This is a genomic window from Polymorphobacter sp. PAMC 29334, from assembly GCF_019431245.1.
Taxonomy (GTDB): domain Bacteria; phylum Pseudomonadota; class Alphaproteobacteria; order Sphingomonadales; family Sphingomonadaceae; genus Polymorphobacter_B; species Polymorphobacter_B megasporae.
Genome location: NZ_CP080243.1, coordinates 2,741,378 through 2,797,113, shown reverse-complemented (window position 1 = coordinate 2,797,113; position 55,736 = coordinate 2,741,378). Strand labels below are relative to the sequence as shown.

The following is a 55,736-nucleotide window of genomic DNA, read 5'->3' as shown; positions in this document are numbered from 1 at the left end:
AGTCCGACGACGACGGTCAGCAGCGCGCCAAAGATCGACAATCCGCCGAGGTGGAGCGTCGCGCCGAGACGGATCGTCGCGAGCGCATAGACGCCGAGCGGGAAGATATAGCCCCACCAGCCGAGGTTGAACGGCACCCCCGACCGGGCATAGCGCGCGGTGATCAGCGTCCCGAGGAGCAGCCACCACAGGCCGAAGCCCCACAGGATCGTCGCGACGATCAGCCCGCCGGCAGCGGCGACGTGCCCGGCCTCGGCGAACCCGGCCGCGCCGAAGATCGCCGGTGCCGCTTGCCCGAGGACGACCATGCCGAGCGCTCCGGTCCCGATCGGGCCGAGTGCGAGCCAGCTCGACGACGCCATGCTCGACGGCGGCAGTTTGTACAGCGCCATCCGCAAAATCAGGATCGCGAGGATGCCGAACGCGAGCGGCACCGAATAGCCCCACAGGACATAGCTCGCGACGAGCGTCGGGAAGCGATCGGCGGCGGCGAGGTGCGGCGCGAGCAACCCCCCGGTGACCGCGGCGACCTCGGCGACGACGACCGGGAGGAGCCACACCGCGGTCATCTGGTCGACGCTGTGATCCTGCCGGGTGAACATCAGATACGGGATGCCGACGCCGATCACGACCGCGAGCGCGATGTCGAGCCACCACAACGCCTCGGCGACCGGGACGACGCCGGGACCCCACAGCGGCAGGCCGAACGCGAGCAGCCCGTTGATGATCGTCGCCAGCCCCATCGGGATCGTCCCGATGAACATCGACACGATCGAATGGCCGAAGATCCGCCGTGCCTCGCTGCCGAACATGATCCAGCGCGCGGCGTACAACCCGCTGAAAACGATGAACAGGACGATATCGAGCAGCCACAGTCCTTGCCCAATCCCGCGCAGGCCCGGCACCGCGAACGGAAATTGCGCGAGCATCAGCGCGAGGATACCGGTCCCCATCGTGGCAGCGAACCAGTTCGGCGTGAACTGGCGGATCATCTCGCGCGGATGGCTGAGGCTCGACAGCGGGCGCAGGCCGGCGAAGATTTCGGCGCGGTGGTCGTGAAGCATGGCTCGGCCCTTACTGGAGCGACGATAATACCATGCCTCGATGCCGCCGCCACCTTTGACGCCGCCTCGGCTTCGCCTGTATCGTGAGCCGGCACGTTATCTGCCGAAAGTGCCCGTCCATGACCCCGCGTTTCCGTTCACTGCCGATCGTCCTCGCCGCGTCGCTGGCCCTTGCCGCGTCCGGCGGAATGGCGAGCGCCGCGCCCGCGAAACCGGCGGCGGTCAACACCGCGAAGCCCGCCGCGGCGAACTGGCTCGACGTCATCGTCGCGACGCCCGAGGGCGGGTTCCGCCAGGGCAATCCGAACGCCAAGGTCAAATTGCTCGAATTCGGCTCGTTGACCTGCCCCCATTGCGCCGCCTTCGCCCGCGTCAACGTGCCCACGTTGCGCAGCCAATATGTCGCGACCGGCAAGGTCAGCTATGAATACCGCCCGTTCCTGCTCAATGGCGTCGACCTCGCCCCGGCGTTGCTCGTCCGTTGCGAGGCACCCGCCGCCGCGATCAAGCTGATCGACGCCTTTTACGAGCAGCAGCCGCAATGGACCCTGCCATTCACCAAGCCGCTCCCCGACGACGTCCAGAAGCGGCTCAGCGCACTGCCGCAAGAGCAGCAGATCGGTGCATTTGCCGCGAATGGCGGCCTCGACACCTTCATGGCGAACCGGGGGATGCCGCGCGCGAAGTTCGACGCTTGCACCAGCGACAAGGCGGGGATCGCCAAGCTCGAGGACATCCGCACCGACGCCGACAAGAATTACGGGCTGACCGCGGTCCCGACCTTCGTCATCAACGGCAAGACGGTGCCCAATGCCTATGACTGGTCGAAGCTCAAGCCGGCGATCGACGCCGCGCTTTGAGCCATTCGCGAAGGTCGCGGATGGCGCTTTGACGCGGCGGTGCAGGTGCCGCTATTCTGACGGTCGCCCCGCGTCACAGGAACCCCGCGCTCATGCCATTTGCCGCCCGTAGCATCGCCGCCGCCGCCCTCGCTGCCCTGACCCTGACCGCGTGCGGCGACAAGGCGTCGAGCGCCGCGCCGACCAAGTCGACGACCGCCGCCAAGGCGACCCCGGCGACGCCCGCGACGAAGGACTGGCTCGATGTCGTCACGATGACCCCCGAGGGCGGGTTCAAGCAGGGTAACCCCGACGCCAAGGTCAAGCTGCTCGAATTCGGCTCGCTGACCTGCTCGCACTGCGGCGCGTTCGCGCATGAGGGCGTTCCCGAACTCCGCGCCAAATATATCGCCACCGGGAAGGTCAGCTACGAATACCGCACCTTCATCCTGAACGGCGTCGATTTCGCGCCGTCGCTCCTCGTCCGCTGCCAGCAGCCGGCGGCGGCGCTCAAGCTGATCGACGCGTTCTACGACCAGCAGGCGGTATGGACGGTGCCGTTTACCAAGCCGCTGCCGGATGATGTGCAGAAGAAGCTCGCGACGCTGCCGCAGGAGCAGCAGATCACCGAATTCGCCGCGCAGGGCGGGCTCGACGCGTTTATGCGGACGCGCGGGATGACGCGCGCCAAGTTCGATCAGTGCACCAGCGACAAGGCCGGGATCGCAGCGCTGACCGCGATCCGCGACGAGGCGACGAACAAGTACAAGCTCCAGGGAACGCCGACCTTCGTCATCAACGGCGTCACCCAGGTCGATACCGCGAATTGGGCGAAGCTCAAGCCGCTGCTCGACGCTGCGGTAAGCTAGAGCCGGAGAGGCGCCGGGGGGCGGGTGGAGTTTCAACGCCTTAGGCTGGCCGGGTTCAAGTCGTTCGTCGAAGCGTGCGAGCTGCGGATCGAGCCGGGGCTGACCGGGGTCGTCGGGCCTAACGGCTGCGGCAAGTCGAACCTGCTCGAAGCGATCCGATGGGTGATGGGTGAGGGGTCGGCAAAGTCGCTGCGCGGTGGCGGCATGGACGACGTCATCTTCGCCGGCACCGGCGCGCGGCCCGGGCGCGACTTCGCCGAGGTGCTGCTGACGGTCGAGGACGACGGCGAAATCCATGAGGTCGTCCGCCGGATCGAACGCGGCCTCGGTTCGGCGTACCGGCTCGACGGGCGCGACGTCCGCGCCCGCGACGTGCAACTGCTCTTCGCCGACGCCGCGACCGGCGCGCATTCGCCCGCGCTCGTAAGCCAAGGACGGATCGGCGCGATCATCGCCGCCAAGCCCGCCGAACGCCGCATTCTGCTTGAGGAAGCGGCGGGGATCTCGGGGCTCCACGTTCGCAGGCGTGAGGCCGAGATTCGGTTGAAGGCGACCGAGGCGAATTTGCTGCGGCTCGACGACGTCATCGCCGCGCTCGACGCGCAGGCGGCGGCGCTCAAGCGGCAGGCCCGCACCGCCGAGCGGTATCGCGCGCTGTCGGATCGCATTCGCGCGGCCGAGGGTGCGCTGCTGTTCGCGCGGTGGAGCGCCGCGCGGGCTGCTGCCGCTGCCGCCCATGCCGCCGCCGCCGCCGCCGAAGCAGCGGTCGTCGCCGCGACCCGCGACGCCGCCCGACTGGCGACGGCGCAGGCCGAGGCGGCGGTCGCGCTCCCCGAATTACGGATCGCCGAGGCGGAAGCGGCGGCGGCGGCGCAGGTGCTCGTCCAGGCGCAGCGGACGCTGGCGACGGAGGCAGAGGCGATCGCCCGCCGGTCACGCGATCTTGCGGCGGCGGCGGTGACGCTGGCGCGCGACCGGGCGCGCGAGGACGGAATGGCGCGCGACGCGGCGGGGGCGCTCGACCGGTTGGCGGGCGAGGCGTCTGCGCTAGAGGCGACGGCGGCCACGGCGAAAGCGGCGCTCCCGGAGGCGGCCAAGGCGGTCGAGCGCGCCGAACGAACTGCGGCGACGACCGAGGGCGCGTTGTCGACTGCAATCGAGGCACATGCCCGTGCCGCAGCATCGGCGCGCGCGGCAGAGGCGGCGCTCGCCAACGCCGAGGCGCGGCGGGCGCGGGCGGCGGGTGAGGCCGACCGGCTCGACCGAGCCCGTGAGGGCATCGACTCCGCCGGGCTCGATGCGCGCTGTGATGTGGCGGCGGGGGCGCTCGACGCGGCCGCAACGCGGGTGGCGCGCGCGATTGCAGCGATCGCCGAGGCCGACGATGCCCGGCGGAATGCCGAGGCTGCGCGCGAAGCCGCCAACACCGCCGTCCTGACCGCACGCGGCGTCGCCGCCGGTCTGACCGCCGAGCGCGACGCGCTGGCGCGGGTGCTCGCGGGGGGAGGGGCGTCGACCAGCCTGCTCGACCGGATCGGCGTTGCAGCGGGCGACGAACGCGCGCTTGCGGCGGCGCTCGGCGACGATCTCTCGGCAGGGCTGGGCGAAGCCGCGAGCGGTCGCTTCTGGACAATCGCTCCGGGTGACGATGCGCCGCTGCCCGACGGGGTTGAGCCGCTCAACTGCACAGCGCCGCCCGAACTCGCACGGCGGCTCGCGGCGACCGGCATCGCTTCGTCTGAAGATGCTCCCAGGCTTGCGGCGGCGTTGCTCCCCGGCCAGCGGCTCGTCACCCGCGACGGCAGGATGTGGCGCTGGGACGGGTTTCGCGCGTTCGGCGGGCAGGGGGTCGCGACCGCCGAGCGGCTGATCCAGCGCAACCGCCTCGCCGCCGTCGCCGCCGACCTGCTCCCCGCCGAGGCCGAGCTCGCCGACGCTCGAACCGCGCTCGCCGCCGCCGAAACCGCTGCCCGGACAGCCAGCGAGGCTGAGCGCTCAGCCCGCACCGAACGCACCACCGCCGACCGCGCGCACGATTCCGCCCGAGCCGCGCTCGCCGCCGCGACCACCGAGCGCGACCGCGCGACTGCCAAGCGCGAGGCGAGTGACGCCACGATCGCCCGTCTGCGCGACGATGCCGCCGGGTTCGCCCGCGAAGTCGACGCCGCGCGCGCTGCCGCAGCCGAAATCACCGGGCTCCCCGGCCTCGCCGCAGCGGTGACTGCCGCCCGCGCCGCCGCAGAGACCGCCCGCGCCACGCTCGCCCGCGCCCGCGCCGACCACGCGACGCTCGCCCGCGACCTCGACGCCGCTGCCGCGCGGAGCGCCGCGATCGCCGCCGATCGGACCGCGTGGACCCGCCGCGCCGCCGCGAGCGCTGCGCAGATTGCCGAGCTCGATACGCGCGTCGCCGCCGGGGATGCCGAGGCGGCAACCCTCGCTTCGCGCCCTCTGGAGATCGCCGCCGAACTCGCCGCGCTGGCGACGCGCGGTGCCGCCGCCGATGCCGCCCGGCGTTCTGCCGCTGATGCGCTTGCCACCGCCGAGGCCGGGTCGCGGAGCCTCGACGCCGAGGCGCGCACCGTCGCGGAAACGCTGGCCACCGCGCGCGAGGCCCGCGCCCGCGCTGCCGCCGACGCCGAGCACTCCGGAACGCGAACCCGCGAGATCGAGGCGCAATGCGGCGACCGTTTCGCCTGCTCGCCGCCGATGCTCGGGGTCGACGTCGCGGGCGATCCGGTGGCGCTCGCGCATGACTTCGAGACGCTGACCGTCGAGCGCGACCGCATCGGCCCGGTCAACCTGCGCGCAGACCTCGAACTCGCCGAACTCGCCGCGACGAGCGAGGGGTCGGCCGCCGAGCGCGCAGAACTCGACACCGCCGTCGCCCGGCTGCGCGGCAGCATCGGCGCGCTCAACCGCGAGGGGCGGGTCCGTCTCGTCGCGGCGTTCGAGGCGGTCGACGGCCATTTCCGGACGCTGTTCGGGACGTTGTTCGCCGGCGGCGCGGCGCATCTCGCGCTGATCGAATCGGACGATCCGCTCGAAGCCGGGCTCGAGATCATGGCGCAACCGCCGGGCAAGAAGCTGCAATCGTTGACCTTGCTGTCGGGCGGCGAGCAGGCGTTGACCGCAACCGCGCTGATCTTCGCGCTATTCCTGACGACCCCGTCGCCGCTGTGCGTGCTCGACGAGGTCGATGCGCCATTGGACGACGCCAACGTCGAGCGCTTCTGCGACCTGCTCGACCGCATGGCCGAAACGACGCGCACGCGCTTCCTCATCGTCACCCACAATGCCGTGACGATGAGCCGGATGCACCGGCTGTATGGTGTAACGATGGCCGAGCCCGGGGTCAGCCAGCTCGTGTCGGTCGACCTGCGCGCCGCCGAACACCTGCTGGCGGCGGCGGAGTGAGCGGCCGGGCTGGGGAAAAGGGCAAAAGGTTGACACTCCAACCCCCCATCCCTAGACGGACCGGGCTTCGGCGGGCAACCGGCGGGGCTGTGCGGGGCTATTCCCGCCATCCGTCAGAGGAAACCCGGTGAGCCGCCCGCGTCCGACCGACGAGCTCGAGTCTCTCGAAGCTCGCCTGGCCGAGGCCAAGGCGCGGCATAACCCGGTGGACCCGATGCGGGTGGCGAGTGGAGCCATGGGTCAGGGTTTCCGCTTTGCACTGGAAATCGTGATCACGACTGTCGTTGGCAGCGCCATCGGCTGGCAGCTCGACAAATGGTTGGGCACCAAGCCGTGGTTGTTGCTGTTGTTCATGCTGCTGGGGCTGGCAGCGGGGTTCATCAGTCTGTTTCGCGCGGTTGGTGCCGAGCAGAAACTGGTCGATGCGCAACCGATCCCCCCATCGGTTCCAGATGAAGTCGAGGATTGAAGTTGGTCCGTCCGCAGCTCGAACAGTTCGAAATCCACCGGATGGTTCCGGCGACGACGCTCGGCTACGACGTGTCGTTCACCAACGCGTCGCTGTTCATGCTGATTACGCTGGTCGGCGTGTGGGCGTTCCTGACGCTTGGCATGCGCCGCGCGACGCTCGTTCCCGGCCGATGGCAGTCGGCGGTCGAGATGGTCCACGAATTCGTCGTCGGCATGGTCGACGAGAATATCGGGCTCAAGGGCCGCGCCTATGTGCCCTTCATCTTTGCGCTGTTCGTCTTCATCCTGTTCGCCAACATCCTCGGATTGTTGCCGTTCGCCTTTGCTGTCACCAGCCACATCTGGGTGACCTTCGCGTTCGCCGCGTTCATCTTCCTGCTGTGCGTCGGCATCGGCTTCGCCAAGCACGGGCTGCACTTCTTCGAGCTGTTCGTGCCGCCGCAGACCCCGGTCATCCTGCTGCCGCTGATCGTCCTGATCGAACTGATCTCGTTCGTATCGCGTCCGCTGACCCTGTCTGTCCGCCTGTTCGCCAACATGACCGCGGGGCATATCCTGCTCCAGGTCTTCGCCGGGTTCATCGTCAGCCTCGGCCTTGCCGGCGGCGCCTTCTGGCTGCTTGGCATACTGCCGCTGATGATGAACGTCGCGCTCTATGCGCTCGAATTGCTCGTCGCCGTCGTGCAGGCGTATGTCTTCGCGCTGCTGACGTGTGTCTACCTCAACGACTCGATCAACCTCTCGCACTAAGGGACTGAATATGGACGCAACCGCCGCCAAGCTCATCGGAGCCGGCATCGCCACTTTCGGGATGGGTCTCGCCGCTCTGGGCGTTGGCATCATCTTCGGCCTGTTCCTCCAGGGCGCGCTCCGCAACCCCGCCGCCGCCAACTCGCAGCGCCCGAACCTGCTGTTCGGCTTCGCCGTGACCGAAGCGCTCGGCATCTTCTCGTTCCTCGTCGCGCTGATCCTGCTGTTCGTCGTCTAAGACCAGCGATCACGAGGGGAGGGCGGAATGCCTCAATTTGATCCTTCGGTAGCGGTTCCGCAGATCGCGTGGCTGATCGCGGTCTTCGCGATCCTGTACCTGATCGTTCGCGCGTCGCTGCCCAAGGTCGAGCGCGTCGCGCTCAACCGCGCGGGGGTGATCGGCGACGATCTCAACCACGCCGAGATGGCGAAATCGAGCGCGGGCGCGGTGATCGCCGAATATGAGGCGACGCTGGCGACCGCGCGCGCAGCGGCGATGAAGCTCGCTGGTGACGCCAAGACGGCGACGTCGGGCGAGACTGCGGCGAAGCTCAAGGCGGTCGAGGCCGAGCTTGCAGCCAAGACCGCCGGTGCCGCCGCGCGCATCGAAGCCGCGAAGGGCGAGGCGCTCGCCAACCTGCGCATCGTTGCCGAAGACGCGACCGCCGACATCGTCGAGCGTCTGACCGGACGCCGTCCGGCTGCCGACGAAGTCGCTGCTACCGTGGCTGCGGTCGCGGCGTAAGGATCACCAGAATGGCCGAACCCGTCCCCGAAATCGCCGGCGCCGCCACCACCGGCGGCACCGAGCAGCCGCATGAGTTGAAGTGGCTCGGGCTCAATGCCGAGGGCTATATCGCGATCGCCTTCGTGATTTTCGTCGGCCTTTTGCTCTACGTCAAAGTTCCGAAGATGATCGCCGAGGCGCTCGACGGGCGCGCGACCAAGGTCCGCGCCGACCTCGACGAAGCCAAGCGGCTGCGCGCCGAAGCCGAGGCACTCCTCGCCGGGTATAAGGCGAAGGCCGAAACCGCGAGCCACGACGCCGAGCACATCCTGTCGACCGCCAAGACCGAAGCCGCTGCGATCGTCGCCGACGCGCAGCGCCAGGCCGAAGCGGTGATCGCCCGCCGCACCGCGATGGCCGAAACCAAGATCGCTGCTGCCGAACGCGCTGCCGAAGCCTCGGTCCGCGCGCAGGCCGTCGACTTCGCCACTGCGGCGGCGCGGCGCATCATCGTCGCGCACGACGACCCGGCCGAAGCCGCGCGGTTGACCAGCGCCGCGATCAGCGAGCTCGACCGCCGCCTTCACTAGGCGGTTAGCAGATAGTCCGCTGTACGCAAAGACAGACCGGCATCTCGGCGAACGTCAGGACTAACGTCGAGCCACGTATAGAATCCCGCGCTGCGCTCGAAGATGGGCTTCGGCCTTAGCCAGTATGACGATCTGTTCGCCCCGGGCCGCTCGCGCTTATGCCCCGATGATCAATTTACCGTCGCCGCGGCGAGCATCGCCACGACGTGCGCGGCCGTCCTTTGTTGCGACCACCACTATTCCGCAGAACGGCGCCCCTTCGCACAGACCCTCCGCAGAGTGCTGTCATCCCCGCGACAACTGGACCCAAAGTCGGTGAAACTGCAGGACTGAGGCCTCCGGTTTCGCGGAGACGATAGCGTAATGCAGGGAGTGTCGGCTTGAGACACGGATGACGACTGTGTTCGAAGAAGTTGGTCGGCCCATAAAGCCCAAATGACGTGCACGACAAACGGCGTCCGGGCGCGCGATCCCTATCCCCCAGGAATCGCGCGCCCGCCGCCCGCTCGCTTGCCCACCCGCTCGTTACCGCGACCGGTTATCCCGATCGCCGGATTTGTTACCTCACGCCGTGATGGCGGGGCCCGTCATCGTCCGCCTCCGCAGCACCGTTCCGATCGACCCGAAGCCGACCAGCATCATCGCCCATGACGCCGGCTCGGGCACGCCGCCGACCGGGGGCGGCGTCACGGGATCGTGGTTGATCGCGCCGACTTCGGCAGCGGTCAGGACGCCGTCGTAGAAGCGCGCCGAAGCAATGTTCGCAGTCGACCATTCACCTTGGCCACCGCCCATATTGTTGTCGATGAACAGGTTGATCAGCCCGCCCGGTAGCAAATCGAGGGTGTTCGTCGTCGTCGTGAATGAGCCGATGCCGTCGATATAGCCGGTGACGTTGTTCGGGCCCGCGGGACCGACGGTCAGCGCGACGTTGCGATAGACGTCATTGGTGAAGGCGACGCTGCTGCCGCTGATGGGATAGACATCGAGCTGGTTGCCCGGGTCGACGTAGAAACCAGCGTCCGAAGTCCGGTTGGTGACGTCGAGGATCCGTCGCCACGCGTTGGCGCGGTCGAAGAATTCGAAGGTCAGCGCGACCGAGTAGCTGTCGCTCGTCAGTAGGCCGGTGCTGTTGAACGCGAGGCCGCCCTGGTTGGCGTTGGCGTTGGTTCCGCCGACATGAAACACCTGCCGCGAATTGCCGTAGACGGTGTCGGTGACGAAGCCGCTCGTCCCCGACGGGTCGATCGCGACGAGGTCGGGTGCGCCGGCGGTCGACGATGCGAGCGTGTTGTCGAAGAAGTAGCTCGCCTTGAGCGTCGCGGCACCGGCGTTCGCTGCGACGGTGAGGGCAAGGACCGAGAGACCGATGGTGAGCGACTTGTGGAGGCGAGACATCGGATAATTCCTTGGCGAGGCTGATCTTCGTCGACCCTATTGGCCCCGTCCGATGGCTGGAACCCTCCGATCAGAGGGTTAACGTTAATGTCATGTTCACCTTTTTGACTGACCTTTTAGATGTCGATGATGCCGAACGACGCTGCCGTCGCGACCATTTCAGCTCGCGTCCGCGCCTTGAGCCGCCGTTTTGCCTTCTCGACGAACTCGTGCGCGGTCGATACCGCGACGCCGAGCTCGCTCGCGATCGCGGCGTCCGATTTGCCCCGGGCGACAAGCCGCAAGCTGGCTATCTCCCGCTCGGTCAGGCCCATCGGCGGCATGGCAAAGCCGTGTTTCGCGACGAGTGTCCGGACGTAGCTTTGGAGGCAAGTCGCGATCAGGCAGAGGTAGGCACGGAGGGCCGGGTCGGCGATCTCGCGGTGCCCCACCATGCTGACGAGCCCGGCGCGTGTTCCGACCGTCGGCAACGGCACGACGAGGCCGTCGACCCACCCCGCTGCCGCTGCCGCGTCGAGCGCCGCACCGCCGGCACGCGCCAGCGCGCGGTCGGCGCGGAGGTCGGCCCATGTAAACGGCTCGCGGCGGGTGGCGAGCGCGTCGACCAGCGGATCGCGGTCGATCATCCCGGTCCCGACATAGAAGCGCGTCCACGCATCGGGCCAGTCGATGATGTAAAAGACTGTACGGTCGCGATCGGCGAGGTCGACCTCGCCGCAGGCGAACGTGTCGAGGCCGTGCGGCTGGATCGCCGCGCGAAACAGTGACGCGCACGCCGCTGGGGATCCGAGCCGACGCAATTCCGTGTTGAAAGCAGAGGCGTCGTATTGGCTCAAGCCGCCCCTTAAATATTGGTGCATCGATCCTAACCGACCGACCGCGACGGTCAAGCTGGCCGCGCTCGTGATCGGCGACGGTGATTGCCTGGCGCGCTGATGCGGCGGCGTCGCGCGGCCGGTGTTACATCGATGTGCGGGCGATGTGCGCGCGGCGGTCAGGATAACCGAGTTTCACTTTGCCATTCGCTGCTCGATACTAGATATGGTAGGCTCCCTTTCAGCAACCGGGCGAAGACATGCCGCGTGAAATTATTGCCATCGGTGCCGATCATGCCGGCTTCGCGATGAAGGCGGTCCTCGCCGCCGACCTCGGCAAGATGGGTTACGACGTCCTCGACCTCGGGACCAACAGCGAGGTGTCGGTCGACTATCCCGACTTCGGTTTCGCGGTCGGTCGCGCGGTCACGCGCGGCGATGCGGCGCGCGGCATCCTCGTTTGCGGCACCGGCATCGGCATGACGATCGCCGCCAACCGCGACCCCGGCGTCCGCGCGGCCTTGTGCACGAGCGGGCTGATGGCGCGACTGGCGCGCGAGCATAACGACGCGAACGTCATGGCGCTCGGCAGCCGGATTGTCGGCATCGAGGTCGCGCGCGACTGCGTCCGCCAGTTTCTCAGCACGAGCTACGGCGGCGGGCGTCATGCCGACCGCGTCGCCAAACTGTCGCAGCCCGTCTATGAAGAGGCCGCCGAATGAGCCCCGCCGCCGTTCGCACCACTGCCCAGGTAGCACCGCAAGTCGCTGGTTACGAAGGATTCTTTAGCGATCCGGTCGAGGGCGAGATTGCCCGCGCGATCGCGATGGAGCTCGACCGGCAGCAGAATCAGATCGAGCTGATCGCGTCGGAGAACATCGTCAGCCGCGCCGTGCTCGACGCGCAGGGGTCGATTTTCACCAACAAGTACGCCGAGGGTTATCCGGGCAAGCGCTATTACCAGGGCTGCGCGCCGTCGGATATCGTCGAGACGCTGGCGATCGACCGCGCCAAGGCGCTGTTCGATTGCGCCTATGCCAACGTCCAGCCGCATTCGGGCGCACAGGCGAACGGCGCGGTGATGCTCGCGCTGGTCAAGCCGGGCGAGACGATTCTCGGCATGTCGCTCGACGCCGGCGGGCATTTGACCCACGGTGCGGCGCCGTCGATGTCGGGCAAATGGTTCAACGCGGTCCAGTACGGCGTGCGCCGGGAAGACCATCTGATCGACTATGACGCGGTTGCAGAACTCGCCGAAAAGCATCGGCCGAAGCTGATCATCGCGGGCGGTTCGGCGTATCCGCGGGTGATCGATTTTGCCCGATTCCGCGCGATCGCCGATTCGGTCGGGGCACTACTAATGGTAGACATGGCGCACTTCGCCGGTCTCGTCGCCGCCGGCATCCATCCGAGCCCGCTGCCGCACGCCCATGTGGTTACAACGACGACCCACAAGACGTTGCGCGGGCCGCGCGGCGGGATGATTCTGTCGAACGATGTTGACCTTGGCAAGAAGTTCAATTCGGCGGTGTTCCCGGGGATGCAGGGTGGTCCGCTGATGCATGTTATCGCCGCCAAGGCGGTTGCATTCGGCGAGGCTTTGCGCCCTGAATTCAAGGACTACGCCCGCGCCGTCGTGACCAACGCGCAGGTGCTCGCGGCGAAGCTCGTCGCGCGCGGCTGCGCCGTCGTCGCGGGGGGGACCGACACGCATCTGGCGCTGATCGACCTCAGCCCAAAGAACCTCACCGGTAAAGATGCCGACGAAGCACTCGAGCGCGCGGGCATAACGTGCAACAAGAACGGCATCCCGTTCGATCCGCTGCCACCGACCAAGACGAGCGGCATCCGCGTCGGCTCCCCCGCCGGCACGACCCGCGGCTTCGGCATCGCTGAGTTCGGCGCGATCGGCGACATGATTGCCGATGTTTTAGACGGACTTGCGGCGAACGGCGAAGGCGGCAACCACGCGGTCGAGGCGGCGGTCAACGTCCGCGTCCGGGCGTTGTGCGCGCGCTTCCCGATCTATCCGGCTGCGTAACAGGTCGTGCGCTGCCCCTTCTGCGCCAACGACGACAGCCAGGTGAAGGATAGCCGTCCGACCGAGGACGGCGGCGCGATCCGACGGCGGCGCCAATGCCCCGCCTGCGGGGCGCGTTTCACCACATTCGAACGCATCCAGCTGCGCGAGATGATCGTCGTCAAGAAGTCGGGCAAGCGCGAGGTTTTCGATCGCGACAAACTCGCCAAGTCGATCGAGATCGCGTGCCGCAAACGTCCGATGGAGCCGCAGCGGATCGAGCGGCTGGTCAACGGCGTCGTCCGGCGACTCGAATCATCGGGCGAGGCCGAGCTCGGCGTCGGGCTGGTCGGCGAGATGGTGATGGAGGGGCTGCAGGCGCTCGATCCCGTCGCGTACATCCGATTCGCCAGTGTTTACCGCGACTTTCGCGAGGCGCGCGATTTCGAAACCTTCGCGGGCGCGCTCGGCGTCGGTAATACCGCGCTCGACAAGGCAGCCCCCGACAAAATCGAACGCCCGCTGCCGCGCCTCGTCGGCGAGGCGGAGTGAACACAGCCGGATCGCCGCCGCCCGCCGTCATCCTCGTCCGCCCGCAACTCGGCGCGAACATAGGGGCATGTGCGCGGGCGATGCTTAACTTCGGGCTGACCGACCTGCGCCTCGTCGCGCCGCGTGATGGCTGGCCGAACCCCGACGCTGGGCCGTCGGCGAGCGGCGCCGATCAACTGCTTGCCGACGCGCGGGTGTTCGAGACGGTCGCGGCGGCGGTCGCCGATCTCAACTTCGTCTATGCGACGACGCTGCGTAATCGCGCGCTGACGCGTCCGGTCGTGACCCCGGCGCAGGCGGCGAGCGAGACGCGCGATCGTCGCGAGCCGAGCGGGTTGATGTTCGGTCCCGAACGGTCGGGGCTTGAAACCGACGACCTTGCGCTGGCGCATTCGATTCTGACGATCCCGGTCAATCCGGATTTCGGTTCGCTCAACCTTGCGCAGGCGGTGTTGATCAACGCTTACGAGTGGTTTCGTGCGGGTGATGCCACACCGGCGACCGCTTTCGTCAACTATGAGGGGCCGGCGCTGCATGCCGATCTCGAGCGATTGATTGTCGCTGTTGATGCCGATCTCGAAGCGGCGGGCTATTATGGGACGACGACGCGGGTCGCGATCGCGAAGCGCCTATTGCGCAACCTGCTGACGCGCCCGGCCTTCAGTGACAATGAAGTCAGGACGTTACGCGGTGTGTTCCGCGCATTGGCTCACCCGCGCCGGCCCTCCGGCGCGGGTGAATAACCAGATTTACGCGACTTGCGCGACGACGGTATCGGTGCGTTCGGGATCGCGCAGCGCGTAGCCGCGGCCCCACACGGTTTCGATGCACGTCGCGGCATTGTCGCCTGCAGTCGCCAGCTTCTTGCGGAGCTTGCAGACGAAGACGTCGATGATCTTGAGCTCGGGCTCGTCGCGACCACCATAGAGATGCGTCAGGAACATTTCCTTCGTCAACGTCATGCCCTTGCGGAGCGAGAGCAATTCGAGGATCGAATATTCCTTGCCGGTCAGCGCGACACGATGGTTGTCGACGGTGACGAGGCGAGCCGACAGGTCGATCGCCATCGCGCCGGTGCGGATGATCGATTCCGCATGCCCCTTCGAGCGGCGGACGAGCGCGTGGAGGCGGGCAACGAGTTCGTCACGCTGGAACGGCTTGGTGACATAGTCGTCGGCACCGAAGCCGAAGCCGCTGACCTTGGTCGCTGTCTCGGCATCGCCCGACAGGATCATCACCGGCGTCGTGATCCGCGCCAGCCGCATCCGCCGCAGCACTTCATAGCCATGGACATCGGGAAGGGTGAGATCGAGAAGGATCGCATCGTAATCGTACAGTCGAGCCAGCTCAATCGCTGCCTCTCCCTCGGATACAGTTTCGTGCTCGACGCCGACCCCGCTTAGCATCAGTGTCACGGCTCGCGCCATTAACTTGTCATCTTCGATCAGCAGTACGCGCATGACCACCCTTTCACTAGCCGGAGCATCCCACCGTGCCGCGGCGCACCATCAGCTAAACTCATTTTCCCGTCCGAGTAAAGAAGCTTAACTATGCCAAATACAGTATTTGCCAATGAAGACAGCTAAATCCTGAAAATATTGCCAATTATGGCCGATACGGCCTAATGTCGGCTTTCGAAAACTTCACGATATACCTGCACGCGCGTGACACGGAGGCCCGGCGTGCCGGCGGCGTCGATCGCGCGCTCCCACAACCGAAGTTCTTCGTCGCTCAAGCTGTAGCGGGTGCAGGCCTCGGTCCGGGTTACAACGCCTTCGCGAATCCCGCGAACGACATCGGCCTTGCGGCTCGCGACCCACCGTTTGGTATCGGATGGGGGCATCCGGTCGACTGCGGAAAGGCCATCGTCGGTAGCAATGCGTTGGGGCATTGGAAATTCCCGTTTAAGCTAATCTACACTATGTACGACACCGTACATCAATAAGCTACAGTTCATGTGAGATAAATATTAGACATGATTGACCCCTATTCAATCCTTTTTATGGTTGAGGAACAGTTAAGATTGCCGACTGCTAGAACTCGTATAGTCGTGGCGATGTCGGGAGGGGTCGACTCTTCGGTCGTTGCGGCGATGTGTGCGGAGGCCGGCCATGAAACAATTGGTATTACACTCCAACTTTACGACGACGGCGCAGCGCGCGCGCGTGCAGGAGCTTGTTGTGCCGGGGCGGATATCGCCGACGCCCGGCGCGTCGCCGACCAGCTCGGCATCGCGCATTATGTTCTCGACTATGAATCCAGGTTTCGTGACGCGGTGGTCGAGGAATTTGCCGATTCTTACCTGCGCGGCGAGACCCCGGTGCCGTGCATTCGCTGCAACCAGACGGTTAAATTCCGCGACCTGCTCGCAGTTGCCCGCGATCTTGGCGCCGAGTGTCTCGCGACTGGTCATTACGTCCGGCGGATCGAGGGACATCACGGCGCCGAACTGCATCGCGGGATCGATCCGGCGAAGGACCAGAGCTATTTTCTTTACGCGACCACTCGCGAGCAGCTCGACTATCTGCGCTTTCCGCTCGGCGGGCTGACCAAGGCCGAGGTTCGGGCGCACGCCGTCCGGCTCGGACTGAGCGTCGCGGCCAAGCCCGATAGCCAGGACATCTGCTTTGTGCCCGGGGGAGACTATGCCTCGGTCGTGCGACGGGTCCGGCCCGAGGCCGATGCCCCGGGCGATATCGTCGACCGTGCCGGGCGGGTGCTTGGGCGGCATGCCGGGATCGTCGGCTATACGATCGGCCAGCGGCGCGGGCTCGAACTCGGCGGCTTGCCCGAGCCCCTGTATGTCGTCGGCATCGATGCGCCGCGCCGCGAGGTCATCGTCGGCCCGCGCGCCGCGCTCGCGGTTTCGGGCGTGACCCTCGCCGACTTCAACTGGCTGGGGGATCGAGCGGCGGACGACGCTTCGGACGAGCATGTCGCGGTCAAGGTCCGATCGATGGCGACGGCGGCCGGTGCGGTCCTGACCGGCGGCACAACGCCATTGCTGACATTCGACGACCCAGAATTCGGCGTCGCGCCGGGGCAGGCGGCGGTGATCTATGCGGGGTCGCGCGTCCTCGGCGGCGGCACGATCGCTGCAACGGTCCCGGCGGCGAAGACTGCAACAGTGTCAATCGCCTGACAGGTGTCAACGTCTTGACGCCTTTCGCGTCAATACTTTGACATTCAGCACGAATACACTGCCGCCCACGTCCTGATCTGACTTGGCACGAGCTTTGCTTGGTTCCCGGCATCACCGGGGGGCTTGAAGTTGTCGACTGCCGCAATCACCGTCTCCGACGCCGCCGCAGCGATGTACCCGCTGCTGGCCCAAGCAATATACGACGCCGGCGGTCGATCGTTGCGCCACCGCGCGTTCAATGTTGTCGCTTATGGCGAGCCCTGCGACGGCACCGGGGCGGTCATGGTCGCACGGTCGAAGTGCCCGCGACTGTCGCACGGCAGCCGCTTCATCGAGTTCGCCGACGCCGACCTGAAATTCGCTGCCGCGACGATCGTCGCACTTGCCCAAGGCGCTCAGGCGGCGCTCGCCGATCCGGCATCGATTGCGCTCGAAGCGCTCGCGGCGCGGGTCGCGGCGCGCGGCATTACCGTCCTGATCGAAGGCGCGACGGGGACCGGTAAAGAAGTCCTCGCCCGCTCGATTCATGCCGCCTCGCCGCGCTGCAACGCCGCCTTCGTCGCGGTCAACTGCGCCGCGCTCCCCGAAGCGATGCTCGAGGCACTGCTGTTCGGTCACGAACGCGGGGCCTTCACCGGGGCGGGAACGAGCGCCAAGGGCCTGTTCCGCGCCGCCGACGGCGGCACGCTGCTGCTCGACGAGATCGCCGAACTTCCGCTCGGTCTCCAGGCGAAGCTGCTGCGTGCGTTGCAGGAGAGCGAGGTGCTGCCGATCGGCGCGACCGCCCCGGTCAAGGTCGACGTCCGCATCATCGCCGCCGCGAACCGCGACCTTGCGGGCGAAGTCGCCGCCGGTCGTTTCCGCGCCGACCTGTACTACCGGATCGCGGTGTTCCCGCTGGCGACGATGCCGCTCGCCAGCCGCCGCGCCGATATCGTGCCGATCGCGGCGGCGCTGTGGCTGCGGCAGGGGACGACAGCGTGGCCGACGGCGGCGGCGCTGGCCCGGCTCGAGGGGCACGACTGGCCGGGGAATGTCCGCGAGCTCGGCAACGTCCTCGCGCGCGCCGCCGTGATCGCCGACAGCGAGCGGATCGAGGCGCGCGATATCGTCTTCGACACGCCCGCTGTCCAGCCGGTCGCAGCCTCGCTCGGCGGCGCGATCCGCGAGCGTGAATTCGACGTCATCAGCGCGACACTCGCCGACTGCGCCGGGCGCCGTGGTGAGACCGCGACGCGGCTCGGGATCAGCGAGCGGACGCTGCGGTACAAGCTTGCGGCGATGTCGGCGGGCCGCTTGCCCGCGATGTCGTCGGGCCGCGTGGCGGCGATGGCGCGGATGACGATGCAATGATCGCGCCGTTGAAAGGTATCGACACCAGCAGCGTCCTTGCCCTTCGCGCCCAGATCCTCGACCGCAACGCCGCGCTGTCGGGCAAGGCTGCCGCGCCCGCGAAGTCCGGGTTCGACAGCGCGATCACCGAGGTGTTGCGCGCAGTCAACGCGACCCAGTCCAAGGCGGGCGATGTCTCGGCGGCGTTCGAGCGCGGCGATACCGTCGATATCGCCTCGGTCATGCTCGCGCGGCAAAAGGCGTCGATCGCCTTCGAGGCGACGCTCCAGGTCCGCAACAAATTGCTGTCGGCATACCATGACGTAATGAGCATGCCGGTATGAGCGACCTCGCGGTGCTCGATCCGCGCGCGATAACGTCGTTCGCCGGGTTACGGCTGCGCGGGCAGCGGCTGTTCGCGCAACCGGCGATCCGGCGGTCGCTCCCGGCGCTTGCGGTCCTGCTTGCGCTCGTCGTTGCCGCCGGGCTGTGGCTGGCGCTGCGCGCGCCCGACTATCGCCCGGTGTTCGCGCAATTGGGGGAGGCCGACAAGGCGGCGGTGCTCGCCGCGCTCCAGACAGGCAATTTCAAGGCGCATGTCGACCCCGATACCGGCTCGGTCGAAGTCCCCGCAGGCGACGTCGCCGCGGCGCGGATCATGCTCGCGGGGCAGGGGCTGCCGAAAGCGGCGGTGAGCGGGCTCGATGTCCTCGGGACGATGCCGCTCGGCAGCAGCCGCGCGGTCGAGACGGCGCGGCTCAAGTCGGCGGCGGAGAGCGACCTCGCCGCGAGCATCATGGCGATCGACGGGGTCGACCACGCCACCGTCCACCTCGCCGCGGGCGAGCAGTCGGTCTTCATCCGCGACGCCGCCGCGCCGACCGCATCGGTGTTCGTCCGCCTTGCTCCCGGCCGCAGCCTCAACGACGCGCAGGTCCGCGCGATCGTCCATCTCATCGCGTCGTCGGTCGCGGGATTGTCGCCCGACCGGGTCAGCGTCGTCGACCAGTCGGGGACGCTGTTGTCGGGGGATGCGAGCGGCCCGCTCGGCGACAGCGCGCGGCAGCTCGCATATCAGAGCAGCGTCGAGGACGGGTTGCGCCGCCGCGTCGTCGCGCTGCTGACGCCGATCCTCGGGGCAGGGAATTTCTCGACCCAGGTCGCTACCGACCTCGACTTCTCGGTCAACGAGGCGACGCGCGAGAGCTACGACAAGGACGGCGTCCTGCGCTCCGACCAGAACAGCAGCGCGACCGAGGCTGGGCAGCAACCCGCGCGTGGTATCCCGGGCGCCTTGTCGAACACCGTGCCGCCCGCGGCGCAGGTGTCGGCGACGCCGCCGCTCCCGGCGCTCCCGGCGGTCGTGCCGGGAACGCACAGCGAAAGCTACATTCGCGGCTATGAGATCGGCAAGGCGGTCTCGGTCACGCGCGCACCCGTCGGCGCGGTCCGGCGCGTGTCGGTAGCGGTGGTCGTCCGCGACTCCTCGCTTGGAGCGGCGAAGGAGCAGGCGGCGCAGGTCGCGCTGCTCACCGGGCTGGTCCGCAGCGCGGTCGGCTACGATGCCCGCCGCGGCGACATCGTCACCGTTGCCGGCCGCGCCTTCGTCGCGACGCCCGGCGAGCCGGTGGTGAAGTGGTGGGAGATCCCCCTCGTCGCCACCGGCGTGGAGGCGGTGACTGCGCTCGGCGGCGTTGCGCTCTTGGTGTTCGGGGTTGTGCGGCCCGCGGTGCGCGTGCCGGTTCCGGGCTCCGAAGACGAGCCGCAACGCTTTGAAGATGCGCCCGAAATCATCGAACTCGACCCGCTCGACTACGCGATTAAGCTCGCCGAGACCCGATTGCTCGTCGGCCAGGATGTCGACCGTGCCTCGGCTGTGGTGCGGCAGATGATGGCGGCGGACGCCGAATGATCCACGATAACCTCACGGGTGCGCAGAAATGCGCGGTGCTGCTGCTCCTCCTCGACGAGGTGCAAGCTGCTGAATTGCTGCGGCAAATGGCGTCTGAGGAAGTTCGCGCGGTCGGTCATGCGATGATCTCGGTCGCCGAGATCGAGCCGCGCGCGATCGACACCGTGCTCGACGAGTTCCTCGCCGCGAGCAAGACGACGGTCGCGCTCGGCGGCGGCGGCGTCCAGGTCCGCTCGGTCCTCGAACGCGCGCTCGGCCCCCAGCGCGCCGGCGGCCTCCTCGGCGAACTCGGCCCCCCGGTCACCCCTCGCCCCTTCGCCGCGCTCGAATGGATCCAACCCGCCGCGATCGCCGCGATGCTCGCCGCCGAACATCCGCAGGCGGCGGCGGTCGTCCTCGCCCACCTCGAACCGCAACGCGCGTCGGACGTGCTCGCCGAGCTGCCCGAAGCGCTCCAGCCCGACATCCTCTACCGGCTGGCGACGATGGGGCCGGTCGCGGGCGTCGTCGTCGCCGGGCTCGACCGGGCGTTCGAGGTCCGGCTTGCGGCGACCCCGGTGAGCCCTCCGGCGGCGGTCGTCGCGGGTCCCGATCTGGCCGCCAAGCTGATCGCGATGGCCCCCGATCAGGCGCGGCTGCTCGCGGCACTGCGCGATCTCGACCCGGCGATGACCGAGTCGATCGCCGAGAGCCTGTTCGTGTTCGACGACCTGCTCAAGATCGACTCGCGCGGGATGCAAGCGCTCGTCCGCGAAGTCGAGACCGAGCAGCTTGTGCTCGCCCTTAAGGGTGCCGGCGAGCCGCTGCGCGCGCACGTCTTTTCGGCGATGTCGGCGCGCGCGGCGGCGGGGATGCAGGACGAACTCGCCGACCTCGGTCCGACCAAACTCGCCGAGGTCCGCGTCGCGCAGGCGGGGATCGCCGCGGTTGTCCGTCGGCTTGCCGATGCGGGGACGCTGATGATGCCGGGGAGCACCGCTGGTTATGTCTAGCGCCTCCGCCTCGTATGCCGGTCTCGCGTCGCTCTACGCGGCGATGCTGCCGCCGCCGCCCGAGTCCGACTTCGAGCCCGAACCTGCGATCGATGTCGAGGCGATTGCCGATGAGGCTTACCAGTCGGGGTTTGCGGCTGGACTCGCGCAGGCAGAGGCTGCGTTCCAGCCTGAACGTGCCCTGCTCGCGACCGCGACAACTGAGCTGATCGCCGCGTCGGTCATCGATCCCGACACCGTCCGCAGCGTTTTTCTCAACCTTGTCAGAGCGCTGGCGGGGGCTGCCGTGGCGGCCGAATTGATCGTCAACCCCGAGGTGATCTCGCGGCTCGTCGATACCGCGCTGGCGAGCGTCGAGACCCGCGACGGGATCATCGTGCGGCTCCACCCCAACGATATCGGAGTCCTAGCGCTCGACCTGCCGGTTGTCCCCGATCCGACGCTGACGCGCGGCACGGTGGTGATCGACGGACCCGGCTTCATCGTCCGCGACGGCCTCGATGCTCGGCTCGCGGTGATCGTCGAGGGGCTGGCATGAGCATCTCGACCGTCCTCGCGGAGCTGGCGGCCAGCGCGCCGGTCGTCCGGGCACCCGGTCCGGTCATCGGCGGACGGATCGTCGCCTATGACGGGCTGACACTCGAGGCGGCGGGGATCGATCTTGCGGTCGGTACGGTCTGCGCGGTCGGTCCCGCCGGGGTCGCGGCCGAGGTCATCGGCTTCCGCGACCGGCGCAGCGTGCTGATGGGCTTGGCCGCGCTCGGGCCGCTGCTTCCGGGAGGCGCGGTAATGCCGCTGCGGGGCGAGGCGCGCGCGAGCGTCGGCGCTGCCTTGCTCGGGCGGGTGATCGACGGCGGCGGACGCCTGCTCGACGGCGGGCCGCCACTGCCGCGAATGGCGAAGGTGCCGCTCGAACCGCCAGTCGGCAACCCGCTCGCCAAAACCGGGATCACCGCCGTCCTCGACGTCGGCGTCCGCGCGATCAACGCGCTGCTGACGCTCGGGCGGGGCCAGCGGGTTGGCATCATGGCGGGAAGCGGGGTCGGCAAGTCGGTCCTCCTCGGCCAGATTGCGCGCTTCACCGCCGCCGATATCGTCGTCGTCGCGCTGATCGGCGAGCGCGGGCGCGAGATCGCCGACTTCCTCGAACGCCAAGTCGGCGACGCGGCGCGCGCGCGGACCGTCGTCGTCGCTGTCCCCGCCGACGATGCGCCCCTGCTCCGGGTGCGCGGCGTGATGCGCGCGCATGCCATCGCCGAATGGTTTCGCGGGCAGGGGGAGGATGTCGTCCTCATCGTCGACAGCCTGACCCGCGTCGCCCACGCCCAGCGCGAGATCGGTCTCGCGCTCGGGGAGGCCGCCGGCGCACGTGGCTATCCATCGTCGGCAATCGCGCTGCTGCCCCGGCTGGTCGAGCGGGCAGGCAACGACGCCGTCAGCGGCGGATCGATCACCGCAATCTATACCGTGCTCGCCGACGGCGACGACATGAACGACCCCGTCGTCGATGCCGCGCGCGGGGTGCTCGACGGGCACATTGTCCTTTCGCGAGCCGAGGCGCAAAGCGGGATCTACCCCGCGATCGATCTCGCGGCGTCGATCAGCCGGGTGATGACCGACATCGCCAGCCCCGCGCACCGCGCCGCGGCGACCCGCTTCCGCCGGGCGCATCGCCTCGTCGAGGACAATCGAGACCTTGTGCTGATGGGGGCATATTCGCCCGGAGCCGATCGCGACCTCGATGCAGCGATGGCAGCGCGCGGCGTGATGGACGCATTCCGCTGCCAGGCGGCCGACGAGCGCGTCGACTTCGCGACGTCGATCGCGCTGCTCGGGGACGTGCTGTGACGTCGCGACACGAACGGCTCGCGCGGTTGCTGGCGATCCGGCGGGTCCGGTTGCGCGTCGCGGCGAGCAGCCTCGCGCGGGCAGCGACGGCAGTGGCGGCAACGGCAGCGACAGCGGCTCGGCTCGGCGAACTCCGTGCCGAGTTTCGCGGGCAGTACCACTTTGCGGCGGGCTACGCGATCAAGGCCGCCGCCGCGACGCGCGCCGCACTGCATGCCGCCGAGGTTACCCAAGCGATCCGTCTTGTCGACGCCGAAGCGCACCGTGCCGTGTTGCAGGGCGATTTTCACCATCGGCGTGCCGGGGTCGATGCGGTCGCTCGAGCCGTCGAACGCGCGTCCGACGATCCGAAACTGGTCGGATCATGATCGCCGTGAGCCTCGACCGCGCCGATCTGCCGTCGATCGCGGTCGTCGCGGTCACGAGTGTCCCCGGCAGCTTCACGATGCCCCAGCCGGGATTGCCGCGAGAGCCGGTGCCGACCGCCGCGCCACCGACCGCTAAGGCCGTCACGCAAATCGACGTTAGTCACTTGATGGCACTGATAGACCTGTTTCCCCTTGCGCGCGCCGTCGAGCCACTGGGTGCGGCCGGACCGCAGACAGTGGATAAGTTGCCGGCAGCGAAAGGAGCGGAGGTATCGCCCGAGGCAATGGCGGCACAGTCGGCAAACCCAGCGCCGCCGCGTGCGACCGCTCCCGCTGTCGCTCTTGCTGTCGTTGAGGTGGCACCTCCTTCCATTCGGCGGCATGCCACCTTGGCAACCGCACCGACGGCTCTTCGAAGGCAGAAGCCATCTGATCCTCCGATCATGGCGGTGGCCGCGCTCAACCAGTCGCTAGCGCTGCCGCCACCCGCTCCGCAATCGCCAGCCGTGTCCGATCAGGTGAGCTCGGATGCCGCGCAGTCGGCCGCAGCCGTTTCGACCGCACCAAAGACGGTCGCCGGGGCAAACGAACGCGAGGTCGTCATGCCCGTCATCGATCTTCCGCCCGGCACGGTAGACGAGCGTTCATTACCAACGCCAGCGCACCTGCTCACCGAGAATGCTGTCGTGCTGACGACTGTCGTTGCGGTCGCGCCGCTTGCATCTCTCGGCGACTTTACGCGCGAGATTGGACCGCTCGCCCTCATCGCCCCGCCCGCCGCGTCGGTCGTGGCCGCCATGCCGATGCCTCAGCCGGTTCTGCCGCGAACCGTGATTGAGCTGCGCGCGATTGAAGTGCGGGGGGCCTTGCTCGACGCTGCCGCAATCGCCCCAGCATTGCCGCTGTTTGTGCCCGGCGCCAGGGATGCCCCACTGGCAGCTCAAAAGGAATTAGCTTCGGCATTAATCGCGACGATCCCAACCGCTGCCGCCTCGGTCACCGTCCCCGCCCAAACTGCTTTCACCGTCGCCGTGACCTCGGCACCGGTATGCTCAGCCTTGCGGCGTAGTCAGCCTCCTTCCCAATCGCCCGTCGTTCTGCGCGAGCGAACCGATCCGCCAGTCTACACGCTCAGCGCTGCATCACAGCCGACGATGAGCCATGCCGGAGATACGCATTGGCCCACGCCGCTCGCATCGGCCCCTGTTCCAGCCAGACCGGAAGGCTTTTCCATCGACACACCCGCGCTCGGCGGGGTCGGGGCCGAGGTAACGCGGCGCGACCATCCGGCGGGCGACGCGCTCCACGTTCATTTCGCGGTCGATCGCAGTGGCACCGCCGCGCTGATCGCGGGGGCGAGCGACGGCCTCGAGCGCGCGGTCGTCGCCACCGGAAACCGGCTCGACGCAGTGACGATCAAGGTGCGCGGCGGCGCGACGGGCGTAGCGTCGGGCGGCTCGGACGCGGCAGGGGCAGGGGCGGCGGGGCATCGCGGGGACGCGCGCGATCATCGACCGCCCACGCCAGAGTTGCCCGGGCAAACACCATCGACGCGAATCCGTTCGCCGGCAATCAAGCCGGTCGTTCGCGACCGCTTCGCCTGAGGATTTGCCATGGCCGATACGATTCCCAAGCAGGCTAAATCGAGGAAGGGACTCGGGAGCATCGTGATGGTCGCATTCGCGTTCCTCGGCGCAGCGGTCGGCAGCGGCAGCGCGTTGGTCGGCGTTGCGGCGCTGCGACCGGGTCTTCTGCTCGGGCGGGCTGCGGCGGCTCCGCCGGTGCTCCAGGCGGCAACCCCGATCGAATATATCGAGATCGATAACGCCTTCACGTCGAACCTCGCCGATACCGGACGCTACCTCCAGTTGCGGATCGCGGTGTCGAATACCGGCGGTCCGCAAGTTACGGCGGCGCTGGCCCAGCACAAACTGGCGATCGTCTCGGCGGTGCTCGCGGTGCTCGGCGAGGTCGGTGAGGCCGATGTCGCCGACCGCGCGGCGAAGACCAAGCTGCGCTCGACGATTCGCACGGCGATCAACGACGTGCTCAGCCGCAACGCGCATGTCGGCGGGGTCGACGAGGTCTTCTTCACCACGCTGGTCGTCCAGTGAGCCCGGGTGCGCACAACAGGCGGTCTGCAGACGTTAGCGCGTGGCGCTTTCCGCCAGCTCTTCAGGCCCTTGTCGCCGTCCCCGCGGCGATCAATTTCACTGCATTCGTCGATCTTCTCGGTGGCCACCTCGCTCCGGTTGTCGGCAAGCCGCTGGTGACGTCCTTCGACCAGACAGCGCCAGCGCCAGTACCGGCGACGGGCTTTGTTCGGGGCGATGGCTGGCGGGTGGCAGTCACGGTTCCGATGGATCTTGTCGGCGCACTGATCAGCGCGCGATGCGGCGGCCCGTTCTCGCGATCGACGATGGCGGGTGCCGGAGGCAGCGCGATCGTCGCGGAGCTGACTGCGGCGATCCTTGCTGCCGCCGACGAGGCGTGGCCCGGCGGAAGCGGTTGGCAATCCGACGCGAGCGATCCCGAAGCGGCGGCGTTTGCGGTCGACCTTACCGCCGGGGGCCTCGCGTTCACCCTCGGCTGCGCGGTGACCCCGGCGCCGATCGTCCCCGTCATTCCCGACATCGGCGACTGGTTCCCGCGCCTCCACGCCGCACTCGATGCGACCCCGTTCGCGGTTCGTGCGGTGCTGCATGACCGGGTCGTTCCGCTCGCCGAGGTGCTCGGGTTTGCCGTCGGCGATGTCCTGCCGATCGAGACGCGACGCGATGTCTCGCTGCGTCTCGGCGATCGCGCGCTCGCCCGCGGGACGATCACGCCCGACGACGACGGCGGGTATCGCGTGACGATCGTCGCCGTCGGCAGCGCCGGCATCACCCCCGCCAAAACCGAGGACCTGCCATGAACGCCCTGACCCCCGGAGCATTCGACCGGATTGAATCGATCCCCGCGCTTGCACTCGGGGCCTTGGGTGCGGTCGAGGTACGGCTGCGTGTTGAGGTCGGCGCAGCGCGGCTGACGCTGGCCGACCTGTCGCGGCTTGGACCCGGAGCGACCTTCGCGCTCGACCGCCGCAGCGACGAGCGCATCGACATCCTGATCAACGACCGGCTGCTGGCAAAGGGCGAGGTCGTGACGATCGGCGACCGCTTCGGGGTCCGCATCCTCGACATCGTCTCGGCATGACTGCCACGGATTATCTGACGCGGCTCGCGGTTGCGCTGCCGCTGGTGATTGCTGTGCTAGCCGGGCTTTGGTATGCGGCCAAGCGCGGCTGGATCCAGCCGCCGGGGATCGCCCCGTCGCCGCTGCTGCGGCCGATCGCGACGCTCGGTCTCGGCCCGGGGTCGCGCCTGGTCGTGATCGAATTCGACGGGCGGCGGCTGCTGATCGCGGCCTCACGGAGCGGGGTTACCCTGCTCGACCACTCGGCCCGATGACCGCCGCCGACGGCATCGCGGCGCTGGCGGGCGGCAAAAGCGGGCTCGCGCTGCCGCTTCAGATATTGCTGCTGATGACGCTGCTGACGGTGTTGCCGTCGGTGTTGCTGGAGATGACCGGCTTCACCCGGATCATCATCGTGCTGGCGATCCTGCGGCAGGCGATCGGGCTGGGGCAGGCGCCGCCGAACCAAGTGCTCGTCGGCCTCGCGCTGTTCCTGACACTGTTCGTGATGCAGCCGACCTTCGCCCGGATCGACGCCGAGGCCTATGCGCCGTTCGCCGCGGGCACGCTTCCCGCCGAGAGCGCGATCGAGCGGGGAGGAACGGCGCTCCACGATTTCATGATAGCGCAAACGCGCGAGAAGGACCTGCGCCTGTTCGCCAACCTCGCCCATTTCGGACCGTTTGCGCGTCCGGTCGACGTACCGATGACCATATTACTGCCGGCGTTCGCCACCAGCGAGCTCAAGACCGCATTCCAGATCGGCTTCCTGATCTATCTGCCGTTCCTCGTCATCGACCTCGTCGTCGCCAGCATCCTGATGGCTCTCGGCATGATGATGGTGTCGCCGACATTGATCTCGCTGCCGTTCAAGTTGCTGCTGTTCGTCATGGTCGACGGCTGGGCGCTCGTGCTCGGCTCGCTCGCGTCCTCGTTCGTCGGAGTGAAATGAGATGGACAGTGGCATCGTCATGGACGCGCTGCGCGGCACGATGTGGGTCCTCGCCCAACTTGTCGCTCCGGTCGTTCTTCCCGCGCTGATCGCCGGGTTCGTCGTCGGCCTGCTCCAGGCCGCGACCGGGATCAGCGAGTCGACCCTGAGCTTCGTTCCCAAGCTCATCGTCACGCTGGCGACACTCGCGATCCTCGGCTCGATGATGATGCGCGAGTTGTCGGATTTCACCGTCGAACTCTACGACCGCATCCCGGCGCTGCTGCGGTGATCGCGGCGTGGCTGGCGACGCCCGAGGTCGAGGCTGGGCGGTTGCTGTTTGCGAGCCTGCGTACCGCGTCGGCGCTGTCGTTGCTGCCGGGGATTGGCGCGATGCTGATGCCGCTGCGGGTCAGGATCGGGCTCGGCGGCGCGATCGGGGTGTTCGTTCTTGGGCTCACCCCTATCGCGGTTCCCGCCGATCTGTTCAGCGCGACCGGGCTGATCGCGGTCGCCAGTGAAATCCTGATCGGCGCGATGGCGGGGGTGATGCTCCAGGCGGCATTCGCCGGAGCGTCGATCGCGGGCGAGGTGATTGCGCAGTCGATGGGGCTCGGGTTCGCCACCATTCTTGATCCGGGCGGCATGACCAGCCCGGTGATCGCGACATTGCTCGGCCTCGTCGCGTGGCTCGTGTTCTTCGCGCTCGACGGTCACCTGCGGCTGTTCGAGGTGCTCGTGACGAGCTACCGCGCGCTGCCGCCGGGGTGTGACCCGCTGGCGCTCGCAGGCCGCGTTGCCGGGGTCGGCGCGCTGGCGTTCACGTCGGGGCTGATGCTCGCGCTGCCAGTCGCGGCGGTCCTGTTCCTGATCAACCTGCTCCTCGCGGTCGCCGCGCGTAGCGCGCCGCAGCTCAACCTGTTCGCGATCGGTTTCCCTGTCCTGATGCTGTCTGGCGTCGTCCTGCTCGCGGTGGCGATGCCCGCGATCGTCGATACGATGGCAGCGGGCATGGCGACGATGCAGGACCGGCTCGAAGACATCTTGCTTGGCTGACGCCCCCGATAAGGACCAGAAAACCGAGGCGCCGACCGAGAAGCGCCGTCGCGAGGCGTCCGAAAAAGGCGAGACGCTGCAATCGCGCGAACTGGGCACGGCGCTTGTCATCGGCGCGGGGGTTATCTGGGCAATCGTCGCGGCGGGTGACCTTGTGGCCGCGTGCCGGCGAATGATGCGCGATGGCCTGTCGTTCGCTGACCCGGGACGGACTGATCTGCTCGCGTCGCCGTTGCTACTCGTGCAGGGCATCGTCCAACCTCTTGCCGTCTTCGCGGTGCTGATCGTCGCGGGGGCTGCGGCCGGACCGATGGTAACCGCGCCGCATTTTTCCGCCGGCGCGTTTGCGGTGAAGCTCGATCGCCTCAACCCAATCGCCGGGCTGCAGCGCGTCTTCGGTCTTCATGCGGTCGGCGAACTCGGCAAGGCTGTGCTCAAGGCGGCACTGATTTTCGGCGCGGGCGGCACAGTGCTCGTCGCGCGGCTGCCGGGATTGGTCGGCCTCGGGACGCTTGACCCTGCCGACGGTGCAGCGCGCATCGCGGCATCGACCTCAGCGCTGCTGGTCGCGCTGGCGGTCGCACTCGGGTTGATCGCCGCGATCGACCTGCCGCTGCAGCTCACCCGTCATTTCGCCAAACTCCGGATGTCGAAGCAGGAAATTCGCGAGGAGAGCCGCGAAAGCGAGGGGTCGCCCGAGACGAAGGCGGCACAACGCCGGATGGCCCGTCAGGCGGCGAAACGCTCGCTGGCTCCGGCAATGGCGACGGCGACCGTGGTCGTGGTCAACCCAACGCACTTCGCGGTCGCGTTGCGTTATGTGCCGGGTCGAGATGCCGCGCCAATCGTGGTCGCGAAGGGGCGGGACGTTATCGCCGAGGCGATCCGCGAACTCGCCGCGTCGAACAAGGTGCCGATCCTGCGCTATCCGCAACTTACGCGCGCGATCTATTTCACTGCGACGGTGGGTGTGCCGATCAAAGACGAATTGTTCGGCGCGGTAGCCGCCATCCTCGCGTTCGTCCTCTACCTTGAGCGGTCTTCGCGGGAGCAGCCGGACGTCACCATTCCCGAGGCACTGCGCTTCGACGGATCGGGGCTCAGGTCGCTCAGCTAGTGTCGCTGACAATCTTTGGGCCGGCGGAGCTCTTCGATTTTCCGGAACAGGTCCGTCAAACCGGCATCGATCGGTGCCGCCTTGCCATCGTCGAGCTGTGCAAACAACGCCGCGAAATCATCGACGTTGATTCGATCCTTGTCGTCGATCTCCCGGTACACCATCTTGTCCATCTCGATCCTGTACGCAATCACATAAGCAACGCGTTCCGACGCTTGATCGACGACAACCCGCAAACCTACTGGTAGTTCCGTCACCCCGCCTTTTGATACTATAGATAGTAGCCAAATCGTCTCACGTGCCGCCCGTTGCGGGGGCACCCGGCCATAGGCTAAAGGCGTTCGCGTCTTCCTTCCCGATTTCGAAAGCTCCGATCCGCCATGGCCGGTTACCAATACGCGTTCGTCATGAAGGGCCTGACGAAGGCCTATCCCGGCGGCAAGCCGGTGTTCAAGGACCTCTACCTGAGCTTCCTCCCTGGCGCGAAGATCGCGGTGATCGGGCCGAACGGCGCGGGCAAGTCGACGCTGATGAAGATCATCGCGCAGCAGGACAAGGACTTCCAGGGCGAGGCATGGCCCGCCGAGGGCGTTCGCGTCGGTTATCTTGCGCAGGAACCGCACCTCGACCCGACCAAGACCGTCCGCGAGAACGTCATGGACGGTGTCCGCGAGGTCGCCGACATGGTCGCGCGATTCAATGCTGTCGCCGCCGAGATGGGCGAGCCGACCGATACGACCGACTTCGACGCGCTGATGGAGGAAATGGGCGTCCTCCAGGAAAAGATCGACACCGTCGACGGCTGGACGCTCGATAACCAGCTCGAGATCGCGATGGACGCGCTGCGCTGCCCGCCGGGCGAGTCGATGGTCGACAAGCTTTCGGGCGGCGAGAAGCGCCGGGTGGCCTTGTGCAAGCTGCTGCTCGAGAAGCCCGACATCCTGCTCCTCGACGAGCCGACCAACCACCTTGATGCCGAGAGCGTCCAGTGGCTCGAAAAGCACCTGCAGGATTACGCTGGCTGCGTCATCCTCGTTACCCACGACCGCTACTTCCTCGACAACGTCGTTAAGTGGGTGCTCGAACTCGACCGAGGCAAGGGCATCCCGTTCGAGGGCAATTACTCGGCGTGGCTCGAAGCCAAGGTCAAGCGGATGGCACAGGAAAGCCGCGAGGACGAGAGCCGCGAAAAGGCGATCCGCGACGAACTCCAGTGGATCCGGTCGAGCCCCAAGGCGCGCCAGACCAAGTCGAAGGCGCGTATCCAGGCGTTCGACGACCTCGTCGAGAAGCAGGCCAACCGCCGCCTCGGCTCGGCGCAGATCCTCATCCAGATCCCCGAGCGCCTCGGCAACACGGTGATCGAGGCGAAGAATCTGACCAAGAGCTTCGGCGACCGGGTGCTGATCGACAACCTCAGCTTCAGCCTGCCGCCGGGCGGCATCGTCGGCGTGATCGGGCCGAACGGCGCGGGCAAGACGACGCTGTTCCGCATGATCACCGGGCAAGAGCAGCCCGACGAGGGCAGCATCCGCATCGGCGAGACCGTCAAGCTCGGTTATGTCGACCAGTCGCGCGACGCGCTCGACCCCGGCCACAACGTCTGGGAAGAAGTCTCGGGCGGCGCGGAAAAGTTCTACTTCGGCAAAAACGAGGTGCTCACCCGCGCGTATGTCGGCGCGTTCAACTTCAAAGGCGCCGACCAGCAGAAGAAGGTCGGCCAGCTTTCGGGCGGTGAGCGCAACCGCGTCCACATGGCGAAGATGCTCGTCCAGGGCGGCAACGTCCTCCTGCTCGACGAGCCGACCAACGACCTCGACGTCGAGACTCTCCGCGCGCTCGAGGAGGCGCTGGAAAGCTTCGCCGGGTGCGCGGTGGTCATCAGCCATGACCGTTTCTTCCTCGACCGGCTGGCGACGCACATCCTCGCGTTCGAGGGCGACAGCCACGTCGAATGGTTCGAGGGCAACTTCGAAGCGTACGAGGCCGACAAGCACGCCCGCATGGGCGATGCCGCGGACCGACCGACCAAGCTGACGTACAAGCGGCTGACGCGGTAGGAAGCGGGCGTGGCATTGCTCGAGCCGTGATGGCTCGACGGCGTCACGCCGCCAGTGCGGCACCGATCAGGCGGCGTGGACGCCACAGCCACGCCATTGTGCCGTAGAGCAGCGCCGATCCGACGCCCAGAACCGCCTCGGTCAGCATCATCCCATTCGCGCCGTACGGCACTGACACGGCGCCGAGCAAAAGCGTCGTCGCGACCACGGGGACGTTGCACAGGCTTCCGAGCAGCGACCCCATCGTGCCGCCGCTCGAGCCCTTGAGTCCGACGTAGATGACTGCGGCGACCGCCGCATAGGCGACGCCGAGCAGCAGGTTATTGGCGAGTGCGAAGACGACGAAGGCTGCTGGCGTGCGCGGGCCAAATGCCATTGCCACCTCGCCGAGCGCGCAGGCGATCCCGCTCCACGCGAGGACGTGCTGCGGCGGGTAGCGGTCGCACAGATACCCGCCGATCAATGACCCAGGCACGCAGATCATCCCCGCGAGCAGCCCCGTGGTCGACGCGGTGAGGTCGGCCGACGCGCCCCAGTCCTTGGCGACCGACGGCAGCAACCCGATAAAGGCCCCCTGACCCATCGGCAGTGAAATTGCGATAATCGTCAGCCAGCCCAATCGGGTCGACACGAGCGCGACCGCATCGCGCCCCAGCGCCGCAACGACCGCCCTAAACGGCTGCGCTGCACCAGTACGTGGGGTCCGAATCAGGAGCATCGGCGAGGCGCAGACGAGGCACAGCGCCGCCAGCGTCAACGCCGCCGTCGTCATCCCGGCATGGGTCGCGAGCCAGAGCCCGAGGCCGCCGCCAATTCCAACGCCGCCGAGATTACCCGCCGTGATCCAGCCCGCGATGCGCCCGCGAACGGCGGTCTCGCTCGTGATGGCGATCGCAGCAGTCTGCGCGCCCGAGCCGAGCGCGTAGAACACGCCCAGCGCAAGAACCATAAAATCGATGAACTCGAGGTTGGCGGGATCGAGTCCAACGAAGGCAAATGGCGCGAGACCGACCGCAGCCCCGATTGCCGAAAGCAGGAACCAGTGTCGCGGAGTGAGGCTAAGGTCGAACATCGGACCGATCAGCACACGCCACGTCAGCGGCAGTATGTTCAGCGCGACGAGTTCGGCAATCGCCGCGACCGAGAAGGCCCGGCTGACGAGCACATAACCGAGCGTTATGCTCACGAACCCGGCGGTTATCCCGCCGACGGCAGCCGTAAACATGTAGAGCGGCGGCGCGATGGAGCGGATAGCGGGCGGTTCTGCGACCGGCGATGTGACTCCGGCCGGCTTAATCGTCAATGCATCACGCCCGCCATGCCACCGCCCTCAACAGTTCCGAGACGCTTCCGTAACAACCCTGCGGGGGATTGCGAGCATTGCTTTCGCAGACCGAGAAGGGGATGGCCGCGCGCACCGCGGCGAAGCTATAGCGTAGGCTATGGAGCAGGCCCTCGACCATTGCGCCGACCTTGTCCGGGCGCGCGACCGCGACCGCTGGCTCGCGACGCTTTATTCGCCTTCGGCCATCCGCCCGGCGCTGTTCGCGCTGCATGCACTCGATCTCGAACTCGCGCAGGTCGTGGCGACGACGACCGAGGCGATGCTCGGTGAGATCCGGCTGGCATGGTGGCGCGAGGCGTTGACCAAGCTCGATATTGCGCCGCCGCCTGCGCAACCGGTGCTTGCCTCGCTGGGCGACTACGCGCTGCCGCTAGGGGTTAAGGGGCAGGCGCTCGAGCCGCTTGAGGACGCTTTCCTGTCGCTACTGATCGAGGAGCGGCTCGCGGGCAGGGTGCTCGACGACCATCTCGACCGGCGCGGCGGGACATTGTTCGCGGCGTGCGCCACCGCGCTCGGAGTAGCGCAGCCGTCGGCGCGCGCGCTCGGCCGCGTCTGGGCGCTCGGGCAGCTCGTCCGCGAGGGCGTCAAGGCGCCCCCGGTCGACCCCGACGATGCCCGCCGGATCGCCGCGGAGGCTTTCCCCGCGCGGCTCGCCCCCGCGCTGCGCCCGCTCGCCGCGTTGGCCGGGTTCGCCGCCGCCGATGTCGCGCGGGCGCTGGGCGACCGCCCGGCCGGCGTTCCTGGCGGCATCGGGCGGCAGGTGCGCCTGCTCCGCTGGGTCGCGACGGGACGCTGACACGCGCTCCTGCATGTGCGAGGAGGGCGCCGGGGTAGTCGGGGGCGACGATGATTGTACCGAAGTGGCTAGCAGCGACAGTTGTCGCGGCGTTGATGGTGTGCGCGGTGATGCTGTGGCGGCAGAGCGCGCCGCACGCGGCGGCGGTGCATTTCTCCGCGCCGACGGCTGCCGAAGCCGCCGAGATCACGCCCGCCGCCGCGGCCGCCGCGCTGGTCGCCCCGGTGTCCGACGTCACCCCCGCCGATCGCGAGGCGAAACGCTTTTCGCGCTACGACAAGGACAAGGACGGGGCGATCACCCGCGACGAGTATTTCGTCAGCCGCAAGAAGGCGTTCGCCAAGCTCGACATCAATCACGACGACAAGCTCAGCTTCGAGGAATATTCGGTCAAGGCGATCGCAAAATTCGACGCCGCCGACACCAAGCATGACGGCCGGCTGACGCCGGAGGAGTTTGCGACGACGGCGGTCAAGCGCAGGCCGCGGACCAAGGCGGTCTGCCCCCCGGGGGGCGCAGTCACCGCTGCCCCCGAGGAGCCGGCGGAGGCGCAGTAGCCGCTACGCCGCCGCCTGCTCCACCTGTTCCGCCGGTTCGCCGAGCCACGCCGCAAGGTCGGCCCGCGCCCGCGCCGCCATCGCCGGCTTGCGCAGGCTTTTGTGGACCGGCGGCTCCATCGGCGGAAACAGGCCGAAGTTGACGTTCATCGGCTGGAAGCTGGCCGCCTCGGCACCCCCGGTGATGTGGCTCAGCAGCGCGCCGATCGCAGTCGTCGGCGGCGGCGCTTCGAGGTGTTCCCCGCGCGCTTCGGCCGCTGCCATGCGCCCGGCGATCAGCCCGACCGCGGCGCTCTCGACATAGCCCTCGCAGCCGGTGATCTGCCCGGCGAAGCGTAGCCGCGGCTCGGCGCGGAGGCGGAGCTGATCGTCGAGGAGGACCGGTGACTTGATGAAGGTATTGCGGTGAAGCCCGCCGAGCCGCGCGAACTCGGCCTTCTCCAGCCCCGGAATCGTGCGGAAAACGCGGACCTGTTCAGCGTGCTTGAGCTTGGTCTGGAAGCCGACGATGTTCCACAGCGTTCCCAGCGCATTGTCCTGCCGCAGCTGGACGACCGCCCATGCCCGTCGCCCGGTTGCGGGATTGGTCAGCCCGACTGGCTTCATCGGCCCGAAGCGCGGCGTGTTGACCCCGCGCTCGGCCATCACCTCGATCGGCATGCAGCCGTCGAAGTACGGCGTACCTTCCCATTGTTTGTATTCGGTTTTCTCGCCCGTCAGCATCGCTTCGACGAACGCCTCGTACTGCGCCTTGTCCATTGGGCAGTTGATGTAATCCTTGCTGTCGCCCTTGTCCCAGCGCGACTGGAACCACGCCGTTTCCATGTCGATCGAGTCGAAATGGACGATCGGGGCGATCGCGTCGAAGAAGGCGAGGGCGTCCTCGCCGGTGCGTTCGGCGATCCACGCGGCGAGCGGTCCGGCGGTCAGCGGGCCGGTGGCGATGATGACCTGCCCCCACTCGGGCGGCGGCGCGGCGACGAGCTCGCGGCGGAGTTCGATCAGCGGTTCGGCTTCGATCGCGGCGGTGACGGCAGCGGCGAAGGCGTCGCGGTCGACCGCGAGCGCCGACCCGGCGGGGACGCGCGCGGCATCGGCGCAGCGCAAGATCAGCGACCCCATCGTTCGCATTTCCGCGTGGATTAGCCCGACCGCATTATGCTCGGGATCGTCGGAGCGGAAGCTGTTCGAGCAGACCAGTTCGGCAAGCGAATCAGTATGATGCGCGTCGGTCTTGTGCGGTCCGCGCATCTCGTGGAGGACGACCGGCACTCCGGCGCGGGCGATCTGCCACGCGGCTTCGGACCCGGCGAGGCCGCCGCCGATGATGTGGATGGCGTCTGGAGCGGAATGAGAGATCGAAAGGCCTTTCGAGGCTGCTGGCAATACGCGGCGTAGCTTAGGCCCGACGCCCCCGCTTTTCCCGCAAAAATTGGCGGTTCGCGCATCTGCTAAGGTGTAAACCGGTGAAGCCACTGTAATTAATAGCAATAGTGCCGCACAAACACGCGCACACAGTCCGCACATCGACGGTCACTTGCGGGCACGGCGTGAGCCGCGGGTTTCGGTGCGACTGGTGATCACCTCGGCAGCTCAGCGCGAGATCAATACGCTAAAATCGTGCGTCGAGTCGCAATTCGCGGGCAAGGCGTCCGAACCCGTCTAAGTACTCTGTACCAGCCTGTGCCCGTTTCCGTACAGTTCGCCAATATCACTGCCAATATCGTGCGAAAGACATGTACGATGATGCTGGAAAATCCACACTGAGTAAAGACAATCGCATTCAAGCCGACGCCATATTGTCGCATGGCGGCATTCCCGGACGAATGCCTTGCCGCTCCACCACAATGACAGATAACACGCTAGCAGATTCGGTAAACGAGACTTTTAGTATCCCGTGTGTAGCGTATTGATTTTTGGTCTATCTTCTATGCGCGCGGAGGGATGCAGCATTGTCAGGTCGCGTGGGGTGGCTATTGGTGGCCGCGTTATCTGTGCTGTTGGTGATGTGTTGGGTAATGTTCGGCGAGACGCCAGTCACGGGCGGCGAGCGTGACCCGATGATCGAGTTTCGGCAGTAAGCAATGAACCGAGGATCGCCCTGGCTTGCTCGTGATTAAGGGCGTCTTAATTTTTGTGATTCGACCCGACGCTTCAGCGAGTAAGCCAGAGGCGCAGCAGTTATTGCAACTACATGGCGGCCCATCTGCACCGTCCTAGTTGGCGCCTTCTCCTGACGATGGTATAACCGGCCAGCGGGAGGGGTCGGGGATGCGGTTCGCGCTGTTCATCGGATTGATCGTCGTGTGGCCGACGTCGGCGTCTGCCGAGACCGTCGGCACGTCGCAGCAGGCCCAGACCGTCGCGCCGAGCGTCGCGCTCGACCGCCCGCAGGCACTGACCTGCGGTGCGGCACCGGCCGCCGACCAGATCAACCGATTGGTCCCGGTCGTCCGGCAGATGTTTCCCGACCCGCATGGCTTCAACGCCGGGCTGGCGGCCGAGGTTGGCCAGCCGTGCCAGCGCAACCGCGCCGCGGCGTATCTCATCAACGTGATCGCAGGGAATAATTGGGCATTTACGCCGCGCCCGGGGATGGCGATGGCGTCCGCACCGCTCGGCCCGATCGCCTGCGGTCCGTCAGCGCACAGTGCCGCGCTCAACGCCGTCATCGCCAAGATCCGCCCGCTGTTCGCCGATCCGGGTCCGTTCAACGCCAACATCGGCTACCTTTCGAAGCAGCCGTGTGTCGACGGTCGCGCCACGCTGTTTGTATTCAGACTGATGGCCGACAATAATCTGGCCTTCCACCGTTGAGGCGTTGTGCCGCTGCTCTGGCGCTGCTCGCCGCCGTTGTCGCGACCCCCGTTGCGGCGCGTCACGCGCCACCGTCCGTCACGACCACCACCATCGCGATACCAGCAGCGGCGACCGACACCGTGCCGTTGCTCACCGACGATCAGGCCGACCCGACCGCCAGCGATCCCGAGGTCAAGCAGCTGTCGGTCGAACTCGCGCGTGGTCAGCTAAGGGCGTTGATCGGCCGCGCGCGGTTCGCCGCAGCGCTCGACGACTATCAGGCGGAGATGTACCGCCACCACCAGTTCTGGACCGATGCCGCCGCAATCGCGGTATATGCCATCACCTTCTTCGGGCTGATCTGCGCGGGCGTCCAGTTCCGCCTGTTCGCGCGATTGCGCGGGACCGAGGTCCACGACGACGCCGCGAGCGCAGGCTCGGTCGAATTGCCGGGAGGAGCCAAGATCAACTCGCCGTTCCTCGGCGTGATCATCCTGTTCCTGTCGCTCGGTTTTTTCTACCTCTATCTGACTAACGTCTACCCGATCCTCAGCGTCGCCGAGATCGAGGCCAAGCGCACCGCCGCGAGCAGCCAGCCCGCCGACAAATAAGCTCTAGTTACCGACGCTCCGCTTGCGGCCAGCGATCCGTGCCACCGCCAGCCCGGCGACTGCTGCCGCTCCCGTCAATCCAACCGCAAGCCACGGCCTCAGCTGCGCCTCAAGCCACACGCTATGCGTCCGGACATAAGCGTCCTGCCGGCTGTCGACTGCGTCGGTGCGCGGCTCCCAGAGATTATCGGCGCGATCGGCGGGCGGAGCCTTGTCGAAAGTCTGCAGCGCCTCGCCGAAGCGTTCGAGCATCAAGTCGGTCAGCCGCGGAAAGTGCTGTGCCAGCGCGGTGCCGAGGACGCCGGTGCCGCCGATGCTCAGCCCGCGGCGCGGATTGGCGGCGGCGAAGACGATCGCGCGCGCCACCAGCCGCGGGTCGTAGATCACCGGCGGCAGCGTAATCGGGTGGCCGGTGAAATTACGCGCATGTTCGGGGAAGGGCGTGTGGATCGCCGCCGGGCGGATCAGCGTGACCGACACCGGCAGGCCATCGGCCTCGACCTCGGTGCGAAAGGCGTCGGTGAAGCCCTTCACCGCGTGCTTCATCGCGCTGTAGGTCGCCTGGAGGATGACGGCGCGGTCGGACTCGATGCTGCCGACATTGATGATCGCCCCGCCGTGGTCCTTGAGGTGCGCCAAAGCGGTCACCGATCCGCGCACCGTCCCCCAGTAGCCGACGTCGAACACCCGGCGCTGGTCGTCGATCGGGGTATCGACGACCCTGCCGACGGGCGCTGCCGCCGCGTTGTTGACCCACGTGTCGATCCGGCCGAACCGGGCGATCGCCGCGGCGGCGATGCGATCGGTCGCATCGGGGTCGGCGATATCGGCGACGACAATTTCGACCATCGCGCCGCTGGCGGTCAAGCGCGCCTGCGCATCGGCGAGCGCTTCGCGGTTGCGGGCGGTCATCACCACTTTCGCGCCAGCCTGAGCGGCGGCTTCACACGTGGCAAGGCCGATCCCGCTCGATGCGCCGGTGACGACGATGACCTGATCGGACACGGGCTTGAGGCGGACGGCGGGCATGGTAATTCCTCGGGCTGACGTCGATCAACCCCAGCCGGACGACCCCGGTTCCAGCCCTTCAAACTGGCGTTTTGCCGCGCCCGCGTCGACGTATGCTCCCGCGACGGGAGGCAAGACAGGTCGACATCGATGGTTGCTAGGTCGTGGCTATTGTCGGCCTCTCGCCGCTCAGCATATTAAATGCCGCCTCGAAGGCCTTGGGTTCCTTCTTGCGGAATGAGCGGCGCATATAAATCGGTGAGAGCGGCGTGCCCCAGGGGTCCGTCTTGCGAAACCCGACGATGTCTGCGGCGACGATCGGCCCCCATTGCGCGATCTCCTGTTCCATCGTTCCCCACTTCTCACCACTGGCCGGCACGACGTAGCCGCCGTGAACCAGCGTCACGTAGACCCACGCAGGGACTTTATTGAAGCGGCTGCCGAAGTATGACGCGAGATGCGGGTTGCGGCTCGTCGAGATATATCCCTTCAAGCATTCCTGTGAGAGCATGTTGCCAAGATGGAATTGCTCCCCTTGCGTTATTTTGCGCCACATAAGATAGTCGACAAGCAGTTTCTTGGCGTTGCCGCTCGTAATCGTTTGATCGATCGAAGCAAGAAAATCAGCCTTGGTGACAGTTCGTTTATAACGCCGTTGCATGTAGTCGATAAAAAAGCCCGAAATTACGTTTTCGAGGTAATAGCGATCGGTTCGGCTTGACGGCGGCGAGAAGCCGCCGCTGGCGGTCAAGACCTGCGCCGGTCCGCGCGAGTCGCCGCGGAAGGTGATGGCATTCGTTCGCGGAATTTGTTTCATATAAGCCCAGTCCTCTGGGAATCCACTTTTGGAATGTGGGTTCGTCACATTTACATGGGGACTATAAGCGGTCGTATCGCGCACCGCTGGCTGTTCTCGTCGGCCGATCTGGAGGGCGTCGGGCGCCGCTGGTTTATCTCTTCGGCCGATCTGGACGCCGCCACGTACCGCCCCTGCTGCGGGCTCGGCCCGTTTCCACATCGAATCGATCAACTGCTGGGTCATCATGTCGATCGGCGTATATTCGTGGGGGGTAATCGGCGTGATCTGCGGATAGGGGTGATGCTTCCCGCCACTGAGTTCGTATTTGAACTTGGGGTTCATCGCGAAGACTTCGAACTGGGTGATCGCCCAGCCGATCTCGTTGCTGTGCTCGTCACCCGAAGTCGACTTTGGTTTATAGGCGCTGCTGAAAAAGCTCATCCTGTCATCCCCATTTGCCCCGGCCCGCCGTCTGCCATGCGCGCGTTACGATATCGTAACGATAGCGACGGCTCCTTAATAGGGCGATCTTTCGGCAACCACGTCGCGCGACGGTCAGAGCGCCGGATCTTGCTTCCTCTCGCGAAAAGTCGCCGCAACACTGGTAAGGGCAACATCGCGCAGCCGAGCATGGCGCGTGGATTGGGTTGCCGCTCAAGACAGCCGGAAAAACTGGCCTTTTGCGCCCGCATCGCCTAGATATGACACCTCCGCGACAGTCGTCGCACGACAGGTAGAACCCCTTGGCCGACCCGACCACGCTTCCCCCCGGCGAACCCGATATTAAGCCGGTCTCGATCGTCACCGAGATGCGGACGAGCTTCCTCGATTACGCGATGTCCGTCATCGTCGCGCGCGCGCTGCCCGACGTTCGCGACGGCCTCAAGCCCGTCCACCGCCGCATCCTGTGGGGCGCGCACGAGAGCGGCTTCGTCGCGGGCAAGCCGTACCGCAAGTCGGCGCGCATCGTCGGCGACGTCATGGGTAAGTACCACCCGCACGGCGACAGCTCGATCTACGACGCGCTCGCGCGGATGACGCAGGACTGGTCGATGCGGCTGCCGCTGATCGACGGGCAGGGCAACTTCGGCTCGATGGACCCCGATGCCCCCGCCGCGATGCGCTACACCGAGGCGCGCTTGGCGCGGGTCGCCGACGAGCTCCTCGCCGACATCGACAAGGACACCGTCGACTTCATCGCCAACTACGACGGGTCGGAGCACGAGCCCGCCGTCCTGCCGGCGCGCTTCCCGAACCTGCTGGTCAACGGCGCGGGCGGCATCGCGGTCGGCATGGCGACCAATATCCCGCCGCACAACCTCGGCGAGGTCATCGACGCGACCCGCGCGTACATCGACAATCCGGCGATCACGATCGACGAGCTGATGGGGTTCATCCCCGGGCCCGACTTCCCGACTGCTGGGCTGCTGCTCGGCACCTCGGGCATCCGCCAAGCATACCACACCGGGCGCGGCAGCGTGATCATGCGCGCGCGCGCGATCGTCGAGGAGGGCCGGGGCGAGCGCCGCTCGATCGTCCTGACGGAAATCCCGTACCAGCTCGGCAAGAACGGGTTGGTCGAGAAGATCGCCGAGGCGGTCAAGGACAAGCGGATCGAGGGCGTCTCCGACCTGCGCGACGAAAGCAGCCGCGAGGGCGTTCGCGTCGTCATGGACCTCAAGCGCGATGCGGTGCCCGAGGTCGTGCTCAACCAGCTCTACCGCCACACCCCGGCGCAATCGTCGTTCGCGATCAACATGCTCGCGATCCGCGGCGGGCGTCCCGAACTGCTCAATTTGAAGGACGTCATCGAGGCGTTCGTCAAATTCCGTGAAGAGGTCATCACCCGGCGCTCGAAATTCGAATTGAACAAGGCGCGCGACCGGGCGCATGTCTTGATCGGCCTCGTCGTCGCGGTCGCCAACCTCGACCGCGTCGTCGTCATCATCCGCAGCAGCGCCTCGCCCGCCGAAGCCCGCGCGACGTTGATGGCCGAGCCATTCGCCCGCGACGAGATCGCGCCATATCTGTCGTTGATCGAGGACGGCGAGACCGAAGCAACCCCGGTCGTCGACGGCCCGTACCATCTCGACGACATCCAGGTCCGCGCGATCCTCGAACTCCGCCTCGCCAAGCTGACCGCGCTCGGCCGCGATGAGATCGGCACCGAGCTCAAGGAAATCTCGGTCAGCATCGCCGAGCTGCTCGAAATCCTTCGCGACCGCGCCAAGCTGTACGCCGTCCTCCGTGGGGAGCTGAACGGCTCCGACCCGTTCATCGACAAGCGCCGAACCGAGATCGTCACCGCGGGCGACGACATCGACGACGAGGACCTGATCACCCGCGAGGAGATGGTCGTGACGGTCACGATGACCGGTTACATCAAGCGCGTGCCGCTGTCCGACTATCGCGCGCAAAAACGCGGCGGCAAGGGCCGGTCGGGGATGTCGACCAAGGACGAGGACGTCGTCACCAACCTGTTCGTCACCTCGACGCACACGCCGGTGCTGTTCTTCTCGAGCGCGGGCAAGGTCTATCGCCTCAAGGTGTGGAAGCTGCCGCTCGGCGGGCCCAACGCCAAAGGCCGCCCGATGGTCCATATGCTGCCGCTCGACAAGGACGAGACGATCACCACCGTCCTGCCGCTGCCCGAGGATGAGGCGGCGTGGGAACGGCTCCACGTCATGTTCGCCACCGCCAAGGGGTCGGTCCGGCGCAATTCGATGGATGCGTTCACCAACATCAATGCGAATGGCAAACTCGCGATCCGCTTCGACGACGGTGACGACGACCGGCTGATCGGGGTCGCCTTGTGCGATGCCGCCGACGACGTGCTGCTCGTGACGAAGAACCGCAAGGCGATCCGCTTCGCCGTCGAGGACGTCCGCGAATTCGTCAGCCGCACGTCGACCGGCGTGCGCGGGATCGCGCTCAACGGCGACGACGCGGTGATGTCGATGTCGGTGCTCAAGCCCTTCGATGCGACGCCGCAGGAGCGTGAGGACTATCTCCGCGCCGCCGCGTGGAAGCCCGAGCCCGGCGAACGCGCATTGTCCGAAACCCGCATGGCGCAGTTCGCGGCGGCGGAGGAGTTCATTCTCACCGTCACCTCGAACGGCTTCGGCAAGCGCACCTCGGCGTTCGAGTACCGCCAGTCGGGGCGCGGCGGGCAGGGGATCGCGACGATCGCCGACTCCGAGCGCAACGGCACCGTCGTCGCCAGCTTCCCCGCGACTGACTCCGACGAGATCATGCTCGTCACCGACCAGGGCAAATTGATCCGCACCGAAGCGAAGCAAATCCGCATCATGGGCCGCGGCGCGCAGGGGGTCATGCTGTTCCGGGTCGATGGCAGCGAGCACGTCGTCTCGGCGGCGAAGATCGGCGACGAGGGCGACGGCGAGGTGGTTGGCGAGGCTGCGGACGACACGGCTGGCTGAGGCGCTGGAACGAGCGAAACGATCGCATCCTAAATTGTCATCCCCGCGAAAGCGGGGACCCAAGGTCTCCACCTGTTGTGACTTTGGGTCCCCGCTTTCGCGGGGATGACAGCAGTTTGACACAAGAGCTTCCCACCCCAGCGCTAAGCTATTGGCGAAAACACCCCCGCTACTGTCGGAAAAAACCCCGCGCCCGCAGCCACAGGAACACCGCCGCCGCCGACCCCGCCACGAGCGCCATCGCCAGCGCCGTCCCATGCGCCGCCGTCGTCCACGGCAGCCCGCCGGTGTTCATCCCGAATATCCCCGTCACCAGCGTCGCCGGCAGCAGCAGAGCGCTGAGGATCGATAGCAGGTACAGGTTGTCGCTCGTCCGCGTCGCTGTCTGCATCTCCATCTCCTCCCGGAGCAGCCGGACATTGCCCTGGATCGCGAGCATGTCGCCTTCGACCGCTGCCGTCCGCTGGGCATGCTTGGCGACCGCCGGGAGCAGTTCGCGCGGCACCGCATCGTCGTCCTCGAGCCGGGCGAGGATCGCGCGCAGCCCGCTCATCTGCCGCGACACCTGGATCGACCGCTTGCGCACCACCAGCAACGCGCGCGCATCGGGCTCGTGCCCATCGTCGAGCAACGCGTCCTCCGCCGCCTGCACCGTCGCGGTCAGGTCGGCGGAGACTTCGCTCGCCACCTGCGTCACCCCCGACAGCAGCAGGTCGAGCGCCGCCGCCGTCGTCGCCGGGGCCGCGCCCGCCTGGATGCGGCGATGCACGACATCGATCGCGCACAAGGGATGGAGCCGCGCGGTGACGACGCAGCCTGGCAAAAGCAGCACCGTCAGCGCCCCCATCTGCGCCGTCGCGGGCGTGTCGAAGTCCCGTTCGAAATCGTGGACAATGAAAGCGATCGCGTCGCCGTCGACGAGCGCGCGCTGGTGGCGGTCGACCGACAGCAGCAGCTCGCGGACATCGGCGGGCAGCGCGCTATCGTCGAACCAGCGCCGCGTCCATTGGTCGGCGAGGCTGACATGGAGCCAGCGCAGCATTCCCGGCGGCGCGGCGAAGGTGATGTCGGGCAGCGCGGTTTCGATCGGCTCCGCCCCGCTTGCTGAGATATCGAAACCCCACACCAGGCCCCGGCGCGCCCCGACGGTCGCGGGTTCGACCGCTGCGTTCATCCGTCCCGCCTCCGCGACTGCCCAGCGCGATCGATACGCGGCGGCGCCGCTGCGGTCGAGGGTCGCCGGTCCGATCTACGGCGTGTGCGGTGCAGGCACGCCGAACGCGCGCGACAGGCCGTGGTACAGGCGCTCGCGACAGACGAGCGTGCTCGCGACCTCGGCGATCAGCGCGGTGAAGAACAGCGGCAGGATCATCCCGCGGCTCGCAGTCGTCTCGGTGATGATGATCACCGCGGTCAGCGGCGCGCGGACGACGCCGACGAAATATCCGGTCATGCCGAGCAGGACGATCGCACCCGCCGGATCGTCGGGGAACAGCGGCGTCAGCAGGTTGCCGACGCCGGCGCCAACCGCGAGCGACGGCGCAAACACCCCGCCCGGAGCCCCCGACAGCGTCGTCGCGAGCGATGCACCGAACTTGGCGACGCCGAACCACAACGGCTGGCCGTGCCCCTCCACGAGCATCTTGGTCGCGTCATAGCCGGTGCCCCATGTCAGCCCGCCGCTGACGATCCCGAGCACCGCCACCGCCAGCCCGCACAGCGCTGCGAAGACCACCGGGCGCGACGTCAGCCGCCGCTGCCACCGCTTGTGGCCCGTGGCGAAGCCGAGGACGAGGCGGCTGAACAGCCCCCCGGCGATCCCGCCGACGATCCCCGCCGCCGGGGCCGCGAGCACCACCGCGCGCAGCGCCAGCGTCTTATGCATCTCGCCGAAATAGACATAATCCCCGGCGACGCCGAGGCTGACCATCCCGGCGATCATCACCGCGCCCATGACGAGGATCGCGACGCGCTGTTCGTAGGCGGCGGCAAGCTCCTCGATCGCGAAGGCGACCCCCGCCAAGGGCGTGTTGAACGCCGCCGCGACCCCCGCCGCGCCCCCGGCGATATAGACTCCCGCGCTAAGCGGCACGCGCAACACCCGGTGGACCGCGACCATCACCGCCGCGCTCAACTGGACCGTCGGCCCCTCGCGCCCCGCCGACCCGCCCGCGAGCAATATGCCGAGCGTCAGCCCGATCTTCGCCGCCGCCGCGCGCACCGACACGAGCTTCTGGCTCTCGGGCGCATCGGGAACCCGCGCCGCCGCCATCACCTGTGGAATCCCCGACCCCCGCGCCTCGGGCACATACCGCCGCGTCAGCCAGACTACGCCTGCGAACATCGCCGGGGTCAGGAGCAGCGGCGCATACGGCGCGGCGTGGACGATCTGTGCGAACCCTGCGCGAGCGAGATCGCCGCCCTTGGCAAAGGCGAGCGCGACCAGCCCGAGCACCACCGCCCCGATGCCAGTCGCCACCCGCCGCCGGACAGTGTCGACGGTGCCGGGCTCGACGGCAAAGGTACGCGTGATGCGGTCACCGAGGCGGGTGAGGAAAAGGGGAGGGGTCATTGCCGCGCGCTTGTCGTCGCGACGAGCGGGGGATGCAAGCGACGGGGTGTTCTGCGTTCGGCGGCTACCTCGCAATCGGCGCCCTCGGCTATGGCGGGATGGAGGGACCCGGCAAGATCGGCGATGCCCTCGGGCCGGGATATCGCGATCTGCTGCAAGGCGTCGCCGGAATGGGCCTCATCGTCGCCAGCCCGAAGCTGGCGGGCGAAGCCAAGGTCGTCGGAGACCGGACGCGGATCACCAGTCTGTCGAACGCGGGTAAGATCGACGAGGCACGCGCCATCCTGCAGCCGCATGTCGACGCCGGCGACGCCAACGCCATCGTCCGCCGTCTCGACGTTTCGTCGCCGCGCGATCGCGGATATCTGTGGTCGGGCAACAAGGATGCGGCGGGGGCCTATGCCGCCGACCACGGTGGCGTCACGCTCGAACAGACGCCGGGCGGCCGGGTGATCGACAACTGGGACGGGCTGCAGTCCAAGATGCCGTGGGACAAGGGCGGAAAAGAGGTCTGGGGCGGAACGTCACAAAAATACGCGGAGGGCATGTCCGGCGACGTCACGGCAGTCCAGTCGCCTGAGAAGGCTGGCGGGGGCTATATCTACAAGACATATGAACAGCCCGCGATCAAGGACGGACTGCGCACCGGCAGGATCACGAACTTCGACGAGAAGGTCGTGCTGCCCAATGAAAGCAAGGGACCGTGACTTTCTCCGATTTTCAACGCCAGTACGACGCCGTCGCCCAGGAAAAGGGGGAGGGATATTTTCCGTTCCACTTCGCTGGAATGTCGGGCGATGAACTTGCGCATGCCCGCTCCATGTTGCTCGAGCGGGCGCTGGCCGGCGACACGGTCGACCTCGACGGTCTGCGTCTCGTCGGCGATGCGACGACCGTGACCGGCCTTAGAGCGGCAGCGAATCGCGTCGCGTCCCTTGGCGCGCGCTGGGATATCGTACGTCGCGAAACGCTGTTTCAGCTGACTAGCGAACCGGCGGAACTGGAGCCGCTGCTGGCGATGACCGATGGAGGGAGCGACGACGAGGCAAAGATGGCGGCCGAAGCCCTTGCGCGCCATTCTTTGCCCGGGGATTTTGGGGAGCGGATCGCCGAGCGCCTGACCGATGGTCGGCACGAATGCATCGTAGGCCCCTTGGTCGATGCGTGGCTGGCATCGCGTGGCGTGAGGATTTGGGAGATGTCGGTCTTTCAGAAGCACCTGACCTTTATCAAGGCGGCCTGTGCGGCTGGACCGGCAAGGCGGAAGAAAATCCTTGCCGACGTTCAACTATAGTCTCGGCCGGCCGCGGCCGGGTCGATGAGCATCGACCAGTTTCAGCGACAGTACGCGGCGCACGGGCGCGAAAAGGGCGATGGCTATACCCCGGCCGACTTTGCCGAAATGACCGATAGAGAGCGTGAGAAGGCGCGCGACATGATGCTTGCGCGCGCGCTCGCCGGAAACACGGTCGACCTGATGGGGTTGCGCCACGTTGGCGATGCCGGATTGGTCGCTGCCCTGCGGCAGGCCGCGTCGCGGGTCGCCTCGTTCGACTGGCGGTGGGATGTGATCCGGCACGAGGTCTTGTTCGATCTGACGCAGGACAAGGCCTATCTTTTCGACCTTGCGACGTATCTCGACGGACGTGATGGGCGTGCGCAGGAAGGGGCGGCCAACGCTCTCGCGTGGCGGGTCCTGCCGCGCGATGCAGAGCCGTTCCTCGTCGATCGGATGTGCGATGGTCGTCACGAGGGCGCGTTGCTCGGGCTGATGCAGGCATGGCTGGGTTTGCGCGCCGCCGCAGTCTGCGATCCGATGTGCTTTCAGCGACATCTTCCTCTGATCCGGGCGGTAACCAGCGCCGCACCGACACGTCGCCGTCAACTGCTCGCGGCAGAACTCACAGTGTGACGGCCTGGCGGTGCGCTAACGCCCGCCCTGCCGCCGCGCTTCCCGCGCAGCCTTCGCCTTCGCGAACCGCGTCGTGCGTGTTCCCGGCGCTCCCCCGACCGCGCGTCCCTTGACGGGGGCGACCTTCGCCCCCGTGCTCGGCAGCCCCAAGTCGTCCGCCTCTAGCCGCCTGATCTGATCCCGCACCGCAGCGGCGATTTCGAAGTCGAGGTTGGCGGCGGCGCTCTGCATCTGCTTTTCGAGGTCGGCGATGTACGCCTTGAGGTTGTGGCCGACGAGGTTCGGGGTTTCGTCGTCGCCGGTGTCGACCACCACGCCGTCGCGCATCGACACGTCGGCGAGGACGTCGGAGATGTTGCGCTTGATCGTCGTCGGGGTGATGCCGTGTTCGAGGTTGTAGCTCGCCTGGCGTGACCGGCGGCGGTCGGTTTCGGCCATCGCGCGCTCCATGCTGCCGGTGATCCGGTCGGCGTAGAGGATGACGCGGCCCTCGACGTTGCGCGCGGCGCGGCCGATCGTCTGGATCAGCGAGGTCTCCGAGCGAAGGAACCCCTCCTTGTCGGCGTCGAGGATCGCGACAAGCCCGCACTCAGGAATATCAAGGCCTTCGCGCAGCAGGTTGATCCCGACCAGCACGTCGTAGACGCCGAGCCGGAGGTCGCGGATCAGCTCGATGCGCTCCAGCGTCTCGACGTCGCTGTGCATGTAGCGGACGCGCAGGCCGGCCTCGTGCATGAACTCGGTGAGGTCCTCGGCCATCCGCTTGGTCAGCGTCGTGACGAGGGTGCGGTAGCCGTTGGCCGCGACCTTGCGCGCCTCGGCGATGCAGTCCTCGACCTGGTCTTCGACCGGCTTGATCTCGATCGGCGGGTCGATCAGCCCGGTCGGGCGGATGACCTGCTCGACGAAGACGCCGCCGGTCGCCTCCATCTCCCACTTGCCCGGGGTGGCAGAGACGAACACCGTCTGCGGGCGCATCGCCTCCCATTCCTCGAAGCGCAGCGGGCGGTTGTCGATGCACGACGGCAGGCGGAAGCCGTATTCGGCGAGGGTCAGTTTCCGCCGGTGGTCGCCGCGCGACATGCCGCCGATCTGCGGCACGGTGACGTGGCTTTCGTCGACGAACAGCAGGGCGTTTTCGGGGAGATATTCGAACAATGTCGGCGGCGGCTCGCCGGGGAGACGGCCCGTCAGGAAGCGGCTGTAGTTCTCGATGCCGGCGCAACTGCCGGTGGCGGCGATCATCTCAAGATCGAAGTTTGTCCGCTGCTCCAAGCGCTGCGCCTCGAGCAATTTGCCCTCGATGTGCATCTCCTTCAGCCGCTCGGTCAGCTCGTGCTTGATCGCCTCCGACGCTTGCTTGAGCGTCGGGCCGGGCGTGACGTAATGCGAGTTAGCGTAGACCTTGATCGAGATCAGGTCGGCGACCTTCTGCCCCGTCAGCGGGTCGAATTCGGTGATCGTCTCGATCTCGTCGCCGAAGAAGACGATGCGCCACGCGCTGTCTTCATAGTGCGACGGGAACAGCTCGACCGTGTCGCCGCGAACGCGGAAATTGCCGCGCGCGAAGGCCTGGTCGTTGCGCTTGTACTGGAGCGCGACGAGCTTGCGAATGATCTCGCCACGGTCGGCGGTCATGCCCTTTTTCAGGCTGAAGGTCATCGCCGAGTACGTCTCGACCGAGCCGATGCCGTACAGGCACGACACCGAGGCGACGATGATGACGTCGTCGCGTTCGAGCAGCGACCGCGTCGCCGAGTGGCGCATCCGGTCGATCGCCTCGTTCACCGAGGACTCCTTCTCGATGTACGTGTCGGAGCGCGGGACATACGCCTCGGGCTGGTAATAGTCATAGTAACTGACGAAATATTCGACGGCATTGTCCGGGAAGAACGATTTGAATTCACCGTACAGCTGCGCCGCGAGGATCTTGTTCGGCGCGAGGACGAGGGCCGGGCGCTGGACCGCCTCGATCACCTTCGCCGCGGTGAAGGTCTTGCCCGATCCGGTGACGCCGAGCAGCACCTGGTCGCGGTCGCCGGCGTTGGCCTGGGTGACGAGCTCCGCGATCGCCGCCGGCTGGTCGCCTGCTGCCATGTAATCGGTGACGAGCCGGAACGCCTTGCCACCCTCCGACTTCTCGGGCCGCGCCGGGCGGTGGGGGACGAACGCGCCGTTGCTTTCGGGTTCGGCGAGCGAGGTGCGGATCTGGATGGCAGCCATGTCGGGCAATATGGGGCAGGGTCGCGTTTCGTTCCAGTGGGTGCGGCAGTGACTTGCCGAGGGTGTTGATCGGCCCCGGGCAGGTCGAGACGCTTTCCCGACGCGCAGCGATCTGGCAGCGTGGCGTTCCGTGATATTGGAGGCCGTCGTGGATCTGGATCGCCGCTCACTCCTCGCTATCGGTGGAGCCTTTCTGGCGTTGCCGGGCGCGGCGCTCTCGGCTGCACCGCTCCTCGCCGTCCCGTCAGTCGACCGGCTTAAGCTGACGGTCCTGATCGACAGCACGACCAGCGTCTTCGGCGCATCGGTCTCGCGGCCCGATATCGACGTCGTCCCGCCGCCGATCACCAAGGACTATCACACCGCCTTTGCCGGGCAGTGGGGCTATTCGCTGCTCGCGACGTCGTCCGCTGCGGGCACGGCGCGGACCACCCTGATCGACTTCGGCTACACCCCGGCCGCGTTGCTCAACAATATGACGCTGCTCGGCATTGCGCCCGAGACGATCGACGCGATGGTGCTGAGCCACGGTCACTACGACCATTTCGGCGGGCTCGACGGCTTGCTGGCGACGGGCAAGGTACGGCGGGGGACGCCGTTGTACGTCGGCGGCGAGGAGGCGTTCTGCGCGCGGATTCGCGGTACCGACGCCGATGGCTCGTCGTTCGGGGCGATCGACCGCCCGGCGATCCTCCGGGCCGGCGTCGATCTCGTCGTTTCGGGCGACCCGCGGATCGTCGCCGGGCAGGGCTTCACGACCGGCCGCATCCCATTCGTCTCATCGGAGCATCCGCGCGTCCCGAGCGGCATGCTCCCGGGGCAGAACTGCGCGCGCGACCTGCTCGATCCGGCCAAGCGCGACAAGGCCTTCGTCGTCGACGATGCCGAGCACGAACTCGGCACGGCGTATAATGTCGCCGGACGCGGGCTGGTCGTGATCGGCTCGTGTAGTCATCGCGGCATCATCAACACCGTCCGCCGCGCGCAGGCGGTGTCGGGGATCGACAAGGTCCACGCGATCGTCGGCGGCTTCCACCTCGTCCCGCCGCAGACCCGCGAGCAGGCATTGGCGACGCTGGCGCTGATGCAGGCGATCGACCCGGACTATATCATCCCCGGCCACTGCACCGGCGAGACCTTCATCGCGGCCGCCCTCGCGGCGATGCCGCAGAAGGTGATCCGGTCGATCGTCGGGTCGAGTTATATCTTCAAGTCGGCCTGATCGAGATCCGGACGAGGGTCGTGGAAGGTCTCGAACCGTAGACAGCTTCTCGATTAAGCTGAGCGATCGATCGTCCAAATCCGCCCAATTGCATCACGTGCTTGCTTCGACAGCATGCGTCTAAGCAAGGGGACAAGGCGATGATCCGAAGGTGTCTGGCCGCTCTGATGGGGCTAGCGTTGCCTCTGTCGGCGCACGCAACGTCGCCTCAAGCGTCGGCGACAGTAGTCGTGGTCAAAGCCGCGCGCATGCTCGACGTAGCGGCCGGCAACTACGTTCCAAATGCGGTGATCGTGATCACCGACGGGCTGATAACCGCCTCGGGCAGCGCGCTTGCGGTCCCGGCCGGTGCGCAGGTGATTGATCTCGGTGATGAGACCCTGCTGCCCGGATTGATCGATGCGCACACCCATCTGATGGCCCGAATGGGCGATGGTGCCGACTCGTATGTTCAAACGCTCGCCACTGAATCGTTGGCTCGCCGCGCGCTCGACGGCGCGGCCGACGCGAAGGCAACACTCCTCGCCGGCTTCACGGCCGTGCGTGATGTCGAGAGCGAGGGCAGCGGCTATGCCGATCTCGATCTGCGTGATGCGATCGAGGCCGGATTGGTTGAGGGCCCCCGCATGCAGGGCGCCTCGCGTGGCATCGCGATGATCGGCCAATATTTCCCCTTCGGTGTCGCCTGGGACCAGCCGGAATTTCCGGTGGGCGCGCAGCTGGTTAGCGGCGTCGACGAAGCGCGCCGGGCGGCACGCGAACAGATCGGTCATGGCGCAGACCTGCTAAAGGTCTACGCCGATTGGAGGGAGCCGACGTTGTCGGTCGAGGAACTGCGCGCGGTCGTCGATGAGGCGCATCGCTTTCATTGTAAGGTCGCAGCCCATGCCACGACCACGCAGGGCATCGCCAACGCGCTCGCCGCTGGCGTCGACTCGATTGAGCACGGCGATCACCTCACGCCTGTGCTCCTTGCTGAGATGAAGGCCAAGGGCGTCACATGGGTTACGACTAAGGGCGTCGTGTGGGAGGAAATGCGCAAGGCGCATTCTCCCGCGGTGCAGGCAAAGATCGACGCCTTCGTCGCGATGGTCAGTGCCAATCTCGCCACCGCGACGCGGCTGGGCGTCCGAGTTGCGAGCGGCTTCGATCCGGGTTCCGCCGCCGATCACGGCCGCAACGCGGTCGAGATCGAGGCGCTTGCAAGCTTCGGGCTCGGCAATCTGGGGGCGCTGCGCGCAGCGACGATCAACGCCGCCGCGCTGATGGGCTGGGCGGACAAGGTCGGTGCGCTGACACCCGGCCATTATGGCGACCTCATCGCCGTGCGCGGCGATCCGCTCGCCGACATTGCCACCGTCCAGCATGTCAGCTTCGTCATGAAGGGCGGATTGGTTGTACGCGACGATCGGCGCTAGCTCTTTAGCTCGTCCTGACCCTCCTCATCCGAATAGTGGATGCGATCGGTCTTTACCCTGATGAGCATCAACTGATGTGTCGATCCCAGCCTGGAACCAAGCACTGCATACTCAAGGACATGGCAGATTAGTGTCCGCCCTCCACCCCTAATCAGCCACTGCGCCCTACCACACCCGGCTCACCCCGAAATGGTCGAACCCCACCTCGTTCGACACCAGCGGGATGCCTTCGATGATCGACTGGGCGATCAGCATCCGGTCGAATGGGTCCTTGTTGGCGATCAGCAGGTTACCGGCGAGCTGGGCATGGCGGGCGGTCAATGATAGCGTGCTGAAGCCGTGGGCCAAAAGCTGGACCTCGAAATCGCCGGCCAGCAATCGGCCTTCGGGCAGCTTTCCAATCCTGAACTTGGTCGCGATTTCCATCGCAGAAACCGCGCTCGCGAATGTCTCGGTCGCCGCGTCGATCGCTTCGCGTGCGCTGATCGGCATCCGCTCATCGCCCGCCACCCACCACAGCAAGGCATGCGTGTCGAGCAGGAGCCTCACTCGCCCTCACCATTCCACAAGGCGAGTTCGTCGGCGGGGAGCGGGTCGTTGAAGCGATCATCCCACGCGACCAAATCCTTCATCGACCCGAAGCGGCGCTTGGATTTAGGCGTTGCCAACCGGCCAGGAACGCGCGGCGTGGCTGGCCCCGGCTGCCACGCCAGCGTTGCCTCGGCCAAGCCCCCGGTTCCCGCCAGCACCAGCCGCACGACCGGCTTGTTGTTGCGCGCGATGATGACCTCGCCGCCCGCCTCGACGTCGGCGATGAGGCGCGACAGGTTGGTCTTGGCTTCGAGGACGTTGACGATCGTCATGGTTCGATGCTCCAGCCGGTTAGCCAGAAGCTTAGCCAAGTTCGTTGCCGAGTCAATCATGGCTTCCGGGAGCTTCCGATTCGGGTCGTCGGCGCGATTTGAGGCGATCCCGAGTCGGCGTTGCGGCAGCCGGGGGCGACCCGATTTGCCCCCTGCGGTACAGCCGCGCAGAACCGGTTTCGGGCAGGTCTTCAACCAGCGCGGACAAGCCGTTGACCTTGCTCATTCAGCCTTTGATCACCATATTCATGCTTGTGTCGCGGCGGGTTTAGGGCACTATCTGTAGCCGGTGATCTGGGGGGCGGACACAAGCCGTGGTGGTAGCGGAATATTCCGCGGCACTGCGACCGCTCCTCGCACCGGGAGAACGAAAAAAGAACATTGGCGAAGCCGCCGCGATCGTGGACAAGGGTTCGAGGCGAAACGCCGGGACCCGAATTACGTGAGCCGGGCGGCAGGTGGAGTGACGAGAATGACGTTGAGCGGCGAGACGATGACCCTTGAGCCTCCCGTGAGCGGCGCGTCCGCGCATGCGGCGCAAGCGTCCCAGCCCGCAGAGCAGGCTGTGCCCGCGACGGAGCAGCCCGCCGCACCCGCTGCCCCACGCAGTTCGAGCACGGTGATGCCGTGGAAATGGCCGGTCACCGTCGACCGCAGCCGCGACGCGCTGCTCACCGACTTCGGCCGCGAGACGCTCAAGGACCGCTATCTGCTGCCGGGCGAGTCGTATCAGGACCTGTTCGCCCGCGTCGCCGCTGCATACGCCGACAGTGCCGAGCACGCCCAGCGGCTGTACGATTACATGTCGAAGCTGTGGTTCATGCCGTCGACCCCGGTCCTGTCGAACGGCGGCACCGGGCGCGGCCTGCCGATCTCGTGCTATCTCAACTCGGTCGGCGACAGCCTCGAGAAGATCGTCGACACGTGGAACGAGAACGTCTGGCTTGCGGCGCGCGGCGGCGGCATCGGCACCTATTGGGGCCACGTCCGCGGTATCGGCGAGCCGGTCGGCCTCAACGGCAAGACCAGCGGCATCATCCCCTTCGTCCGCGTCATGGACAGCCTGACGCTCGCGATCAGCCAGGGGTCGCTGCGGCGCGGGTCGGCGGCGGTCTACCTCGACGTCAACCACCCCGAGATCGAGGAATTCCTCGAAATCCGCAAACCATCGGGAGACTTCAACCGCAAGGCGTTGAATTTGCATCACGGCGTCCTCGTCACCGACAAGTTCATGCAAGCCGTCAAGGCGGGTGAAAGCTGGGACCTGATCAGCCCGAAGACCGGCGACGTCCGCGCCACCGTCGACGCGCGCGGCCTGTTCACCAAGCTCGTCGAGACGCGGCTGGCGACCGGCGAGCCGTACATCGTCTTCATCGATCACGTGAACGACGCGATGCCCAAGCACCAGCGCGACGTCGGCCTGCGCGTCTCGACGTCGAACCTGTGCTCGGAAATCACCCTGCCGACCGGGGTCGACCAGTATGGCCGCGACCGCACCGCGGTGTGCTGCCTGTCGTCGCTCAACCTCGAGATGTGGGACGACTGGCAGGGCAACAAGGGCTTCATCGAGGACATCATGCGCTTCCTCGACAACGTCCTGTCGGACTATATCGAGCGCGCCGAGCCCGAGATGGAGCGTGCGCGCTACGCCGCCGAGCGTGAGCGTTCAGTCGGCCTCGGCGTCATGGGGCTCCACAGTTTCTTCCAGGCACGCGGCATCGCCTTCGAGGGTGCGATGGCGAAGTCGTGGAATATGAAGATCTTCCGCCACATTCGCGCGCAGGTGGATGAAGCGTCGATGCACCTCGCGAACGAGCGCGGCGCGTGCCCCGACGCCGCCGACGCCGGCGTGATGGAGCGCTTCAGCTGCAAGATGGCGATCGCGCCGACCGCGTCGATCTCGATCATCACCGGCGGCACCAGCGCGTGCATTGAGCCGATCCCGGCGAACATCTACACCCACAAGACGCTGTCGGGGTCGTTCTCGATCCGCAACCCGTTCCTCGAAAAGCTCCTCACCGCCAAGTCGAAGAACAGCGAAAACGTGTGGAACTCGATCCTCGAGCAGGGCGGGTCGGTCCAGCACCTCGACTTCCTTACCCCCGAGGAGAAGGCGGTGTACCGCACCGCGTTCGAGATCGACCAGCGCTGGCTGCTCGAACTCGCCGGCGACCGCACCCCGTACATCGACCAGGCGCAGAGCCTCAACCTGTTCATCCCTGCCGACGTCGAGAAGTGGGACCTGCTGATGCTTCACTTCCGCGCATGGGAGTTGGGTATCAAGTCATTGTATTATCTGCGGTCGAAGTCGATCCAGCGCGCCGGGTTCGCCGGCGGGGTCGAGGCCGACAACACGCCGGACCTGCGCCAGCTCGAGCTGGAGCCGAACGATTACGACGAGTGCCTTGCCTGTCAGTAAGGCGCCCCCGCTGCTCGAGCCTTCGGGCGAAAAGGAGCGGGACCGGCCGGGGCGCGTTGCCCCGGCGGGCGGGTGAGGGGGCCGGCTTCGCGCATTCCACGACGCGCGAACCTGGCCCCCTTGCTTACCGACAGGCTGATGATGACGCGGCGCGCGGGTGCCTCCCTCCCGCTGTCATCCCCGCAAAAGCGGGGACCCAAGGTCGCAATCTCGTGACTTTGGGTTCCCGCTTTCGCGGGGATGACAAAAAGATTTTGGAATCAGACGTTTAAGGACCGCCACCCATGTCCCTGCTCAAATCCTCCAAC

Annotated in this window: 57 protein-coding genes (2 of these 57 running past the window's edge); 42 read left to right on the top strand and 15 right to left on the bottom strand. The window is 67.0% G+C overall.

Features of this window, described 5'->3' with window-relative positions; all coding sequences use genetic code 11:
- Positions 1-1,064 carry the 5' portion of a TDT family transporter gene (locus KZX46_RS16995; protein ID WP_219774960.1) on the bottom strand. It extends 88 nt beyond the left edge of the window, so only the first 1,064 of its 1,152 coding nucleotides appear in the window; the start codon lies at positions 1,062-1,064; the stop codon falls past the left edge of the window.
- Positions 1,065-1,183: 119 nt separating this feature from the next.
- Here KZX46_RS16995 and KZX46_RS16990 point away from each other — a divergent pair, with 119 nt between their 5' ends.
- The 8 genes from KZX46_RS16990 to KZX46_RS16955 all read left to right on the top strand — a co-directional run bounded on the left by KZX46_RS16990 (position 1,184) and on the right by KZX46_RS16955 (position 8,727).
- On the top strand, positions 1,184-1,924 hold the full coding sequence (locus KZX46_RS16990; RefSeq protein ID WP_219774959.1) for a thioredoxin domain-containing protein: 741 nt from the start codon (positions 1,184-1,186) through the stop codon (positions 1,922-1,924).
- Positions 1,925-2,016: 92 nt separating this feature from the next.
- Positions 2,017-2,772, top strand: a complete 756-nt coding sequence (locus tag KZX46_RS16985; protein ID WP_219774958.1) for a thioredoxin domain-containing protein — start codon at positions 2,017-2,019, stop codon at positions 2,770-2,772.
- A 24-nt stretch (positions 2,773-2,796) separates the two neighbouring features.
- Entirely contained in the window at positions 2,797-6,189 is a 3,393-nt protein-coding gene (locus tag KZX46_RS16980; protein WP_219774957.1) for a chromosome segregation SMC family protein, read from the top strand.
- Between the two features lie 127 nt (positions 6,190-6,316).
- Complete coding sequence (locus tag KZX46_RS16975; RefSeq protein WP_216707966.1) at positions 6,317-6,658, top strand: AtpZ/AtpI family protein; 342 nt, start codon at positions 6,317-6,319, stop codon at positions 6,656-6,658.
- 2 nt (positions 6,659-6,660) lie between these two features.
- On the top strand, positions 6,661-7,410 hold the full coding sequence (locus tag KZX46_RS16970; protein WP_226896014.1) for a F0F1 ATP synthase subunit A: 750 nt from the start codon (positions 6,661-6,663) through the stop codon (positions 7,408-7,410).
- A 10-nt stretch (positions 7,411-7,420) separates the two neighbouring features.
- On the top strand, positions 7,421-7,648 hold the full coding sequence (locus tag KZX46_RS16965) for a F0F1 ATP synthase subunit C (protein ID WP_174272942.1): 228 nt from the start codon (positions 7,421-7,423) through the stop codon (positions 7,646-7,648).
- Between the two features lie 27 nt (positions 7,649-7,675).
- Positions 7,676-8,155 (top strand): ATPase, encoded by a 480-nt coding sequence (locus KZX46_RS16960; RefSeq protein ID WP_219774956.1) that lies wholly within the window; start codon positions 7,676-7,678, stop codon positions 8,153-8,155.
- An 11-nt stretch (positions 8,156-8,166) separates the two neighbouring features.
- Positions 8,167-8,727 (top strand): hypothetical protein, encoded by a 561-nt coding sequence (locus KZX46_RS16955; protein WP_219774955.1) that lies wholly within the window; start codon positions 8,167-8,169, stop codon positions 8,725-8,727.
- Between the two features lie 564 nt (positions 8,728-9,291).
- On the opposite strand, the gene KZX46_RS22985 is transcribed toward KZX46_RS16955, so the two are convergent.
- Both KZX46_RS22985 and KZX46_RS16945 read right to left on the bottom strand, forming a co-directional pair.
- Positions 9,292-10,125, bottom strand: coding sequence for a PEPxxWA-CTERM sorting domain-containing protein (locus KZX46_RS22985; RefSeq protein ID WP_226896013.1), 834 nt, complete (start codon positions 10,123-10,125; stop codon positions 9,292-9,294).
- 116 nt (positions 10,126-10,241) lie between these two features.
- A complete protein-coding gene (locus KZX46_RS16945; RefSeq protein ID WP_219774954.1) occupies positions 10,242-10,961 on the bottom strand; it encodes a LuxR family transcriptional regulator in 720 nt (239 codons plus the stop codon).
- A 239-nt stretch (positions 10,962-11,200) separates the two neighbouring features.
- Here KZX46_RS16945 and rpiB point away from each other — a divergent pair, with 239 nt between their 5' ends.
- The 4 genes from rpiB to KZX46_RS16925 are packed head-to-tail and all read left to right on the top strand — an operon-like array spanning position 11,201 to position 14,255.
- On the top strand, positions 11,201-11,662 hold the full coding sequence (gene rpiB / locus KZX46_RS16940) for a ribose 5-phosphate isomerase B (RefSeq protein WP_216707962.1): 462 nt from the start codon (positions 11,201-11,203) through the stop codon (positions 11,660-11,662).
- A complete protein-coding gene (gene glyA / locus KZX46_RS16935) occupies positions 11,659-12,981 on the top strand; it encodes a serine hydroxymethyltransferase (RefSeq protein WP_219774953.1) in 1,323 nt (440 codons plus the stop codon). The genes rpiB and glyA overlap by 4 nt, the downstream gene beginning before the upstream one ends.
- A 6-nt stretch (positions 12,982-12,987) precedes the next feature.
- Complete coding sequence (nrdR, locus tag KZX46_RS16930) at positions 12,988-13,512, top strand: transcriptional regulator NrdR (RefSeq protein ID WP_219774952.1); 525 nt, start codon at positions 12,988-12,990, stop codon at positions 13,510-13,512.
- Positions 13,509-14,255: an RNA methyltransferase gene (locus KZX46_RS16925; RefSeq protein WP_219774951.1), complete on the top strand. Its 747-nt coding sequence runs from the start codon at positions 13,509-13,511 to the stop codon at positions 14,253-14,255. Before nrdR ends, KZX46_RS16925 begins: the two co-directional genes overlap by 4 nt.
- A 6-nt stretch (positions 14,256-14,261) precedes the next feature.
- Here KZX46_RS16925 and KZX46_RS16920 read toward each other — a convergent pair whose 3' ends face one another.
- The gene (locus tag KZX46_RS16920) at positions 14,262-14,972 is read right to left on the bottom strand and encodes a response regulator transcription factor (protein ID WP_216707958.1); all 711 of its coding nucleotides are present in this window, start codon (positions 14,970-14,972) and stop codon (positions 14,262-14,264) included.
- A 161-nt stretch (positions 14,973-15,133) separates the two neighbouring features.
- Positions 15,134-15,355 (bottom strand): DUF1153 domain-containing protein, encoded by a 222-nt coding sequence (locus KZX46_RS16915; RefSeq protein ID WP_255602456.1) that lies wholly within the window; start codon positions 15,353-15,355, stop codon positions 15,134-15,136.
- 159 nt (positions 15,356-15,514) lie between these two features.
- Between KZX46_RS16915 and mnmA the strand changes: the two genes are divergently transcribed.
- From mnmA to KZX46_RS16830, 17 genes are all read left to right on the top strand, one after another.
- Complete coding sequence (gene mnmA / locus KZX46_RS16910) at positions 15,515-16,654, top strand: tRNA 2-thiouridine(34) synthase MnmA (RefSeq protein ID WP_219774950.1); 1,140 nt, start codon at positions 15,515-15,517, stop codon at positions 16,652-16,654.
- Between the two features lie 129 nt (positions 16,655-16,783).
- Positions 16,784-18,007 carry a sigma-54-dependent Fis family transcriptional regulator gene (locus KZX46_RS16905; protein ID WP_226896012.1) on the top strand — a complete coding sequence of 408 codons (1,224 nt, stop codon included), beginning with the start codon at positions 16,784-16,786 and terminating at the stop codon, positions 18,005-18,007.
- On the top strand, positions 18,004-18,330 hold the full coding sequence (gene fliE / locus KZX46_RS16900; protein ID WP_226896011.1) for a flagellar hook-basal body complex protein FliE: 327 nt from the start codon (positions 18,004-18,006) through the stop codon (positions 18,328-18,330). Before KZX46_RS16905 ends, fliE begins: the two co-directional genes overlap by 4 nt.
- Positions 18,327-19,898 carry a flagellar basal-body MS-ring/collar protein FliF gene (gene fliF / locus KZX46_RS16895; RefSeq protein WP_219774949.1) on the top strand — a complete coding sequence of 524 codons (1,572 nt, stop codon included), beginning with the start codon at positions 18,327-18,329 and terminating at the stop codon, positions 19,896-19,898. The genes fliE and fliF overlap by 4 nt, the downstream gene beginning before the upstream one ends.
- Positions 19,895-20,890 carry a flagellar motor switch protein FliG gene (gene fliG, locus KZX46_RS16890; protein ID WP_219774948.1) on the top strand — a complete coding sequence of 332 codons (996 nt, stop codon included), beginning with the start codon at positions 19,895-19,897 and terminating at the stop codon, positions 20,888-20,890. The genes fliF and fliG overlap by 4 nt, the downstream gene beginning before the upstream one ends.
- Positions 20,883-21,428 (top strand): FliH/SctL family protein, encoded by a 546-nt coding sequence (locus KZX46_RS16885; protein WP_219774947.1) that lies wholly within the window; start codon positions 20,883-20,885, stop codon positions 21,426-21,428. The genes fliG and KZX46_RS16885 overlap by 8 nt, the downstream gene beginning before the upstream one ends.
- The gene (locus KZX46_RS16880) at positions 21,425-22,738 is read left to right on the top strand and encodes a FliI/YscN family ATPase (protein WP_219774946.1); all 1,314 of its coding nucleotides are present in this window, start codon (positions 21,425-21,427) and stop codon (positions 22,736-22,738) included. The genes KZX46_RS16885 and KZX46_RS16880 overlap by 4 nt, the downstream gene beginning before the upstream one ends.
- A complete protein-coding gene (locus tag KZX46_RS16875) occupies positions 22,735-23,106 on the top strand; it encodes a hypothetical protein (protein WP_219774945.1) in 372 nt (123 codons plus the stop codon). The genes KZX46_RS16880 and KZX46_RS16875 overlap by 4 nt, the downstream gene beginning before the upstream one ends.
- Positions 23,103-24,710, top strand: coding sequence for a hypothetical protein (locus KZX46_RS16870; protein WP_219774944.1), 1,608 nt, complete (start codon positions 23,103-23,105; stop codon positions 24,708-24,710). The genes KZX46_RS16875 and KZX46_RS16870 overlap by 4 nt, the downstream gene beginning before the upstream one ends.
- A gap of 9 nt (positions 24,711-24,719) precedes the next feature.
- Positions 24,720-25,220, top strand: coding sequence for a flagellar basal body-associated protein FliL (gene fliL, locus KZX46_RS16865; RefSeq protein ID WP_219774943.1), 501 nt, complete (start codon positions 24,720-24,722; stop codon positions 25,218-25,220).
- Complete coding sequence (locus KZX46_RS16860; protein WP_219774942.1) at positions 25,217-26,020, top strand: FliM/FliN family flagellar motor switch protein; 804 nt, start codon at positions 25,217-25,219, stop codon at positions 26,018-26,020. The genes fliL and KZX46_RS16860 overlap by 4 nt, the downstream gene beginning before the upstream one ends.
- On the top strand, positions 26,017-26,301 hold the full coding sequence (locus tag KZX46_RS16855) for a FliM/FliN family flagellar motor switch protein (protein ID WP_219774941.1): 285 nt from the start codon (positions 26,017-26,019) through the stop codon (positions 26,299-26,301). The genes KZX46_RS16860 and KZX46_RS16855 overlap by 4 nt, the downstream gene beginning before the upstream one ends.
- Complete coding sequence (locus KZX46_RS16850; protein ID WP_219774940.1) at positions 26,298-26,555, top strand: flagellar biosynthetic protein FliO; 258 nt, start codon at positions 26,298-26,300, stop codon at positions 26,553-26,555. Before KZX46_RS16855 ends, KZX46_RS16850 begins: the two co-directional genes overlap by 4 nt.
- Positions 26,483-27,232: a flagellar type III secretion system pore protein FliP gene (fliP, locus tag KZX46_RS16845; protein ID WP_226896299.1), complete on the top strand. Its 750-nt coding sequence runs from the start codon at positions 26,483-26,485 to the stop codon at positions 27,230-27,232. The genes KZX46_RS16850 and fliP overlap by 73 nt, the downstream gene beginning before the upstream one ends.
- A gap of 1 nt (position 27,233) precedes the next feature.
- Complete coding sequence (fliQ, locus tag KZX46_RS16840) at positions 27,234-27,503, top strand: flagellar biosynthesis protein FliQ (RefSeq protein ID WP_219774938.1); 270 nt, start codon at positions 27,234-27,236, stop codon at positions 27,501-27,503.
- The gene (locus tag KZX46_RS16835) at positions 27,500-28,267 is read left to right on the top strand and encodes a flagellar biosynthetic protein FliR (protein ID WP_219774937.1); all 768 of its coding nucleotides are present in this window, start codon (positions 27,500-27,502) and stop codon (positions 28,265-28,267) included. The genes fliQ and KZX46_RS16835 overlap by 4 nt, the downstream gene beginning before the upstream one ends.
- Positions 28,260-29,384 carry a flagellar biosynthesis protein FlhB gene (locus KZX46_RS16830; protein WP_219774936.1) on the top strand — a complete coding sequence of 375 codons (1,125 nt, stop codon included), beginning with the start codon at positions 28,260-28,262 and terminating at the stop codon, positions 29,382-29,384. The genes KZX46_RS16835 and KZX46_RS16830 overlap by 8 nt, the downstream gene beginning before the upstream one ends.
- Here KZX46_RS16830 and KZX46_RS16825 read toward each other — a convergent pair.
- Positions 29,381-29,557 carry a hypothetical protein gene (locus KZX46_RS16825; RefSeq protein WP_219774935.1) on the bottom strand — a complete coding sequence of 59 codons (177 nt, stop codon included), beginning with the start codon at positions 29,555-29,557 and terminating at the stop codon, positions 29,381-29,383. The two genes, KZX46_RS16830 and KZX46_RS16825, sit on opposite strands and share 4 nt — an antisense overlap.
- A gap of 207 nt (positions 29,558-29,764) precedes the next feature.
- Here KZX46_RS16825 and ettA point away from each other — a divergent pair, with 207 nt between their 5' ends.
- The gene (ettA, locus tag KZX46_RS16820; protein ID WP_216707941.1) at positions 29,765-31,444 is read left to right on the top strand and encodes an energy-dependent translational throttle protein EttA; all 1,680 of its coding nucleotides are present in this window, start codon (positions 29,765-29,767) and stop codon (positions 31,442-31,444) included.
- 43 nt (positions 31,445-31,487) lie between these two features.
- Here the strand turns inward: ettA and KZX46_RS16815 are convergent, their stop codons facing one another.
- A complete protein-coding gene (locus KZX46_RS16815; RefSeq protein ID WP_219774934.1) occupies positions 31,488-32,747 on the bottom strand; it encodes an MFS transporter in 1,260 nt (419 codons plus the stop codon).
- 139 nt (positions 32,748-32,886) lie between these two features.
- Here KZX46_RS16815 and KZX46_RS16810 point away from each other — a divergent pair, with 139 nt between their 5' ends.
- On the top strand, positions 32,887-33,585 hold the full coding sequence (locus KZX46_RS16810; protein WP_219774933.1) for a squalene/phytoene synthase family protein: 699 nt from the start codon (positions 32,887-32,889) through the stop codon (positions 33,583-33,585).
- A 50-nt stretch (positions 33,586-33,635) separates the two neighbouring features.
- Positions 33,636-34,142, top strand: a complete 507-nt coding sequence (locus tag KZX46_RS16805; RefSeq protein ID WP_226896010.1) for an EF-hand domain-containing protein — start codon at positions 33,636-33,638, stop codon at positions 34,140-34,142.
- A gap of 3 nt (positions 34,143-34,145) precedes the next feature.
- Here KZX46_RS16805 and trmFO read toward each other — a convergent pair whose 3' ends face one another.
- Entirely contained in the window at positions 34,146-35,528 is a 1,383-nt protein-coding gene (gene trmFO / locus KZX46_RS16800) for a methylenetetrahydrofolate--tRNA-(uracil(54)-C(5))-methyltransferase (FADH(2)-oxidizing) TrmFO (RefSeq protein WP_226896009.1), read from the bottom strand.
- 885 nt (positions 35,529-36,413) lie between these two features.
- Between trmFO and KZX46_RS16795 the strand changes: the two genes are divergently transcribed.
- Both KZX46_RS16795 and KZX46_RS16790 read left to right on the top strand, forming a co-directional pair.
- Positions 36,414-36,959 (top strand): hypothetical protein, encoded by a 546-nt coding sequence (locus KZX46_RS16795; RefSeq protein ID WP_219774931.1) that lies wholly within the window; start codon positions 36,414-36,416, stop codon positions 36,957-36,959.
- Positions 36,956-37,552, top strand: coding sequence for a hypothetical protein (locus tag KZX46_RS16790; RefSeq protein ID WP_219774930.1), 597 nt, complete (start codon positions 36,956-36,958; stop codon positions 37,550-37,552). Before KZX46_RS16795 ends, KZX46_RS16790 begins: the two co-directional genes overlap by 4 nt.
- Positions 37,553-37,555: 3 nt before the next feature.
- Here the strand turns inward: KZX46_RS16790 and KZX46_RS16785 are convergent, their stop codons facing one another.
- Both KZX46_RS16785 and KZX46_RS16780 read right to left on the bottom strand, forming a co-directional pair.
- Positions 37,556-38,581 (bottom strand): SDR family oxidoreductase, encoded by a 1,026-nt coding sequence (locus KZX46_RS16785; protein WP_219774929.1) that lies wholly within the window; start codon positions 38,579-38,581, stop codon positions 37,556-37,558.
- A 136-nt stretch (positions 38,582-38,717) separates the two neighbouring features.
- Positions 38,718-39,800 carry a hypothetical protein gene (locus KZX46_RS16780; RefSeq protein ID WP_219774928.1) on the bottom strand — a complete coding sequence of 361 codons (1,083 nt, stop codon included), beginning with the start codon at positions 39,798-39,800 and terminating at the stop codon, positions 38,718-38,720.
- 302 nt (positions 39,801-40,102) lie between these two features.
- On the opposite strand from KZX46_RS16780, the gene gyrA reads away from it, so the two are divergent.
- A complete protein-coding gene (gyrA, locus tag KZX46_RS16775) occupies positions 40,103-42,799 on the top strand; it encodes a DNA gyrase subunit A (RefSeq protein ID WP_219774927.1) in 2,697 nt (898 codons plus the stop codon).
- A gap of 169 nt (positions 42,800-42,968) precedes the next feature.
- On the opposite strand, the gene KZX46_RS16770 is transcribed toward gyrA, so the two are convergent.
- Together KZX46_RS16770 and KZX46_RS16765 are read right to left on the bottom strand one after the other, a co-directional pair.
- On the bottom strand, positions 42,969-43,973 hold the full coding sequence (locus KZX46_RS16770) for a CorA family divalent cation transporter (protein WP_226896008.1): 1,005 nt from the start codon (positions 43,971-43,973) through the stop codon (positions 42,969-42,971).
- A 75-nt stretch (positions 43,974-44,048) separates the two neighbouring features.
- Positions 44,049-45,371 (bottom strand): chloride channel protein, encoded by a 1,323-nt coding sequence (locus KZX46_RS16765; RefSeq protein ID WP_219774926.1) that lies wholly within the window; start codon positions 45,369-45,371, stop codon positions 44,049-44,051.
- Between the two features lie 32 nt (positions 45,372-45,403).
- Here KZX46_RS16765 and KZX46_RS16760 point away from each other — a divergent pair, with 32 nt between their 5' ends.
- Genes KZX46_RS16760 through KZX46_RS16750 form a run of 3 tightly spaced genes read left to right on the top strand, consistent with a single transcriptional unit; the run spans position 45,404 to position 47,283 of the window.
- Positions 45,404-46,078 carry a hypothetical protein gene (locus KZX46_RS16760; RefSeq protein ID WP_219774925.1) on the top strand — a complete coding sequence of 225 codons (675 nt, stop codon included), beginning with the start codon at positions 45,404-45,406 and terminating at the stop codon, positions 46,076-46,078.
- Positions 46,075-46,665 (top strand): hypothetical protein, encoded by a 591-nt coding sequence (locus tag KZX46_RS16755; RefSeq protein WP_219774924.1) that lies wholly within the window; start codon positions 46,075-46,077, stop codon positions 46,663-46,665. Before KZX46_RS16760 ends, KZX46_RS16755 begins: the two co-directional genes overlap by 4 nt.
- Before the next feature lie 24 nt (positions 46,666-46,689).
- The gene (locus KZX46_RS16750) at positions 46,690-47,283 is read left to right on the top strand and encodes a hypothetical protein (RefSeq protein WP_219774923.1); all 594 of its coding nucleotides are present in this window, start codon (positions 46,690-46,692) and stop codon (positions 47,281-47,283) included.
- Positions 47,284-47,298: 15 nt separating this feature from the next.
- Here KZX46_RS16750 and uvrB read toward each other — a convergent pair whose 3' ends face one another.
- Positions 47,299-49,506, bottom strand: a complete 2,208-nt coding sequence (gene uvrB / locus KZX46_RS16745) for an excinuclease ABC subunit UvrB (RefSeq protein WP_219774922.1) — start codon at positions 49,504-49,506, stop codon at positions 47,299-47,301.
- 148 nt (positions 49,507-49,654) lie between these two features.
- Between uvrB and KZX46_RS16740 the strand changes: the two genes are divergently transcribed.
- Together KZX46_RS16740 and KZX46_RS16735 are read left to right on the top strand one after the other, a co-directional pair.
- On the top strand, positions 49,655-50,728 hold the full coding sequence (locus KZX46_RS16740; protein WP_219774921.1) for an MBL fold metallo-hydrolase: 1,074 nt from the start codon (positions 49,655-49,657) through the stop codon (positions 50,726-50,728).
- Between the two features lie 248 nt (positions 50,729-50,976).
- Positions 50,977-52,146: an amidohydrolase family protein gene (locus KZX46_RS16735; protein WP_219774920.1), complete on the top strand. Its 1,170-nt coding sequence runs from the start codon at positions 50,977-50,979 to the stop codon at positions 52,144-52,146.
- A gap of 165 nt (positions 52,147-52,311) precedes the next feature.
- Here KZX46_RS16735 and KZX46_RS16730 read toward each other — a convergent pair whose 3' ends face one another.
- Together KZX46_RS16730 and KZX46_RS16725 are read right to left on the bottom strand one after the other, a co-directional pair.
- Positions 52,312-52,695: a type II toxin-antitoxin system VapC family toxin gene (locus KZX46_RS16730; RefSeq protein WP_219774919.1), complete on the bottom strand. Its 384-nt coding sequence runs from the start codon at positions 52,693-52,695 to the stop codon at positions 52,312-52,314.
- On the bottom strand, positions 52,692-53,009 hold the full coding sequence (locus tag KZX46_RS16725) for a type II toxin-antitoxin system Phd/YefM family antitoxin (protein ID WP_219774918.1): 318 nt from the start codon (positions 53,007-53,009) through the stop codon (positions 52,692-52,694). Before KZX46_RS16725 ends, KZX46_RS16730 begins: the two co-directional genes overlap by 4 nt.
- Positions 53,010-53,481: 472 nt before the next feature.
- Here KZX46_RS16725 and KZX46_RS16720 point away from each other — a divergent pair, with 472 nt between their 5' ends.
- A complete protein-coding gene (locus KZX46_RS16720) occupies positions 53,482-55,428 on the top strand; it encodes a ribonucleoside-diphosphate reductase subunit alpha (RefSeq protein WP_370647465.1) in 1,947 nt (648 codons plus the stop codon).
- 284 nt (positions 55,429-55,712) lie between these two features.
- A protein-coding gene (locus KZX46_RS16715) for a ribonucleotide-diphosphate reductase subunit beta (RefSeq protein WP_219774916.1) crosses the window boundary here: on the top strand, positions 55,713-55,736 show its 5' portion. 1,032 nt of this gene lie beyond the right edge of the window; the window shows 24 of its 1,056 coding nt (coding positions 1-24); its start codon is at positions 55,713-55,715; its stop codon lies beyond the right edge, outside the window.

Bases quoted from the DNA above. Each gene is read 5' to 3' on its own strand.
- fliF (WP_219774949.1), top strand. From the start codon at position 18,327: ATGAGCGACCTCGCGGTGCTCGATCCGCGCGCGATAACGTCGTTCGCC.
- KZX46_RS16810 (WP_219774933.1), top strand. From the start codon at position 32,887: ATGGAGCAGGCCCTCGACCATTGCGCCGACCTTGTCCGGGCGCGCGAC.
- KZX46_RS16920 (WP_216707958.1), bottom strand. From the start codon at position 14,972: ATGCGCGTACTGCTGATCGAAGATGACAAGTTAATGGCGCGAGCCGTG.
- KZX46_RS16880 (WP_219774946.1), top strand. From the start codon at position 21,425: ATGAGCATCTCGACCGTCCTCGCGGAGCTGGCGGCCAGCGCGCCGGTC.
- fliE (WP_226896011.1), top strand. From the start codon at position 18,004: ATGATCGCGCCGTTGAAAGGTATCGACACCAGCAGCGTCCTTGCCCTT.
- KZX46_RS16750 (WP_219774923.1), top strand. From the start codon at position 46,690: ATGAGCATCGACCAGTTTCAGCGACAGTACGCGGCGCACGGGCGCGAA.
- KZX46_RS16770 (WP_226896008.1), bottom strand. From the start codon at position 43,973: ATGAACGCAGCGGTCGAACCCGCGACCGTCGGGGCGCGCCGGGGCCTG.
- ettA (WP_216707941.1), top strand. From the start codon at position 29,765: ATGGCCGGTTACCAATACGCGTTCGTCATGAAGGGCCTGACGAAGGCC.
- KZX46_RS16855 (WP_219774941.1), top strand. From the start codon at position 26,017: ATGAACGCCCTGACCCCCGGAGCATTCGACCGGATTGAATCGATCCCC.
- KZX46_RS22985 (WP_226896013.1), bottom strand. From the start codon at position 10,125: ATGTCTCGCCTCCACAAGTCGCTCACCATCGGTCTCTCGGTCCTTGCC.
- KZX46_RS16785 (WP_219774929.1), bottom strand. From the start codon at position 38,581: ATGCCCGCCGTCCGCCTCAAGCCCGTGTCCGATCAGGTCATCGTCGTC.
- KZX46_RS16885 (WP_219774947.1), top strand. From the start codon at position 20,883: ATGTCTAGCGCCTCCGCCTCGTATGCCGGTCTCGCGTCGCTCTACGCG.
- uvrB (WP_219774922.1), bottom strand. From the start codon at position 49,506: ATGGCTGCCATCCAGATCCGCACCTCGCTCGCCGAACCCGAAAGCAAC.
- KZX46_RS16985 (WP_219774958.1), top strand. From the start codon at position 2,017: ATGCCATTTGCCGCCCGTAGCATCGCCGCCGCCGCCCTCGCTGCCCTG.
- fliQ (WP_219774938.1), top strand. From the start codon at position 27,234: ATGGACAGTGGCATCGTCATGGACGCGCTGCGCGGCACGATGTGGGTC.
- KZX46_RS16965 (WP_174272942.1), top strand. From the start codon at position 7,421: ATGGACGCAACCGCCGCCAAGCTCATCGGAGCCGGCATCGCCACTTTC.
- KZX46_RS16915 (WP_255602456.1), bottom strand. From the start codon at position 15,355: ATGCCCCCATCCGATACCAAACGGTGGGTCGCGAGCCGCAAGGCCGAT.
- KZX46_RS16850 (WP_219774940.1), top strand. From the start codon at position 26,298: ATGACTGCCACGGATTATCTGACGCGGCTCGCGGTTGCGCTGCCGCTG.
- rpiB (WP_216707962.1), top strand. From the start codon at position 11,201: ATGCCGCGTGAAATTATTGCCATCGGTGCCGATCATGCCGGCTTCGCG.
- KZX46_RS16780 (WP_219774928.1), bottom strand. From the start codon at position 39,800: ATGAGCTTTTTCAGCAGCGCCTATAAACCAAAGTCGACTTCGGGTGAC.
- KZX46_RS16760 (WP_219774925.1), top strand. From the start codon at position 45,404: ATGCAAGCGACGGGGTGTTCTGCGTTCGGCGGCTACCTCGCAATCGGC.
- KZX46_RS16805 (WP_226896010.1), top strand. From the start codon at position 33,636: ATGATTGTACCGAAGTGGCTAGCAGCGACAGTTGTCGCGGCGTTGATG.
- KZX46_RS16955 (WP_219774955.1), top strand. From the start codon at position 8,167: ATGGCCGAACCCGTCCCCGAAATCGCCGGCGCCGCCACCACCGGCGGC.
- fliL (WP_219774943.1), top strand. From the start codon at position 24,720: ATGGCCGATACGATTCCCAAGCAGGCTAAATCGAGGAAGGGACTCGGG.
- KZX46_RS16765 (WP_219774926.1), bottom strand. From the start codon at position 45,371: ATGACCCCTCCCCTTTTCCTCACCCGCCTCGGTGACCGCATCACGCGT.
- KZX46_RS16825 (WP_219774935.1), bottom strand. From the start codon at position 29,557: ATGGACAAGATGGTGTACCGGGAGATCGACGACAAGGATCGAATCAAC.
- KZX46_RS16990 (WP_219774959.1), top strand. From the start codon at position 1,184: ATGACCCCGCGTTTCCGTTCACTGCCGATCGTCCTCGCCGCGTCGCTG.
- KZX46_RS16735 (WP_219774920.1), top strand. From the start codon at position 50,977: ATGCTCGACGTAGCGGCCGGCAACTACGTTCCAAATGCGGTGATCGTG.
- mnmA (WP_219774950.1), top strand. From the start codon at position 15,515: ATGGTTGAGGAACAGTTAAGATTGCCGACTGCTAGAACTCGTATAGTC.
- fliG (WP_219774948.1), top strand. From the start codon at position 19,895: ATGATCCACGATAACCTCACGGGTGCGCAGAAATGCGCGGTGCTGCTG.
- KZX46_RS16725 (WP_219774918.1), bottom strand. From the start codon at position 53,009: ATGACGATCGTCAACGTCCTCGAAGCCAAGACCAACCTGTCGCGCCTC.
- KZX46_RS16960 (WP_219774956.1), top strand. From the start codon at position 7,676: ATGCCTCAATTTGATCCTTCGGTAGCGGTTCCGCAGATCGCGTGGCTG.
- KZX46_RS16795 (WP_219774931.1), top strand. From the start codon at position 36,414: ATGCGGTTCGCGCTGTTCATCGGATTGATCGTCGTGTGGCCGACGTCG.
- KZX46_RS16870 (WP_219774944.1), top strand. From the start codon at position 23,103: ATGATCGCCGTGAGCCTCGACCGCGCCGATCTGCCGTCGATCGCGGTC.
- KZX46_RS16720 (WP_370647465.1), top strand. From the start codon at position 53,482: ATGACGTTGAGCGGCGAGACGATGACCCTTGAGCCTCCCGTGAGCGGC.
- glyA (WP_219774953.1), top strand. From the start codon at position 11,659: ATGAGCCCCGCCGCCGTTCGCACCACTGCCCAGGTAGCACCGCAAGTC.